This window comes from Sorangium sp. So ce375 (assembly GCF_051473855.1).
GTDB lineage: Bacteria > Myxococcota_A > Polyangia > Polyangiales > Polyangiaceae > Sorangium.
The window spans coordinates 7,908,622-7,966,292 of record NZ_CP150335.1 but is presented as its reverse complement, the minus strand read 5'-3'; the positions used below and the strand labels follow the sequence as shown (position 1 = coordinate 7,966,292).

Below are 57,671 nucleotides of genomic sequence, written 5' to 3'. Positions count from 1 at the left end.
CCTCTTCGATCCAGTACGAGACGTGCGGCCCGCCGGCGACGACGCGCACGCCGAGCGCGCGGTAGCGATCGGCGAGCGTGTAGGCGCGGCGCGCGAAGCCGGAGAAGAACGAGAGCGCGACCACGTCCGGCGTGGCGTCGACGGGCACGGGGCGCACCTGCTCGTGGAAGAGCTCGACCTCGTGCTCCGGCGGGGTGATCGCCGCGAGGTGGATCCCGGTGACCGGCGGGACGAAGTGGAAGCGGTGGCCCCGGCGATAGCGGGGGACGTAACTCACGACGATCCTCACCTTCATCAGCGCCTCCTCGGGCTCAGGCGCCCCATCGGATCGGACCCGCGATGACGGCGTGGAGCCGGCGGCGGAAGGAGATCCGATGAGACGCGCTCAGGATAACGGAAGGACGTCCGCGCCGATTCCAGGAGCGGGAGGAGCTTCCGTGGAGCGAGCGTGGTGGACGCGTGGGGTGGCCGCCGGGGTCGCGTCGGGTTGACCTTGACGAGGAGCCGAGGCCGGCGGCTCGGCGACGCGAGGATGTCCGTCGTCTTCCCGCAGCTGGCCATGAGAGGCCGAACGAAGGGTATGATGGGGGGCCATCATGAAAATTGCTGTTTACGGCTTCGGAGCCATTGGCGGATTGCTCGGCGCCCGGCTGGCCATGGCCGGCTGCGACGTCAGCGCCATCGCGCGCGGGGAGAACCTCGCCGCCGTGCAGAAGCGCGGACTGCTGCTGCAAATCCAGGAAGAAATCACCAGCGTGCCGATCCGCGCTGCGCAGGATCCGGCCGTGCTCGGCGCGCAGGACGTCGTGATCATCGCGGTCAAGGCCAACGCGCTGACCGACGTCGCCGCGCGCATCGCGCCGCTGCTCCGCCCGGACACGATCGTCGTCCCCGCGATGAACGGCGTGCCGTGGTGGTTCTTCGCGCCCGAGAACGTGCCGTATGCTGGCGCTCGGCTGCAGTCGCTCGACCCGGGCGACGTGGTGTCGCGCGCTATCCGGCTCCGTCAGGTGGTCGGTTGCGTCGTGCATCTGTCGGGTTGCAGCCCGGAACCGGGGCTGGTGCGCGTGGGCCTCGGCAACCGTCTGCTCCTCGGCGAGCCGGCCGGCGGACACTCCGACCGTGCGGGCGCGCTGGTCGAGCAGCTGCAGCGCGCCGGCTTCGAGGCCAAGGCCAGCGCCGACATCCGGACCGACATCTGGTACAAGCTGTGGGGCAACATGACGATGAACCCGGTGTCGGTGCTCACCGGTGCGACGTGCGATCGGATACTCGATGATCCGCTCGTGCGCGGCTTCTGTCTCCGTGCGATGCAGGAAGCGGCAGCGATCGGCGAGAGGATCGGCTGCCCGATTGCACAGAGCGGAGAAGACCGGATGGAGGTCACGCGCAAGCTCGGCGCGTTCAAGACATCGATGCTGCAGGATGCGGAAGCCGGCAAGTCGCTGGAGATCGACGCGCTGGTGACCGTGGTGCATGAAATCGGCAAGCTGACCGGCGTGCCCACGCCGACCATCGACGGCTTGCTCGGCCTCGTGCGCCTTTGCGGCCGCACGCGCGGCCTGGTTGCCGGATGATCCTCGGGCGATCGCTCGCGGAGGAATGGCGCGGGGGCGCCGAGGCGGCGCTGCGGCGGATCGACGCGCTGGAAGAAGGGCGGATCCGGGGCCGCCGGCGCAGCGGCGCGTGACCGTGCGATCCGGTCCTCCTGGAAAGCGTCGCTATTTCAATAGCTTATCTGTGCATTGAAGGGGCCACCTTCACGCCGCGGCCTGCGGGACGCTGAGATGGTGCTTGACAGGGGACGTCTGTCTTCTCTTTCCTTTATTTCCATGTCCCGCGCTCTCCATCTCCTCGCGCTCGTTCCCGTCACGGCCGCTGCCTTGCTGTCCACGAGCGAGGCCTCGGCGACCAACTACACCCTGTGGATCCACGGCAGGAACACCAGCGGCTCGACGACGGCCGGCAACTACGACGATTTCTCCTACTGGGGATCGTCGTCGGCGGCGGCCGGCGTCAACAAGAAGGCCGTCAACTGGGACGGCAAGAGCAAGATCTCCGTCACCAACGACAAGATCCGCAACGCGCTCGATTGCTACTGCACCGGCTCGAACTTTTGCTACATCGCCGCGCACAGCGCCGGCAACGCGCACATCGGATATGCGCTCGCGATGTACGGCGGCAGCACGCGCGGCGTCAGAGACGCGATCCCCGCGGCTGACGGCACGTGTGGCGCGACCGGCGCCACGCAGGTCGGCTGGAACATCAAATGGGTCGACATCGCGAGCGGCGCCGCCGGCGGCAGCGAGCTCGCGAACGTCGGGAGCTGGGCCGTCAGCGATCCGCTCACGGACGATCTGAAGACGGCCACGATGCGCGCGCTCTACGACCACAACCAGACCCGCGGAAGGTACTTCTACATGTTCGCGGGCGCCAAGGGCACGCTGTATTCGGGGATCTTGCCGGGTCAAGACGACGAGGCCCTCTCCTATCACTCGACCGGCGGCGTCGCCGTGACGGGCAGCTTCTGCAACGCCGGGGATTGGTTCTGCGACGGCACGCTCACGACGGGCACCTCGGCGACGAGCAATGGGAAAGCCAAGTGGTCCTACCATTACACAGATTTTGTCGACGCCTCGGAGGCGTACAACCATTACTCGAACGGCGCCTGGGAGGGGATCGTGGGCCCGGTCCGCTCCGATGTCGTCGCGTACGCCCTGTAGCTGGACCGCGTCATTCGCTCCCGCGTGAAGAAAGACAAAAACAAGGCGCTCTCCCGTACGCCGCGGCGGTGGCTCGCCCTCGCCGCGGCGCTCGTTGTCGTCGCGCTCTTCTTGTTCCTCCGTGGCCGCTCGTCGAACGGCGAGAATACACCGTCCGAGGATGCCCTGCGCTCGGCGTCGCCTGCGAAAAGCGAGGGACCGAGGTCGCCCTCGCCGCAGGTCTTCGATCCCAAACATGGCAGGCCCCTCGGCGTGGCGGCCCCTGCGGGCGACGCCGATGATCAAGGGGCCCGCGAGACCGCCGAGCGGCGGCTGGAGCGCGCGCGCCGTACGCTCGAAGGGTATCTGCACGCGACGCGGTATCCGCCGACCTCGCGCCCGCTCTCGGAGAAACCCGACCTCGAAAAGCCTCATTCCGTCACGAAGGCCACCCATCCTCTCGCGGGAAAGGACGGGAAGGTCACGAGAGCGCGCGTCACGATGGAGCAAGATCGGCTCTTCCTCGTGGGCGACGAAGCCGCGCGGCTGACCGTGAACTGTCTCACGAGCGAAGGCCCCGCGCGCTGCGAGGTGCTCTCTGCCGAAGCCGGTCCGCCGCCGTCGTCGCCGCATTTCGGCAAATGGCCGACGAGCCCGGTCTCCTTCGCCGGCGACCCAGCCGTGGCCGCCTCGTTTGCCCCTGCGGACCATGGATTGGGGCGCTATCACGGGCCGATCGGCGTGGATCTCAGGCTCCGCATCGACGGCGAGGAGGGACGCGCGCGGTTCGACGTCATCTACACGCCGGCCGCGCCAGCTCGTTTCACGGGGAGGGTCCGCGAAGCTCTCGAGGACGGCTCGGTTTGTCTTTACGTGGAGCTCGCCGTGGACAAACCGGGTAGATACGTGGTCGTGAGCCGCGTGGACGACGCGGAGGGCGATTCATTCGGATACCTCGAGTTCAACGATCTCCTCGCGGCGGGCCCGAGCGAGGCGAGGATGTGCATCTTCGGCAAGCTCGTGCTCGATGAGCGGGCAAAGGCGCCCTTCACGCTGCGCGATGTGGAGGGATTTTTGTTGCTCGAGGACCACGACCCCGATCGAGAGTTGATGGCCGCGCGCGAAGGCGCGTTCTACAAAACGAAAGAGTACGCAGAGGATCGGTTCTCCGACGCCGATTGGCAGAGCGAAGAGAAAGCGCGGCACGTGAAGGAGTTCGAGAAGGACGTGAGGGAGGCCGAGGCGGGGCTCGAAGCGGCCGGCGGAAAATGACGATGGGCGCTCGGAGGAGCTCGGATTTCAGGTTCTCGATAGCTTCGTTCGGATCGTCGAGGAGGTCGTCGAGGCGCGGGCGGGCCCGCCTTCCCACACCCAGGCCCGCCACGGCGGTGGGGTCGTGACGGGCCGCGCGCTCGCCGCGCTCGCCACGGCGCTGGGACGCTCCGCCCGCGATGTACTAGGCTCGGCGCGTGCCGCGCCCCCCTGCCTCGCTGCTCGCGCTCGTGCTGCCGCTCTCCTGCGCGGCGGCGGCCTGCGCCTCGTCCTCGCTCCCCGACCCGAAGGAGACGGTGCAGGCGTACGCAGCCGCCGCGGCGCGCGGCGACGCCGACGCCATCTACGGCATGCTGAGCGACAAGAGCCGCACCGCGATGTCGCGCGACGAGGTGCGGCGGCGCGTCGCCGAGGCGCGCGCCGAGCTCGCGGAGCAGGCGCGGAGCGTCACGGCGCCCGGGGTCGTCGTCAAGACCCGCGCCCGCGTCCGCTACCCGGACGGCGAGATCGCGACGCTCGAGCTCGACGACCGCGAGCGCGCCTTCCGGATCTCGGCCGCCGACGCGCTGCCCGCGGGCGGACGCACCCCCGAGCAGGCGCTCGAGCAGCTCCGCCGCGTCCTCGCGCGCCGCAGCTACGCCGGCCTGCTGCGCGTCCTCACGCCGGCCACGCGCGCCGCCATCGAGAGCGACCTCCGCTCCCTCGTCGACGGGCTCGCTCAGCCCGAGGGCCTCGAGGTACGGATTGCAGGCGACTCCGCGACGGTGCAGATCCCGGGTGGGCACGAGGTGAAGCTCCGGCGCGAGGCGGGCGTATGGCGGGTCGAGGACTTCGATTGAGAGGATGGCTCGGCGCTCGCCGGCCGCGCGATGGGGGCGGCGAGGTGGCCCGGCCCGAGCCGCGCCTCGCGGCCGCGGCGCGACCGCGAGGCCTCGTGGCCGCGGCGCGCGCTCGACGCCTCGTGGCCGCGGCGCTGGTGGTTGTCTCCGCGCTGCTCCTGCTCGCGGTGCCGCGCCCCGTGCGCGCCTTCGGCGAGGAGGGGGCGTGGAACCCGCGGCCGCTGCTGACGGGCGACGCGCGATGGGAGGGGGTGCGCGCCACCGCGCCCGCGCGCTGGTCGTTCGAGCTGGAGCGGCGGACGAGCGCGCCAGCGCGCCGCAACCCGACCACGGTCCGCGCCGACGACCCGGCGCTGCTCGCCGAGCCGTTCGCGCTCTGGGGCGGCGACGGCGACATCCCGCCGCTCACCGAGCGCGAGGTCTTCGGCCTGCGCCGCTTCCTCGCGCTCGGCGGCGTGCTCCTCGTCGACGACTTCGCCCCGGGGAGCGGCGCGTTCGGCCGCGCCGCGCGGCGCGAGCTCGCCCGCGTCCTGCCGGAGGGCTCTCCGATCCCGATCGGCACGGAGAACGTCGTCTTCCGCTCGTTCTATCTCCTCCCGCGCGCCGTCGGCCGCGTCGAGGGCCCGCCGAAGCTCTCCGCGATCGTGCGCGGCGGCATGCCGCAGGTGATCTTCTCCGACCACGACCTCGCCGGCGCGCTGGCGCGCTCGGAGGGCGGCGGGCCGAGCGTCGAGGTCACGCCCGGGGGCGAGCCGCAGCGTGAGCGCGCGTTCCGCCTGGCCGTGAACATCGCGATGTACGTGCTCTGCTCGAACTACAAGGACGACCAGGTGCACGCGCCGTTCCTGATGCGCCGCCGCGCCGTCGACGACAACCGACCCCGCGCCGCGCCAGCGCGCCCGTGAGCCGCGGCGATGCCGGATCGTCTCGCCGCTGCGCCGAAGCTGGTCTGGCAGGACGACCACTTCACCGTGCTGTTCGACGCGCCCCTGCGCGTCATCTGGACCGTCCGCAGCTGCAAGCCGTTCGCCTCGCTGGAGGAGCTCGAGGCCGTGATGGGCGAGCTCATCGGCGTCCTCGACAGGCTGGGCCGCTCGCATCACGCCCTCTTCATCGACGTCCGCGCCGTCCCCGGCAGGAACGATCCGTCGTTCGAGGCGACGATGAAGCGCGTCCGACCGCAGTGGCTGCGGGGCTTCCGGCGGGTCGGCGTGCTCGTGCAGAGCGTCGTCGGCGCGCTCCAGATCCAGCGCCTCGCGAGGGATGACGGCATCGAGCGGCTGATCACGAGCGATGAGGCCGCGCTCCTCCGGTACCTCACGCAGGAGGGCTGAGCGGCCGGGAGCTGCGGTGTTCGGGGGCGCTCGTCCGGCGTGCGTCGTTTTGTGACGTAGATTGTGCCGGCTGCAAGAGCCGTGTTCGTTCCATGAGATGTATTGATGTCGACCACGACGTGTCGTGGTCGCGGGCGAGCCGGTCGACGGCGCGCCGCTACCGCCTGGCGTGGCGCAGGGCGTGCGCGATGCCGCTCTGCAACGTGCTCAGCGTGGTGATCCCGGAGAGATCCACGCCGAGCGTGACCAGCGTCTGCGCCACCTCCGGGCGGACGCCCGTGAGCACCACGCGCGTGCCGAGCAGCTGGGCGGCGCGCGCGGTGCGCGTCAGCGCGTCCGCGACGTGCGTGTCGACAGCGCGCACGCCGGTGATGTCCAGGATCGCGGTGTGCGCGCCCTGGCGGCTGATGCCGGAGAGCAACGTCTCCATGATCTGCTCCGCGCGCCCGCTGTCGATCGTCCCCACGAGCGGCATCGCGACCACCCGGTCGGCGAGCGGGATGAGCGGCGTGGACAGCTCCCGGAGGGCGGCCTGCTGCGTGAGGATGATCTGCTCCTGCAGCGCGGTCCGCTCCGCCTCCGCGCGCCTCAGCGACGTGATCTCGGTCACGATGCCGCCCATGCCGATCGGCGTGCCGCGCTCGTCGTGGATCGGGAATTTGACCGTGAAGAAATGGTGGTCGGCGCCGTGTATCGGCACCACCTCCTCGAACTGCATGACCTGCCCGCCGGTGAGCACCTCTCGCTCCTTCGCCACGATCATCGCGGTGGCCGCGGGGTCCACGGCGGCTAGCTCGGCCTCGTCCCGGCCGATGAGCTCGAGGACGTGCCTCTCCATCATTTGCGCGTGCATGCGGTTGGCGAGGACGTAGCGCCCCGCGGTGTCCTTGACGAAGATGGAGCTGCGCGCGTTGTCCACCAGCTGCAGGAGCAGCTGATACCGCCCCTGCACCGTCTTCTCCCTCCGCTGCCGGTCGCCCGTGTCGTCGACGAGCGCCGCGATCTCGTACGCGTCGCCCCGGCCGTCGCGCAGCACGGCGTAGGTCCACCGGCAGAGGAGCGCGTTCCCTTCCTTCGTCCTGCACTCGCTCGCGGTCGCGGCGAACCGGCTCTCCATCCGGTCGAAGCTGAACGCCCGCGTCGCGGCGGCGGACACAGGGTCTGCGCCCACGAGGTCGGCCAGCGGGCGGCCGATGGCCTCGCTCGCGCTCCAGCCGAAGAGGCGCTCAGCGCTGTCGTTCCAGTGCGTCACCGCGCCATCCTGGCGCCAGTGGATCACCGCAGGCACCGCCGTGGGCAGCCCATCGAGCGCGTCGAAGGCCTCCATGGCGGCCGCCTCTGGCGGCGCGGCTCCGTTCCGCGCATGGCCGTTGGAGCGCTCCGCCAGCGCCTTCTCCAGCGCCTCGACGCGCGCGCGCAGCTCTGCGTTCTCTGCCCTGAGGCGCCCGGCCTCGTCCAGCTCTTCGCGCACCATTGACAAGGCTTCGAGCCTACGCGCGGCGTGCCCGGCGTTTCAAGGTGGCCAAGCAGGTTGTTCGAGGTCGCCCGCGATGTCGCATCGACGGCGCCGGGCTGGGACAGCCCGCTCCGATGTACTAGGCTCCGCGCGTGTCACGCGCCCTCGACTCGCTGCCAGCGCTGTCGCTCGCCTTCGCCGGCGCCGCCTGCGGGCCTCGCTCTTTTCGCGCGCAGCCCACGCTTCCCTTGCTCCCGGAGCGGCCGTGAACCGGAGCTTCGCGCCCTCGGGCGACCTCTCGTCGCCGGTCGTGGCCGTCGCCTGCGTCGTCGCCGCCCTGAGCTTCGGCCTGCTCGTGCTCGAGCTCGTCCGTGCGCGCGGCAGCGCCGCCGGGGCGGCGGGCGCTGCGCCCGCGCGCGCGGCGCTCGGCACGGCGCTCACGGGCGCGCTCGCCGTGCTCGGCTTGCTCGCCGCCATCCTCCGCCCGGTCGCGGTCACGTCGCGCGGGAGCCTCGTCGGCCCGAAGGTCGTGGTGCTGGTCGACGGCTCCCGATCCATGGACCTGCCGGGCATCGGCGGGACCCGCCGTGAGAGCGCCGAGCGGGCGCTCGAGGAGCTCGGGAAGCGCGCCGATGTCCGGCTCTCCCGCTACCTGTTCGGCGAAGGGGCGCCGCTGCCGGCCGACGGGCAGGCAGGCGATGACGGCGCCGCGCCCGCGCCGGGCGGGAGCGCTGGCGCCGCGCCTGCGCCGGGCAGGGACGCGGGCGCCGAGGCGCCGGCCGCGGCGTCCGCGCCGGCCGCCGCGTCGCCGGCGCGGGGCCGGCCGCAGCGCCGCTCGGACCTCAGCGCCGCGCTCGAGGCGCTCGCCCGCGCCGCCGACGAGCGGCCGTCGGCGTTCGTCGTCGTCTCCGATGGCCGGCTCGACCGCCCGGGCCCCGAGGACACCGCCGCGGCGACGCGGGCCGCGCTGGAGGGGCTCGACGTCCCGGTGCACACGGTCGCGGTCGCGACCGAGTCCGTGCGCGACGCCGGCGTCCGCGCGGTCCGGACCTCCGGCGCCGCGGTCGCCCACCAGCCGCTCTCGCTCCGCATCGACATCGGCTGCAGCGGCGGCCTCGCGTGCGATGCTGTCCCCGTCGTGGCCCGCGAGCTGCGCGAGCAGGGCGCGCCGACGACGCTCGCGACGGGCACGGCGCACGTCGAGGGCGGCGTCGGCACCGTCGAGCTCGGCGTGACGCTCGACCGCGCAGGAACCCGCATCCTGGAGGTGTCGATCAAGTCGCCGGAAGGCGACGAGCTCCCCGAGAACGACGTCCGGTACATCACGCTCGACGTCGCGCGCGATCGCATCCGGGTGCTCCACGTGGCGGGCCGGCCGACGTACGACGTCCGCGCGCTCCGGATGTGGCTCAAGTCCGACGCCTCGGTCGACGTCGTGGCCTTCTTCATCCTGCGCACGCCCGGCGACGAGGTGAACGCGTCGTCGGACGAGCTCGCGCTGATCCCGTTCCCGGTCGACGAGCTCTTCAGCGTGCACCTCTCGAGCTTCGATGCGGTCGTCCTGCAGGACTTCGACGCCGCGCCGTACGGCTTGACCAAGCACCTCCCGGCGCTGGCCCAGTACGTCGACAAGGGCGGCGGGCTCATCATGGTGGGCGGCCCGAACGCGTTCGTGCAGGGCAACTATGCGCGCACGCGGCTCGCCCGCGTCCTGCCGGTGGATCTCGACATCGGCCGCGCGCCCGCGGTGGATCTCGGCGCCTTCGTCCCGCGCATCACCGCCGCGGGCCGCGCGGCGCCGGTGCTCGCGCCGCTGCTCGCGCTGATCGGCGACGAGATGCCGGAGATGCCGGGGACCAACGTCGTCGGCGATCCGCTCCCCGGGGCGACGGTGCTGATGACGCACCCGACCCGCACGACGGCTTCGGGCGCGCCGATGCCGGTGCTCTCGCTGGGCGAGCACGAGAGCGGCCGGACCATCGCGCTGACGCTCGACGGCAGCCACCGCCTGCTCTTCAGCGCGTTTGCCTCGAGCTCCGCGGGCCGGGCGCACGGCGCGTTCTGGGACGCGCTGCTCGGCTGGCTCATGCGCGATCCGCGCTTCGAGCCTGCCGCGATCGAGCCGCGCGGCGGCTGCCTCGCGGGCGAGGAGACGGCGCTCGTGCTGCGCCCCCTCGCGGGGCAGCGCGGCCAGGCCAGGGTGACGATCGCGCGCCTCGGGAGCGGCGCGGTCGTGAAGACGTTGACCGCGCAGATCGGCGAGGGGGGCGAGCCGGTCGAGCTCGCCGCCGGTCGCCTCGAGCCCGGGGGCTACGCGGCCACGGTGGAGATCGTCCCGGAAGGCGCCGCTGGCGACGGAGGCGACCAGAAGCGGGCGACGACGCGGCGCGACTTCGCGTGCGAGCGCGGCGGTGATGAGTGGGCCGATCCGCGCCCCGACGTCGCCCGCCTGGAGGAGATCGCCCGGGCGACGGGGGGCGCGTCGGTGCTCTCGTCGGCCGCCGGCTCGCTGTCGCTGCCCGCGGCGACGCAGGTGGCGGCCGAGCGCCACGTCGCGCCGCTCCTGCCTCCCTGGGCCTGGACGCTGGCGGCGGCCGGGGCGCTCGGCGCGCACTGGATCGTGCGCCGGCGCGGTGGGCTCGCCTGACCCTCAGGGAAGCTGCGGCTTCTCGAGCGGATCGGCCTTGTCTCCGACCCAGGTCCTCAGCACCGCGAAGTGCGAGGCGTCCCGGGTGAAGCTCGCGTGATTCACGATGAGCAGCGTCTGTGCCGGGTCGTTGAAGGCCACGTTGGCGGGGGCGTCGAGGGGAATCTCGTCCCCTGGTGAGCTCTCGATGCGCGACTCCTCGACCCCGCGCTTGTCGAGCACCGAGATCGCGTTGGCCCCCGCGAGCGCGACATAGAGCTTCCCTGACCTTCCGAACGCGAACCCGTCGGGCGCCTCGCCAGCGGTGTAGGCGTGGACCAGCTCCAGATCGTCCGCGTCGGGGGCGTCGACGAGGGGGAGCCTGTAGATGGCCCCCAGGCTCGTATCCGACAGGGAGAAGGTCACCGAGAAATAGACGTGCTCCCGCCGCGGATCGAGCCGGATCCCGTTCACGCCGATCGGCAGGTCGCCGCCGCCGACGAGGGCCATGCTCTGAAACCAGATCTCCGGCGCGCCGCCCCCGGGCGGGTAGCGGAAGATCGTCGCCTGGAGCGAGTCGGTCACATAGGCGTAACCCTCCTCGTCGAAGGCGATATCGTTCGGTATCGGCGGCGTCGGGAAGGGGGTTGGCGAGCACGCCTCACCCGGCGTGGCCGCCACGCACGCCGGCAGATCCGGTAGCGGAGCGCCGTAGCTCTCCTGGACATATCTATGTCCAGCCTTCGTGAAGCGCAGGAGGCCGAGCTGGGTGCTGAGCGCGTAGACGCGGCCATCGCCGTCGATCGCGATGCAGCTCAGCGCATGCTCGTCGCCGAGCGCCTCGCCCGCCACCGTGATCGTGCTCTTCTGGACTTTGCTGTCCCTGTCGAACACGGCGATCTTCGATGGGCCTTGGCCTGCCGTGCCGAACGTCGCCGGGCCGGAGACGTAGACCAGATTCCCATGGACCGCGATGCCTTCGGGGAACCCGGGAGCCGCCGGAACCGTCGCGAACGTCCTGGTCTCCCCGTAGCAGTTCCCCTGCGCCAGCACCGGACCCGCGCTCAGCGGCGACACGGCGGAGAGGAGCGCCATCGCGCCGCAGGCCAACCATTTTCCGTTGGAGCGCGATGATTTTGCTATGATGGAACGCGGCATAAGTCCTCCAGGGGTCCATGGTTGCAGGACCGGAGTTGTCGAAATAGGCCACGTCGAGAACCCAGAATGCAGATTGCCTGGCTTCGTCAGGCTGACGACGCGGCCATGATAGCTGGAGTATATGAGGGTGAGATGATTGGCTGTCGAGTCAAATTATTCAGTTCCTGAAATAATGGGGGAGGTGCTGAGCGGCGCCGCCTGGGTGCAGTTTTTCGTGTGTGTGTCTGCGTAGTTGCGCGTTTGTGCCCGCGCTGCACGGTGCTGTCGGGAGGTGACAGATGTGTGCAACTGGGGGAGCGCGTTGTTGTCGGGTTGTCAGGCGTTACGCCGAGATGCGCCGAGATGCGCCGAGAGTTGCCGAAGGTCCTTGATGCGCGCAGGGCGATGCGCTGTAGGCGAGGCACGCGCGAGGCACGCGCGTCGGTCGATCCGCGTCCGCGAGACGGCCGCACGAGGGCGTCGCCGCCAACTCGGCGGCTCGGCGGGACTGCGCAGGATCAGGCGCGTGCGGCTCCGGCGGTCGAGCCGTCGAGCTAAGGCTGCGCCGGCCAGGCGACGCGCGTCGGCACCAGCCGGGGCTCGACGGTCCCGTCGCCCAGCTCGCCGTTCCTGTTGTCGCCCCAGCAGAGCATCTCGCCCGTGAGCTTGAGCGCGCAGCTATGGTCGTCGCCGAGGGCCAGCTCGACCACGCCGGTCAGCCCGATCGGCTGCGGGGTGAGCCCTGGATCCTGCGTGCCGTCGCCGAGCTGCCCCTTCGTGTTGTCGCCCCACATGAGCACCTTGCCGCCCGCCACCACCGCGCCGGAGTGCCTCGCGCCGAGCGAGATCCGGGTGACGTCCACGAGCTCCGGGATCTCCCTGGGCAACGCCTCGTCGTTCACAAGGCCTGTCCCGAGGCGGTACTGCGCTCCCTTGCCCCAGCAGGAGGCCGCGCCGAGCGCCGGCGCGGCGCACGTGTGCAAGGCGCCCGCGGCCGTGAGCGCGACGCTGGTCAGGTTCTCGAGGAGCTGCGGGGTGTTCTTCTGGTTGAAGCCGCCGATGCCGAGCTGGCCGCTCTCGTTGTGGCCCCAGCAGTACATCCTGCGCTCGCCCATCCGCTCGATCATGCCCGCGCAGGTGTGCGAGAGGCCCGCGCTCACCGAGCTCACGTCGTCCAGCATGACGGTGGGCACGAGCCGATCGACCTCGTCGCCGTAGCCGAGCTGGCCGGAGCTGCCCTCGCCCCAGCAATAGAGCTCGTGCGTCGTCGTCACCGCGCAGGTGTGGGTCCCGCCGACGGCCACTTGGGTCGCGCCCGCGAGCTCCTTGGCGCGCACGGGGAAGAGGGAGTTCGTCGCCTCGCCGTCGCCGAGCTGACCGCTGTTGCCCGCGCCCCAGCACGCCACCGCGCCGTCGGCCAGCACCGCGCAGGTGTGCACGCGCCCCGTCGAGACGCTCGCCGTGACCCTGGCGGCGCCGCTGAGGCCGATGACCCGCCTGGGGATCGGCCGGTCCTGCTGCAGCGTGCCGTCGCCGAGGTTGCCCCAGGTGTTCCTGCCCCAGCACCAGACCGAGCCGTCGCTGAGCACCGCGCACGTGTAGTCCGCGCCGGCCGCGATGTGCCTGGGCACGACGCAGGCGCCTTGCACGCACTGGCCGCTGCAGGGCTTGTCGCAGCTGCCGCAGTGCGCGGTGCTCGTGAGGAGGTCCACTTCGCAGCCGTTCTCGGGGTTCTTGTCGCAGTTGCCGAGGTTCTCCCCGCACGCCGGGTACTGGCAGACGCCGTCATGGCAGGTCGGTTGACCGCCGAGGGCCGAGCAGGCGACGTCGCACGCGCCGCAGTGCTGCGCGTCCGTCATCGGGTCGACGCACGCGTCGCCGCACACCATCCCGCCTCCAGGACACCCGCCGCCGCTCCCGCTGCTCCCGCCGCTCCCGCCGCTCCCGCCGCCGGCGCTCGAGCTCGTCGACGCGTCGGGCGGGCGCGCCGTGAACTCGTCGCCGCAAGCGGCGAAGGCGATGGCGACGGCGGCGGGCACGTACGCCGCCGCGAGGGGCAGCGAGGCGAACGGGAGCCGGCTGGCCCAAGGTCGATGCGTGGAAGCCATGGAGGGCGTTCTTCCCTTGCGTTGAGGAGGCGCGACGGCGCCATGAGGACGCGGCGGCGTGCGACATTCTAGACGAAGTCGCGCGCCGAGATCTCTCGCCGCGCGCCGCGCGCGGGCCGCCGAGCGTTCCGATCAGCGCGCGGCGACGAGCACGTCGTCGATCGGCGGCGCCTTCTCGAGCACGCCGAGGTCCACGAGCTGGTTCGCGAGCGTCTCCCAGCGTTCGCGGGTCATCACGCCGAGGCCCTTCTCCTTGGTCTCGGGGGTCTCGATGAGCGGCCGCTGCGCCTCGGCGGCGGCGACGAAGGTCTCCGCGTCCATCGAGGTGTTGAGCTTGGCCATGACCTCGTTGGACCGCGTCGGATCGTGGAGGTACGTGCGCCAGCCCTCGCCCGTCGCACGGACGAACGCGCGGACGCGCTCCGGGTTCTCCTTCCACAACGCCGCGCGCGTGATCACGACCACGACGTACGGGTTGAACCCCTCGCTGGCCACCAGGAACGGGGCGGGATCGCTCCCTTTGCGCTTCGCCGCGATCGGCTCGGCGGTGATGAAGCACTGCTGGGAGAAGTCCTTGTCGGCGACGAAGCGGGCGACGCCGCCGTCGTACGGCACGACCTTCACCTTGTTGAACCCGTACTTCTTCTTGAGGTACGCGGCGTAAGGCAGCCCCGGCTCGATGGCGAGCGTGCCCGACTTGAGGATGTCGGCGATGCTCTTCGCGCCGCGGCTCTCGTGGGTCATGATGGCCTGCGGCGACGTCTGGAACACGGCGAAGAGGGGGAGCACGTCCGCGCCGCGGGCGCGGGCCGTGAGCACCTCGTCGGCGCCGGAGATGCCGAAATCCACCTGCCCGCCCGCCACCATCTGGACGACCGGCACGCCGGCGCCGCCGCCGAGGATCTCGACATCGAGCCCTTCTTTGGCGAACGCGCCCGACTCGCGCGCGGCGTAGAACCCGCCGAACTCGGGCTCCGGGACCCAGTTGAGGGCGAGCTTCACCTTGGCGGCCGGCGCGCTCTGGGCAGGCGCGGCAGGCGCGGCAGGCGCGCTCTGGGCAGCCGCGGCCGGCGCGCTTCCCTGAGGGGAACCGGACGACGCGCGCCCGTCGCCTTCCGGCGACTGCGAGCGCGAGCAGGCGGGGGCGAGGAGAGAGACGGCGGCGAGGGAGGCGAAGCGTGCGAGGCGTCGGAGGAACGACCGGCGGCTGTCGGAGGAGTGCATCAGCGATTGATCTCCGAAGGATGCCAGCGCCGCAAGAGCCGCCTGCCGGCGAGGTCGACGGCGCCGAACAGCGCGAGGCCGAGCCCCGAGGCGAGCAGCACGGCGGCGAAGAGCAGATCGGTGCGCAGCTGCCGGTACGCGGAGAGGACCAGGATGCCCAGCCCAGCGGCGTCCTCCGAGAAGCCGGCGACGAACTCTCCGACGATCGCGCCGATGACGGCGAGGCCCGCCGCGATCCGGAGGCCCGTCACGAGGTGGGGGAGCGCCGAGGGCAGCTCGAGCTTGCGGAGCGTGGCGAGGCGGCCGGCCCCGTAGAGACGGAAGAGATCGCGCAGCGCGGGTTCGACGGAGCGCAGGCCGGTGAGGGTGTTCGCGATGACCGGGAACACGGAGACGATGAACGCCGAGACCGCGACCGCGCGCAGGCCGGGGCCGCACCAGAGCACGAGCAGCGGGGCGATGGCGACGATCGGGACGGTCTGCAGGAAGACGGTATAGGGATAGAGCGCCCTCTCGAGCGGGCGCGACGAGGCGAGCGCTACGGCGGCGAGCACGCCGACGGCGGCGCTCAGGAAGAAGCCCGCGAGAGCGGCCTTCGCCGTCGTGACGGCGCCGGCGAGCAGGGTGGCGGCGTCCCCCGCGCCCGCCCGCGCCACGTCCGAGGGAGGCGGCAGGAGGTAGGCAGGGATGCCGAGCGCGCGGGCGAGCACCTCCCAGAGCGCGAGCAGGATCACGAGCGCGGCGAGCGGCGGCGCGACGGCTTGGAGCGTGGTGGGTCGCACGGCTCGGCCCTCTCTAGCGCGAGGCCGCCGTGCCAGGAAGATGCTGCGGCGGAAGAAATCAAGCCGAGGCGCGGCCCGGCGGTGATCGACGCGCGCCGAGCCTCGGAAGAGCCTCGGAGGAGGCGGCGTCGAGCGCCACGCAGGGGGCTGCCCGCGGCCGGCCTCTATGCGTCCGGAACGCTCTCGACGGCGGGTGGAAGGTGGGTCCTGTCGAAACGGAGCTCTGTCGAAGCGGGGGATGAGCCGCGCGGAGCGCGACGTGCTTCGGTCCGACTACTTGCCCTTCTTGGCGGGCGCGGCCGGAGCAGGCGACCCTTTGGCGGTCGCGGCTGCCTTCTTCTGGTTCTTCTCCGCCGTGTCCTGCTTCTTCTGTCGCTCTTTGGCCTTCGGAGATTTGTCACCCATGGGACCCCCTCGGTGGACGCGTTTGTCAAATCCACCTTGACCGAGGCTAGCACCATCCCTGGTGGCGCAGTCACGAACTTTGTACTTCGCGAGGGGCTACGTCTCGGCCTCTCGTCGTCCCGTCGGTTCGCCTCGTCCACCGCCAGGAAGGGCCGCCGAGAGACGGTCGACGCGCTCCGCTGCGGCCCTTGCTGCGTCTGGCCCTTGCTGCCTCTGGCCCTTGCTGCCTCTGGCAGATGGGCGGCCGCTGTGGGTGTCCACGACGTCACTTGCTGGCATGGAGGGGCGGCGCTACGAACCCCCGGCGTGTTCAAGGCCATCCTCTGGGATAACGATGGAGTCCTCGTCGACACGGAAGGGCTCTATTTCCAGGCGACGCGCGAGACGATCGCGTCGGTCGGCGTCGAGCTCACCGTGGACGACTATCGCCAGCTGTTCCTCGTCGAGGCGCGCGGCGCCTGGCACCTCGCCAGCGCGCGCGGGGTCGACGAGGCGGGCGTGCGGCGGCTCGCAGACGAGAGGGATCGCCGGTACCTCGAGCTCGTCGCGGGGGGAGACACGCTGTTGCCGGGCGTGCGCGAGGTCGTCGCGGCGCTCGCCGCGCGCTTTCGCATGGCGATCGTCACGAGCAGCAAGCCCGAGCCGTTCCATCGAGCGCACGCGACGACGGGCCTCCTGCGGTGGTTCGAGTTCGCGCTCACGCGGGAACAGTACGCGCGCGCCAAGCCGGATCCCGAGCCGTACCGGGTCGCCTGCGAGCGGCTGGGGCTCGCCGCGCAGGACGTCCTCGTCATCGAGGACTCCGAGCGCGGGCTCCGGTCGGCCAAGGCCGCGGGCCTCACCTGCTGGGTCGTCCCGTCGCCGCTCACCGCGCGGTCGGACTTCACCGGCGCGGACGAGGAGCTCGGGTCGCTGCGCGAGGTGCTCGTTCGCCTCGGAGGGTCGTGAGCGCGACCTCACGTCCGCACGATGAGGTAGCTCACAGCGCCTGCGTGCGCACCGCCGCCGCGCCTCGTCGTCGTCTGGATTTTTGCACGCTGCACATCTGATGGGTGCATGACCATCTGGCGGTTCGCGAACGGTTCGTGGCACCTTCGGGCCCGTGGCTTCCGGTGACGGCATCTCGCTCATCGAGCTCGTCGTCCTCGGTTGGTCGTCGGCCACCGCGGCGCCGGCGCCGATCCCCATCCGCATCGATTTCGATGCGCCAGCGGACTGCTCGACCGCCGACGCGCTCTACGAGGGCATCCGCGCCCGGTCGGACCGCGTGCGGCGCGCGGCGGACGGAGAGGACGGCTGGGGGGTCCGCGTCCGGCTGAGCAGCGCCGGGTCCGGGATCCACGGCGAGCTCCGCGTCGTTCACGCGGGCGGCGAGACCGACACGCGCACCGTCGATGCGATGTCGTGCGACGTCGTGGTCCAGGCGCTCGCGCTCACCGCGGCGCTCGCGCTCGACGAGGTGGCCGAGGTGACCGCGCCCCTTTCTCCCCCTGCGCCGCCGCCGGTCGTCCCCCCGGCGCCTCCGGTCGCCCCGCAGGAAGCGCCGCCGTTCAGCTTCGGGCTCGGCGCGCATGTCCTGGTGACGCAGGTCGTCTCACCTTATGCGAGCCTGGGCGGCGCGATCGGTGCCCGCGTGACCCCGCGCACCGAGGGCGCGCTGAGCCCTTCGTTCGGCCTCTCGCTGATGTACGCGCGGAACGACCTGCTGGGCGCCGACAGCGCCCTCGTCCAGTGGGCGGCCGCTGCGCTCACCGCGTGCCCGCTGCGCTGGCAGATTGCCCACGTCTTCAGCGCAGAGCCATGCGTCGTGGCCTCCGGCGGCTGGATCGAGGCGACGGGGCGAGGCATATCGAACCCGGAGTCCGCTGTGCGGTCGTGGTGGAGCGCCGGAGGCCTCGTGCGCGCCACCGCGCTCGTCGGCGAAGGCACCGCCCTCGAGCTCGAGGTGAGCGCTGTCGCGCCGCTCGTCCACCGGCGCTTCACTGTGGGGTGGTCTGCCGAAACCGTCGGCGAAACGCCGGCGATCTCGCCGCTCGTCGGCATTGGAATCGTGCATAATTTCTAAGCCGGGATTCTGTGATCACTCCGACTCGCGCTGGGAATTATGACCCATGGACGGCATCCGGAAGCTGGGCCGCAGGTGCGCTGCCCCCCCCGACCCGAGGACAATGTTCCGCTCTGGCTGTCGCCCATTGCTTCCCGGTAGTGTCCGTTCTTCACTGGTCTCATGCCTCGCCTCGCGGTGAGTATGGTTGCCGACGTCATGACATCGCCTGCTTTGCCCGATAGCGAGCCGGTGAGCGTGGCGCCCTCGGCGGCCACCGTGAAGCAGCGGGACGCGCGCCTGCGACGGATGGTGGATGCTCATCTTGACTTCATCGGGCGGGTGCTCCGCAACGCGGGGACCCCAGCTGCCGAGATCGACGACGCGGTGCAGCGCACCTTCATCGCCGCCGCGCAGCGGCTGGACGACGTCCGGCCGGGCGCCGAGAAGAGCTTTCTTCTCCAGACCGCGCTTCACGTAGCCGCCCACGCGCGCCGCAGCGCCGCGCGTCGGCGAGAGTTCCCCGCGGCCGAGCCGCCGGAGGTTGTGGACGCTGCGACACCCGAGCAGCTCACCAGCCAGAAACACGCGCGACAGATGCTCGATCAGGTCCTCGACCAGATGGAGTCGGATCTGCGGACGGTGTTCGTGCTGTACGAGTTCGAGGAGATGAGCATGGTGGAGATCGCCGGCGTGCTGGGGATCCCGCAGGGCACCGTGGCCTCTCGGCTACGAAGGGCCAGGGCCGATTTTCGTGAGCGCGTCCGCGCGCTGGAGCTCGTTTCGACGAGCGAGGTGAGACGATGACTGAACCACGTCGCCTACTGGAGGAGAGCGACAACCCGCTCGAACGCGCTCTGCTGAACGCAGGTGCGTCGTATTCCACGTCACCGGAGACGCGCGCGAAGACGCTGGCCGCGCTGGGGCTCGCCGGCGCTGCCGCGCTGTCGGCCAGCGTGGCGGCGCCTGCGGCGCTCTCCGCGACAGGGATGTCCGCTACGTCCTCGTCGCTCGCCGTGAAGCTCGGCTGGACAAAGATCCTCGTCGCGCTCTCGACGGTGGGCATGCTCGCCGGCATCCCGGCGGGTTACCTCGCCTGGCGCGGGCAAGACGCCCAGGAGGTCGCCGCGGCGCACCGCTTCGGCGCCGCGCTCGCCGGCCCGGTCGCGCAGGCGGCGGTGCAGGCGCCGGTGCAGGCGCCGGTGCAGGCGCAGGTCGAGGCTCGCGCGGAGGAGACGGCCGCCCCGGCGCCTGCGGATGGCGGCAGCGTCGCGGCCACGAAGCTCGACCCGAAGCCGTCCGGTGCGGGCGCCGCCCTGGAGGCGGAGCTCGGCGCGCTGGACGCGGCGCGCACGATGCTCGCGAGCGGGAACGCGCGGGGGGCGCTCTCGCTCCTGGACGCCTATTCCAAGGCGCATCCCCGTGGCCGGCTGGGCCTCGAGGCCGAGGTCCTGCGGATCGACGCGCTCGCGAAGAGCGGCCGCCCCGATGCTGCGTCGCAGCGCGCCGCGGCATTTCTTCGCCGGAATCCGAACAGCGTGCTTGCCTCCAGGGTCCGGCGCTATGTAAACGATTGAAATCTGGGTCATGCGTTGCCCTGCCCCCCTCCGTTCGTTCCGCGCTGCGTCCGGTATCGCCGGCGCCTGGATGGCGGTGTGCGTGCTGCCTGGGTGCGTGACCACGGTGGATTCGCTCGGCTACGACCGGATGAGCAGCGATGAGCTCAGCCCGCTGACGGGCCCCCAGGAGTACCCGAACGCGTTCCGCGACGTGCTCGGCAAGACGGACGAGGAGATCGCGACCAAGATCGAGGACAGCTTCAATCAGCTCTTCTACGGCGATTTCAGCAACACGCCCATCTACTACGCGATACCCGGCACGGATCAGGCCTACATCTGGGACGCCTACCACCGTAACGTGCGCACCGAGGGCATCGGCTTCGGGATGATCATCACGGTCGAGCTCGACAAGCGAGACCAGTTCGATCGGCTCTGGCGGTACGCCGAGTCCACGCTCCAGCCCACGTCCGGTCCCAATCAGGGATATCTCATCTCGTGGTGCGACACCCCGGGGAACACGGTGCTGTGCGTCGATCCCTTTGGCCTCCAGCAGATCGCGATGGCGCTGTTCTTCGCCCACGGCCGCTGGGGGAGCGACACCGGGACCATCGACTACGGGCAGAAGGCGATCGGCTTGCTCGAGGTGATGCGCCACAAGGAGGCCCTGAACGGGGGAGTCGACTCCGGTGTGACGAACACCTTCGATGCGACGACGAAGCTCGTCTACGATTTCCCGAACGTCATGGCGGGGGACGTCACCCGTCCCTCGATCGAAATGCCCGCGTATTACGAGCTCTGGGCGCAGGCCATGGGCGACTCGTTCTGGTCCGAGGCTGCGGCCAGCGCGCGCGCGCACTGGCAGGTGGCCGCGCACCCGAGCACCGGCCTCATCCCGACGCGCACCTATTTCGACGGCAGGCCGGTGCTCAACTGGGACTTCTTCGGCTCCGAGGCCTACCGCACGCAGCTGAGCCTCGCGCTCGACCACGTCTGGTTCGGCGTCGACCCGTGGCAGGTGGAGGAGGCGGACCGGCTGCTCGGGTTCTTCTCGAAGCAGGGCATCGGCCAGTACCCCGCGAAATACAAGCTCGACGGCGTGGCGCTCAATGCCACGCCAGAGTCGGCGCTCATCTTCATGAACGGCGTCACCGGCCTGGTCGCGACGGCCAACAATCGCGCCGACTACATCGAGGCGGTGTGGACGACGCCCCCGGGGACCAACGAGGCCCGCTACTACTCGGGGTTGCTCCACCTGCTCTCGCTGTTGACGCTGAGCGGGCAGTTTCGCGTGTACTGATTCCGTGCGCGGCCATCGCCGCGCGACGTGCGGCCGCCCTCTCGGGCGGCGCCCGGCCGGCGCGTCACGACGGCACCCCGCCGTTGCCTCGAATGACCCCGGCGACGAGCGCGAGCTCGAGGCGGAGCACCGCGGCCCTCTCCAGGAGCTTCGCCTCGACCAGGCCGCCGAGGAGCGTCACGAGCTTGTCGTAGTCGGGCGCCTGCGCCTTCCAGTTCGCGATCGGATACGCCTCGTAGAGCCCGCGCGTGAGGCGTGACGGCGTCAGTATCGAGACGCGCGCCTCCGGGTGCCAGAGCTGGAGGTGCCAGAAGCCGTGCGTGACGAAGTAGTCGAACTTCCGCCCCCCAAAGAGGCGCACTTCCCAGCCCGCGACGACGAGCGCGAGCTCACGCTCGCGAGGATCGTGCGGCGGGGGAGGCCAGCCCTCCTCGCAGGCGGACTCCGGCAGGCACGAGAGCTCGGACCGGAGCGGGCGACCGACTGACAGCGGTATGCGTGAGCTCACAGGGCTCCTCCCTGGTGAGCGCCGGACCAGAGGAAAGCAGCAAGCGCTGAGCATCGGTACAGGCTCGGGGCAGGAGGCATCTCTCGGCTCACGTTGGCTCCGTTGTTGATATTGAAATTGATGTTCAACTTCAATATGATTGGCTCCTGCTGATGTCAAGCGAAAAAGGGGTGCCGCCGGAGAGGGCCGTTCTGGCGGGGACAGCCCGGGCGCCGCGTTGGTCACCAGGGGAACGTGGTCGAGCCCGGGCGTCGTGGGTGGCCCTGAGGGCGGCGCCGTCGGAAGGGGATGGTGATGCACGCGTGGTCCGGATCGGTATCCGCGCGCAGGTCGAGGCGATGGCCTCGGCCCGGCCGCGGCGCGGCGCGAATACCGTGTTGGCGCCTGGGTCCGGTCTGGATGGAAGAACGGTAATGATCGGGGTCGCTGGCGCGCCGGGACGAACAAAGCGGGCAGCGGGTGGTCCTCAGAGACCGGCGTTGGGTACAATGAGCGCTGGATGAATCCTCTCCGCGCCGCTCGCCCTCTTGCGATCTCCCTGAAGTCCCTTGTTGCCTTCGTCCTCTCCGCGTCGCCGGCCGTCGCCTTCGGCGCGGGCTGCGGCGTGGCGGACAACGTGCCGATCCCGATAGACCATGAGCGGATCGGCTCGGGCGCCGCGGGCGCTGCGGACGAGGGCAGCGGCGTCGGGCCGAGCGGCGGGACCGCCCCAGGCCAGGGGGCGAGCGCGGGAGCGGATCACGGCCGGGCCATCGGGACCGTCGTCCCGCACGGTGATGTCGTCAGGATCATCGCTATCGGCGACACCGGCGAGGGCAACCTCGCGCAGAACCAGGTCGCCGATCGGATGAGCGAGAAGTGCATCGAGGTCGGGGGCTGTCACGCCGTGATGATGAACGGCGACAACTTCTATGATAACGGCGTGGTCGACACGGGCGATGCGCAGTGGGGCCCCAAGTTCGAGCAGCCCTACGACAGGCCGGGCCTGAACGGCCTCCCGTTCTACGCGGTGCTGGGGAATCATGACCACGGCCCCAGCAGCAACGGCGTGCGGCAGGCGCAGATCGACTACTCGCTGCTGCCCGTCGGCGACGGGCCGGGCACGCGGATGACCGACAAGTGGCACATGCCCGCCTCGTATTACGACGTTCGCGTCGGCGACGTCCATCTCTTCGGGATCGATACCGTCGACTTCACCTCCGATGACCAGGCGCGCGACATGAGCGCGCGCGTCGCCGCCTCGGACGCCACGTGGAAGATCGTCTTCGGCCATCACCCGCGCTACACGTCCGGGGTCCACGCCTCGGACAACCAGTCGATCGGGACGAGCGGCATGTTCGCCATGCAGCAGGCGATCTACTGCGGGGCGGACATGTACATGAGCGGCCACGACCACGACCTCGAGTTCATCGACAAGGGGCGAGACGAGCGCTGCCCGAACACCTATTTCCCCATCAGCGGCGCCGGCTCGAAGACCCGCAAGGTGACCTCCCCGGTCTCGACCGAGCGGGGGCAGCTCTTCTTCACGGATGCGATCGAGGGCTTCGCTTACCTGCGGTTCCAGGGGAGGAATCTGCTGTTCGAGTTCATCGACAAGCAAGGCGTGGTGCTGTACTCGACGCTCATCACCAAGTGAGCGAGCGCCGCGCTCGGTCGCCGCGCGGCGCCGCGTTCAGGGCCGTCAGCGGCGCTCGTCGCCGCGCGGCGCGCCGTCCTGCTCAGCGTCGCGCCGCCTCCCGAACGAGATCGTGTTCTCGGTGCCCGCGAGCATCCGCCGGATGTTCGGGATGTGCTTGAGCCAGACGAGCGCGGCGAGGAGCAGCGAGAGGCAGAGGACCGGGGCGTAGAGCTCGCCGAGGAGCCAGAGGAAGAGGGGCAGGGCGAGGGCGCCGGCGAGGGAGCCCGCGGAGACCATGCGGGTCGCCCGCACGAGGACCGCGAAGACGGCCAGCGTGGCGAGCGTGGACCGCGGCGCCAGCGCGAGCAGGACACCGCAGGACGTCGCGACGCCCTTGCCGCCCCGCATCCCGAGGAAGACCGTGTAGTCGTGGCCCAGCACCGCGGTGAGGCCGCCCGCCGCCGCGACCCACCCGCCCGGCGCGACGGCGAGCCATGACGCGAGGGGCCCCGCGACGAGCGCGCCCTTCGCCACGTCCGCGGCCAGGACGGCCAGGCCCGGCCCCCAGCCGAAGGCGCGCAAGACGTTCGTCGCGCCGATGTTCCCCGAGCCCACCTCGCGGACATCGACCCCTTTGACGAACCGCGCGAAGAGGTAGCCTGTCGGGATCGCTCCGAGGAGGTACGCAAGGGCCAGGTAGGCCAGGTAGATTGCCGTCATCGGGCGCCTCCGTGCCCGCGCTCACGGCGGGTGTAGCACGTTGCGCGAAGCGCGCTAAAGGGCCCATGTCGCGATGGCGATCATGGTATTCTGCGAGGATGCCTGACCTGGCGCCCGTCTCGACCCGGGGTGGCCGCGCCCCCAAGATCGCGCTCGTCCTGGCCGGCGGTGCCGCCCGCGGCGCCTACGAGGTCGGCGTGGCGCAGCACATCCTCGAGGACGTCTCTCGCGATCTCGGCCGCGAGGCGCCGCTCGATATCCTGTGCGGCACCTCGGTCGGCGCCATCAACGTCTGTGGGCTCGCCGCGTTCGCGGACGAAGCGCGGAGCCGCGCGCGGCGGCTCGCCGCCGTGTGGACCCGCCTGCGCATCGACGACCTCGTGCGCCTCGACGTGCGCGGCGTGCTCGCGGTCGGGCACGACCTGCTCCGCGGGGGCGCCGCGAGCGCGCCCTCGAGCGGCGGCCGGGCCGCGCTCCTCGACACGTCGGGCCTCGAGCGGCAGATCGCGGAGGCCATCCCCTTCGAGCGGATCGACGGCCACCTCGAGCGGGGGCTCCTGTCGGCGCTGACCGTGTCGACGACGCTGGTCAAGAGCGGCCGCACCGTCGTCTTCGTCCACCGCCGCGAGCCCGGCTTGCCGCCCTGGAGCCACGACCCGACGATCTCCCCGCGCGCCACCGCGATCCGCGCGCAGCACGCGCTCGCCTCGTCCGCGCTCCCCATCCTGTTCCGCCCGGTGAACATCGACGGAGAGCTCTACTGCGACGGCGGGCTGCGCCAGAACGTCCCGCTGTCGCCGGCGCGGCGCCTCGGGGCCGACGGGGTCATCGTGGTCAACCCGCGGTACATCGAGCCCGCCACGAGCACGGCCGAGCGCGACGCGCCCGGCTTCCCCGGGCCCCTCTTCCTGCTCGGCAAGACGCTGAACGCGCTGATGCTCGACCGGATCGACAACGATCTGGCGCGCCTCGAGAGCATCAACGGGATCCTGGAGGCCGGGCGGCGGCGCTATGGTGAGGGCTTCATCGACGGGCTCAACGACGAGCTCGGGCTCCCGCCGGGGCGCGCGCTCCGGCCGATGCGGTCGCTGCTCATCCGCGCCTCCAAGGACATCGGCAGCCTGGCGGCGGAGTTCGTGCGCTCTCCGGCGTTCCGCGCGCGGACCACGAGCGTGCTCGGGCGCGTGATGCGGCGCCTCGCCGAGGGAGACGAGCAACGCGAGGCCGACTTCCTGTCTTACCTGCTGTTCGACGGGGAGTTCGCCGGGGCGCTCATCGAGATAGGCCGCGCGGACGCGCGGGCGCGGCACGAGGAGCTGTGCGCGTTCTTCGATAAGGCGCTGAGGCCGGGCGGGTTCGAGGAGCGGGCGCGGTGAGGGGATCGGGGCCACGGGCACGCCCCGCGTCCGTCCGGAGCCCGTCGGGCGCTGAAGCTCCCGGTGACGTCGGGGCGCTCGGCGCCGATCTCGGCGCGAGCTCCGCGCGGCCTGGGCGCCCGGTGTAGACTCGCGCCGCGAGATGGCACCTTCGGATCCCTTTGGCTGGGTGGGCGCGACGATCGGCGGCAAGTACCGGCTCGACGCCGTGGTCGGCGAGGGCGGGTTCGGCGTCGTCTACCGCGGCCAGCACCTCGGGTTCGACGAGCCGGTCGCGGTCAAGTGCCTGAAGCTGCTCGGATCGCTGGCCCCGGCCGAGCGCGCGTCGTTCCAGCGGATGCTCCTCGACGAGGGGCGGCTCCTCCACCGCCTCTCGCGGGCGAGCGCCGGCATCGTGCAGGCCCTCGACACCGGCGCCGCGGTCTCGCCGTCGGGCGAGTGGACGCCTTATCTCGTGCTCGAGTGGCTCCACGGCGTGCCGCTCGACCGCGAGATCGCCGAGCGGCGCGCCCGCGGCGAGGCGGCGCGCCCGCTCGCCGAGGCGGTCGCCCTGCTCGCGCCCGCGGCGCACGCGCTCGAGGTCGCGCACGCGCAGGGCGTCGCCCACCGCGACGTCAAGCCGGCCAACCTGTTCCTCGCGGAGATCGGCGGCCGGCGCACGCTGAAGGTCCTCGACTTCGGGATCGCCAAGGTGCTCGGCGAGCTCTCGAGCATGACGCAGGCGATGGCCGAGACGGGGAACGCGCTCCGGGCCTTCACCGTCCATTACGGAGCGCCGGAGCAGTTTCACCAGCGCTTCGGCGCGACCGGGCCGTGGACCGACGTCTTCGCGCTCGCCCTGGTGCTCATCGAGGTCGCGTCGGGGAACCGCGCCCTCCTCGGGAGCGACGTCACGCAGCTCTACATCGCCGCGACAGATCCGGCGTTCCGTCCGAGCCTGCGCGGCGCGGGCGTGAGCGCGCCGGACGCCGTCGAGGCCGTCGTGCAGCGCGCGCTCGCGATCGACCCGCGCGAGCGCTACCGCACGGCGGGCGAGCTCTGGGGGGCGCTCGAGGCAGCGATGGCGACGGCCACGCCCGCCGGCGCGGTCGCGCGCGCCGAGGGCAGCCCGCCGGCAGGTGCGGCGCTTGGCGCTGCCGCGCTGGGCCTGGCGGGGACGGAGCTCGTGGCCACCGGCGCCGCCGCGCCCATCGCGGCGGGCACGGCGCACGCGTCGCCGCCGCCCGCCGGCGCGCCGCCGCTGTCCCTCACGACGATGCGTGGCCTGGCCACGAGCGCGCCGCCGCAGGCTGCCCCAAACCCGGGATCGCCCCCTCCCGCGCCCCAGGCCGCCCGGGCCGCTCCGCGGCGGCGCCTGTTGCCCGCGCTCGTCTCGGCGGTAGCGCTGGCCGCGGCTGGCGCAGGCGCCGTCGCGTTCGTCCGGCACCGCTCCCCCGATGAGACGCCGCGGGCGCGCGCGCGCGGCGGCATGGCCGCGCCCCGAGTGAAGGCGCCGTCCCCGCCGGACATGATCCGGGTGCCGGCGGGCCGCTTCACGATGGGCAGCGCGAAGGGCGGAAAATCCGAGCGGCCGCCCCACGAGGTGACGCTGACGCGCGCGTTCGACGTCGATCGCACCGAGGTGACGGTCGTCGGCTACCAGCGCTGCGTCGAGGCGGGCCGGTGCACGCCGAGCGGCGTGCACGGCCCCCGCGCGACCGACGCCGACGTCGAGCAGCGCGGCGCGCTTTGCACCGCGGCGGATCCTGCGAAGTCGCAACACCCGATCTCGTGCGTCGACCAGGCGCAGGCGGCCGCGTACTGCGCCTTCGTCGGCAAGCGGCTCCCGACCGAGGCCGAGTGGGAGTACGCCGCGCGCGGCACCGACGGCCGCGAGTATCCGTGGGGCAACGAGCCGCCGGGGTGCGCGCACGCCATCGTGTCTCGGCCTCCCGGACAAGGCTGCGGCGGGCGCGGCAAGGGCACCCAGGAGGTCGGCTCGGCGAAGGCCGGGGCGAGCCCGTCGGGCGCGCTCGACATGGCGGGCAACGTCTGGGAATGGGTGGCAGACGGCTGGGATCCAGGCGTGTATGCCAATGGCGCCCAGACAGATCCCCAGGTGCCGGCGACCGGCAGCAGGGGCGTGCTCCGGGGTGGATCGTGGGACTTCTCGGCGAGCACGGCAAAGACGACGTTCCGGCTGGCGTACGATCGCGAGGCGGGGGACGTCTCGACCGGGTTCCGCTGCGTGCGCTCGGTCGATTGAGCACGAGCTCGCCTGGGCGAGGAGCGGGCAGGCGAGAGCTTGGTTCACGCCGGCCACCTTCGTTCCAGCCGCGCCGGAGGTAAGATAGCTCTCCGAGCTTTGTCGAAGGTAGGTCCACACGGCCGGTCGCGAGGGTAGGATGTTGGGACAGGTGTCGCCGTGCGAGCGAGCGCACGAGATCAGGTCACCGCGAGCACGTCCTCATCACGCGAGCCGCGGGCGAGGTCGACTCCGCGCTTGAGCCCGGCGACTCCCCCCCCGCTCCCTCCCGATCAACCCCTGCTGCGTCCATAGGAGCCCATGCAAGAACCCGAGAACATGATCTCCATCGAGGAGCGCCGGATGCAACGTGTCATCGACGCGGTTGCGCTGGCATCTACGGGAGAGGTCGAGCTCGCGCTGAAGCAGCTGGAGGCGGTCGAACACGACACCTTCGGGATGATCGAGGAGGCGCTGCGCGTCTTCCTCGCCGAGCTCTCCGCGACCATGCAGCAGAAGACCCAGGCGCTCGTCGCGCTCGCTGCCTCGAAGCGCGAGCTCGAGCACCAGCTGGACACCATCCAGCGCCAGGAGTGCGCGATCCGGGAGCTCTCGGTGCCGATCATCGATATATGGCGAGGCATCCTCACGCTCCCGCTCGTCGGGCTGTTCGACTCGGTGCGCGCCGTCGAGGTGACCGAGCGGCTCCTCGTGCGCGTGGCGGACGACAGCGACGTCGAGTGGGTGATCCTCGATCTGACCGGCGTCACGGTCATCGACTCCATGACCGCCCAGCACCTCGTCAAGCTGGCCCAGGCGGTGCAGCTCCTCGGCGCGCGCTGCGTCCTCACCGGCCTGGGCGGCCATGTCGCCGAGACGCTCGTCGCGATCGGCGTCACGCTCGACGAGCTGAACCCGATGCGCAGCCTGCGGGAGGGGCTCAAGTTCTGCCTTGCGCAGCGGGAGCGCGCGATCTCACCTCGGTGATCCGCGGCGCACCGGGCCGCACGCGCCGCCGCGCGAGGCGGAGCCGTGAGCCGCGGCGACGCGCCGCGGTGGGATGGAACGTAAGGCGTCGCCTTTTCGGGGCGCCGCCGGTGTGCAAAGGAAGCCTGCACCAGCGCATGGAGAACGCGACGATCCCCGCTCGCTTCCAGGACACCGCAGAAGCCCGTCGCCGCTTCGGTGACCAGCTCGATCGCTTGGCGCCCTTCCTGCTCCGCGCCGATCCGGTCGCCGACGCGGTCGTGGAGGCGTTCGCGTCGATGCCCTCGGGCCAGGGGTCCCGCCTCCTCGAGTCCGCCCTCGCGCGCGGCGTCGACGACCGCGCGGCGTCGGGCGCGCCGGCCGAGCTGCGGGCGCTCTTCGCGGCGGTCGAGCACGTTCCCCTCTGGGTCGACTGGGGGGCGGTGAACCGCGGCGGGGCGGCGTTCCTGCGCACCGGCGTCCTCGGCGGCATCCTGCTCGCGCTGCAGTCGCTCATCCTCGGGTACGCGTCGCCCGCCGGGAACAAGCCGCTCGTCTTCTCGGGGAGGCTCCGCGAGCAGGCCGATCGCCGCCTCGCCGAGACGAGCCGGTTCGTCTACGCCGTGAGCCAGGCGAACGGAATGCGCCGCTCCGGCGAGGGCTTTGCGATCACCGTCAAGGTGCGCATCATGCACGCGCAGGTGCGGCGCCTCATCCGCGCGAGCGGCCGATGGCAGACGGCCCTCTGGGGCGAGCCGATCAACCAGCACGACATGGTGGCGACGGCGCTGCTCTTCTCGGTCGCGGTCATCGACGGCCTCGACAAGCTCGCCTACCGCATCTCGCCCGCCCAGCGAGAGGACCTCGTCCACCTCTGGCGCTACGTGGCCCACGTCATCGGCGTCGAGCCGGAGCTCATCCCCGGGTCCTACGCCGAGGCGCGGCGGCTGGCCGAGATGATCTTCGCGACGCAGGGCGCGCCGGACCACGACTCGCGCATGCTCGTCGATGCGCTCCTCACCCGCAGGGTCCGCAGCGCGCGCACCGACGGTGAGCGCCGGCGCGCCGAGTGGTTCATGGCCGTCGCCTGCGGCCTCGCCCGCGCCGTGCTGGGCGATGAGCTCGCCGGGCAGCTCGGCGTGCCCCGGCAGCGCTCGCCCCTCGTCGTGCCGCTGCTCCGCGCGCTCGCCGCCGCGTCGAGCCGCGCGCACGCGCTGGCGCCCTTTCGGGATCTCGCGCTCGACCTCGGCGACCTCCGCTGGCGGCGCGTCGTCTCCCTGGGCCTCGGCGACCGCCCGGCCGACTTCGAGCCTCCGGAGCGCCTCGCCGCCGATCGCTCCTGAGCGGTCGCGCCGCTCGCGGGGCGACGCGCCCGCGGCGCCGGGTGTCCAGGGCGATGGCGTGGGAGCGGGCGCGGCAGTCGGGGTTGATGCGCGCTCCGGTTCTGCGCTACGAGACCTCCCGCATGGAGATCATCCCTTACGGCGGTTGGCAGCGCGCCGCGCGCCTCGTCTGCGGCGACACGGAGCTCATCGTCACGCTCGACGTCGGCCCGCGGATCATCCGGTACGGCGTCATCGGCGGTCCGAACGAGTTCTTCGAGATCCCCGAGGACATGGGCGCGACAGGCGGGACCAAGTACAGGTTCTACGGCGGTCACCGGTTCTGGATCGGCCCCGAGGACGAGCAGCGGACGCTGCAGCCCGACAACGAGCCGGTGGAGCACAGGGAGGAGAACGGCGCGCTCGTGCTCCGGACCGCGCTGGACAGGTACGGAATGCAGAAGGAGGTCCGCATCGCGGCGGACGCCGCGGCGGGCAGGTTCGTCATCGATCATGCGATCGAGAACCACAGCGCCTATGCGGTCGAGCTCACGCCCTGGTCGCTCTCCGTGATGGCGGGCGGCGGCGAGTGCCTGTTCCCGCACGCGCCGTTCTTCCCGCACCCCGATCGCGTCTTGCCGGCGCGGCCGCTCGTGCTGTGGTCGTACACCGATATGGCCGAGCCCCGATGGACATGGGGCAAGCGCGTGATCCGCCTGCGGCAGGTCGCCGGCCAGGGGCCGCAGAAGGTGGGTACGCTCGTGAGCCAGGGGTACGCGGCGTACGCGAACCACGGGAACGTGTTCCTGAAGCGGTTCCCGTTCATCGAAGGCGCCACGTACCCGGACATGGGGTGCAACTTCGAGACGTTCACGAACGAACACCTGCTCGAGGTCGAGTCGCTCGGTCCGCTCCAGCGCGTTGCGCCCGGCGCCCGCGCGGAGCACCGGGAGGCGTGGTATCTCCTCAAGGGCATTCAGCCGCCCGCCGAGGACGGCGCGTGCGCGGATTGGCTCGAGGCGGCGGTGAACGACAGGCCCCTGTGAGCCGAGAGAGCCGAGCCCGCCACGGGGTGGCTCGGCTCGGCTCAGCTCAACGCCGCGCGGCGATCTTCACGTCGCCGAACATCACGCTCCGGCTCAGCGGCCGCGCCAGGAAGTCGTGCGGGAATCCGAGCTCGACGGCGCTCACCTGGTCGAGTCGGGCGCGCTGGCCGTCCGTCAGACGCACGTCGAGGGCAGCCAGGTTGTCCTCGAGCTGCTTCACGGTCCGCGCCCCCATGATCGGCGCGGTCACGGCCGGGTGGAGCAGCGTCCAGGCGATCGCGATCTGCGCCGGCGTCTTTCCGCTCTCGGCCGCGACCGCCTTCACCACGTCGGCGATGCCGAGGCCCCGCTCCGTCAGCGATCCGTTGGCGGCCGCGACGTTCTTGCGCGAGCCGGCTGCGTCGGCCGTGCCGCCGCCGGCGTCCAGATCGGCCCTCGTGTACTTCCCGGTGAGCACGCCGCTGGCCAGCGGCGACCACGGGATGACCCCGAGGCCCATCTCCTGCGCCATCGGGATGAGCTCCCGCTCGACGGTGCGCTCGATCAGGCTGTACTCGATCTGCAGCGCGACAAGCGGCGCCCACCCGCGCAGGTCCGCGATCGCTTGCATGCGGGAGACCTGCCAGGCCGGCGTGTCGGAGATGCCGACATAAAGCACCTTCCCCGCTCGCACGAGATCATCCATCGCGCGCAGGATCTCCTCCACGGGCGTGGTCGCGTCCCAGGCGTGGAGGTACAGGAGGTCGATGTAATCGGTCTTCAGGCGATCGAGGCTCGCCTCGACCGAGCGCACCATGTTCTTGCGGTGGTTGCCGCCCGCGTTGGGATCGCCGGGCCGCATGGTGAGCGTGTACTTGGTGGCCAGCACGAGGCGCTCGCGCCGGTCGCCGGCGAGCTCGCCGATCAGCCGTTCCGAGGTGCCGTTCGTGTACTTGTTGGCGGTGTCGATGAAGTTCCCGCCCCGGTCGAGGTACGCATCGAGGATGCGGCTCGCCTCGTCGCGATCGCTGCCCCACCCCCAGTCGGTGCCGAAGGTCATGGTGCCGAGGGCGAGCGGGGAGACGCGCAGGCCCGATCGGCCCAGCAACCGGTAGCTGTCGAGAGAGAGCGCGTTGGTCATGGTTGGCTCCACAGGTGCGGCAGGCGCGTCAGGCGCCTCGCCTGGACCCGGACCTTAAGGCGCTGGCGCTCCTCGAAGAATCGGACATGATCGAATCGACCTGTTAAGCCAGGGATACACAATGCGCGGGAGAGATTTCGCCGATCTGAAGGCGTTCGCGGCCATCGTGGAGCACGGGAGCTTCGCCCGCGCGGCGGCGCACCTGCGCGTCTCGCCGTCGGCCCTGAGCCAGACCATCCGAGCGCTGGAGGAGCGGCTCGGCGTGCGGCTCCTGAACCGCACAACGCGCAGCGTGGCGCCGAGCGAGGCGGGGGCGCGGCTGCTCTCCCGGCTGGCCCCGGCGCTGACCGAGCTGGAGGCGGCGGTCGCCGACGTGAAGACGCTGGGCGACAGCCCCGCGGGCGTGCTCAGGATCAACACGGCGCGGATGGCCGCGTTCTGGGCGCTCGCCCCGCTGGTCGGCCGGTTCCTCGAGGCGCACCCGGGCATCGTGCTGGACGTGGTGGTCGAGGACGCGATCGCCGACATCGTCGCGCGCCGCTTCGACGCCGGCGTCCGGCTGGGCGAGCGCCTCGAGAAGGACATGGTGGCCGTGAAGCTGAGCGGTGATCTGTCGCTGATGGCGGTGGCCTCGCCGGGCTACCTGGCGCGCCACGGGGTCCCCGCGACCCCGCGCGATCTGCACCGGCACCGCTGCATCAACACGCGCTGGCCGACGGACGGCAGCCTGTATCGATGGGAGTTCGAGAAGGGGAAGCAGTCCCTGGAGGTCGCCGTCGACGGCCCGCTCATCGTCAACGACCCTGATCTGGCGCTGCGCGCCGCGGCGGACGGCGTGGGCATCGCCTACGTGTTCGACCAGCAAGCGAGGCCGCTGATCGAGGCCGGGAAGCTGACCCAGGTGCTCTCGTCCTGGTCGCCGTCTTTCCCGGGCTTCTACCTGTATTACCCCAGCCGACGGCAGGCGCCCCCCGCGCTGCGCGCGTTCGTCGACTTCGTGCGCCGCGCCGCCTCGCCGGAGGCGAAGGCGCGGCGCGCCCGTCCCGACGTCGGCTCGAAGGGGAGCGGGCGAGGCGCGCCGCCGAGGCGCTGAGGGAGCAAGGACACGGCTGCTCTGTGGGTTCAGCTCGCTGTCGCAGCAGCTGATTCGGTCTTCGGAGCGCTGATCGGATGCGCCCCGGCGCCGCGCCTACGCGCAGGCCTTTCCGGTCGCGCGCCTCAGGAATCCCTCGATCGCCTGCGCTGACGCCTCCGGCGCGAGCTGCAGCACGAGGTGCGGCGCGTCGACCGTGGCGCACTCGAGGTCGGGCCGCAGGCGGCGGAGCTCGCGGACCACGCGCGGCGGTACCAGCGTGTCGCCCGCGGCGCCCAGGTAGAGCAGCGGCACGTCGCAGCCCTGCAGGTGCGCGCGCGCGTCCACCGAGAGCACTTCGCGCACGCGCGCCGCCATCACCGCTGGATCGACGGTCTCCACGTTCGCGGCCACGCGCTCCAGCCACGCCGCCGGCGCGCCCGCGCCGACGAGGTAGTGGCGCGAGACGAGCTCCGGCGCGCGGCGGCGGAAGAGCCACGGCCCGACGAGGTGCCGCGCGAGCGACGGGACCGGCCACACCGGGTTCGTGACGAAGGTGGCCACGAGCACCACGCCGACGAGCTGGCCGGCGCGCCGGGAGGCCAGGCGGAGCGCGAGCGGCCCCGAGAACGACTCGCCGAGCACCGCATACGGCCCGTCCGCGGGCAAGCGCGCCGCGACCAGCGCCTCGAGCGCGTCGTAATCGAGCGCCCTGTCGGCAGGGTAGGAGACGACCTCTGGCGCGATGTCGCCGGACAGCGCCGAGACGAACGGCTCGAAGAGCGCGCCGGTGCCGTCGAGGCCCGGGAGGAGCAGCAGCCGGAGCGGTGCGGTCATGGCGAGAGCATCGCCGAGCGTCGCGGGCACCGCAATCCAGCCGCGCGCACGGCAACCCAGCCGCGCCCGCGGCGCCCCGTTTGGAAGGGTTGGCTCGTCCCGCGCGCTCGACTATGCGGAGGCTCATGCCGCTTCATCCCCTCGCAGGCCGCAAAGCCCCTCCCGATGTGCTGATCGATCCCGACAAGCTGCGCGCGCAGTACTACAGCGAGCGCCCCGACATGGGCGATCCGCAGCAGCGCGTCGCCTTCGGCACCTCCGGTCACCGCGGCTCGGCCGCGCGGCGGAGCTTCAACGAGGCGCACGTCCTCGCGGTCGCGCAGGCCATCTGCGACTACCGCGCGAAGCACGGCACGACGGGCTCGCTCTACCTCGGCATGGACACGCACGCGCTCTCGGCGCCGGCGCAGCGCAGCGTCATCGAGGTCCTCGCGGCCAACGGCGTCGACGTCCTCATCGCCGAGCGCGACGGCGTCACGCCGACGCCGGCGATCTCGCACGCGATCCTCACCGCCAACCGCGGGCGCACCTCGGGGCTCGCGGACGGCGTGGTGATCACGCCCTCCCACAACCCGCCGGACGACGGCGGCATCAAGTACAACCCGCCGAACGGAGGGCCGGCCGACACCGCCGTCACCGGCTGGATCGAGGATCGCGCCAACGAGCTGCTCCGCGCCGACAACGCGGGCGTGAAGCGCATGCCCTACGAGGCCGCGCTGCGCGCGTCGACGACCCACCCGTACGATTACATCGGCTCTTACGTCGCCGATCTCGGCAACGTCGTCGATCTCGAGGCCGTCCGCGGCGCGAAGCTGCGCATCGGCGTCGATCCGCTCGGCGGCTCGAACATCGCGTACTGGGCGCCGATCGCCGACAAATTCGGGCTGGATCTCACCGTGGTGAACCAGGTCGTCGACCCCACCTTCGGCTTCATGCCCCTCGATCACGACGGCAAGATCCGCATGGACTGCTCGTCGCCGCACGCGATGGCGAACCTCATCGCGCTCAAGGACGACTACGATCTCGCCTTCGGCAACGACGCCGACTCGGATCGTCACGGCATCGTCACGCGCAGCGCCGGGCTGATGAACCCGAACCATTACCTCGCCGTGGCGGTGTCCTACCTGTTCCAGAACCGCCCGCTCTGGCGGCCTGACGCGGCCGTGGGCAAGACGCTCGTCTCCAGCAGCATGATCGATCGGGTCGCGAAGGACCTCGGCCGTCCGCTCCGCGAGGTGCCGGTCGGCTTCAAGTGGTTCGTCGACGGGCTGCTCGACGGCTCGCTCGGCTTCGGCGGTGAGGAGAGCGCGGGCGCCTCGTTCCTGCGGAAGAACGGGCAGGTGTGGTCGACGGACAAGGACGGCATCCTCCTCGACCTGCTCGCCGCCGAGATCCTCGCCCGCACCGGCCGCGACCCCGCGGAGCACTACCGCGACCTGACCGCGCGGTTCGGCGCGCCGCTCTACACGCGCATCGACGCGCCGGCCACGCCGAGCCAGAAGAGCGTGCTCAAGAAGCTCTCGCCCGAGGCGGTGCGCGCCACGACCCTCGCGGGCGAGCCGATCACCGCGAAGCTCACGCGCGCGCCCGGCAACGGCGGCGAGATCGGCGGGCTCAAGGTCGTCGCGGAGAACGGCTGGTTCGCCGCGCGCCCGTCGGGCACCGAGGACGTCTACAAGATCTACGCGGAGAGCTTCAAGGACCAGGCGCACCTCGATCGCCTGCTCGACGAGGCGCGCGCGATGGTCGCCGACGCCCTGTCCGCCAAGTGAGCTCCCCGGGCGCGCCCGCGCGCTCGTGATCTCCCGGCGCTCCTTCGGGGATACCGCCTCGCGGCCGCCCGCCCCCGGATCCGGCTCGCGCGACCAGCGCCGGGTCAGAACAGCGACAGCTGCCGCCGCGCGCCCGTCATCCCATCGAAATCGGCCCCTCCCAGCCACCGCAGCACCGAGTCCGCGATCGGCTTGAGCTGCTGCGACACGTAATGATCGTAGTCCGGCGGCGCCGTCGTCTGGCCCGCTGGCTCGGGGCCGGCGCGCGTGATCACATAGGCCACGATCCGCCCCGCGTCCCCGCCCAGCTTGCGGGCCGCCTTCACGTGCGGCGGGGTCGTCTTCGTGTAGGCGCCGAGCGGCTTCCGCAGCGCCTTCTTGTACACGAGCTCCGCGTCGAACCGCCCCGCGCGGAGCTCCGCCACGAAGGTCCGCACGAAGGCCTCCACCGGGCGATCGTGGAAGACAAGGTCGAGCAGCTCCCGCTGGAAGCGCCGCGCCACGGCGCTCGCGTCGCGCCGGACCGCCTCGAGCCCGACGATCTCGAGCTTGTCGCCGCCTTCCCCGGCGACCAGGCCAGCATAGCGCTTCTTGCTGCCCTGCGCGGCGCCGCGGAGCTCGGGCAGGAGGAAGCGGGCATAGACCTTCTCGAGCTCGAGCTCCAGACGGCTCTCGCAGCCGAACGTCCTCGCGATCTCGGCGGCGACAGCCCCGGAGACGGCGTCGCGGAGCTCCTCGGCCCGGGCGAGGGCGCGCGCCGCGTCGGGCTCCCCGATATCGACGAAGAGAGAGTCGGTGTCGCCGTAAAGGACCCGGTGCCCGGCCTTTCGCACCGCGTCGGCCGTGAGCCGGATGACGTGCTGCCCGGCGCGCGTGATCGCGTTCGCGACATCCGGGGAGAACAGGCGCGACGCGGGAGAGCCGAGCACGCCGAAGAGCGAGTTCATGAGGATCTTGATGGCCATCGCGCCCCGATCGTCGCCGGCCCGCCGCGCCTCGGCCCGCTCGTCCCAGAGCCGCGCGACGAGCTCGGGCAGGATGCCCGGCTCGCCGCGCCGGAAGGCCGCGCCGCCCGGCGTCACGATGAGCGCCTCGGGCGGCCCGGCGCCGCCGGCGACGAACGTCAGCGGATCGATGTTGAAGGTGCGAATGAGGCTCGGATAGAGGCTCTTGTAATCGTACACAACGATGTTGCGGTAGAGCCCCGGGAGCGAATCGAGCACGAGGCCGCCGGCGATCTCCGCCTCTCCCTCCGACCCTTCCCGGGCCACCGAGGGCGCGACCTTGCCGCGGGCGCGGAGCGCGGGCAGGTAGAGCGAGTCGATCGCGGCGATCTGCGCCCCCACGCGGTCGACCTGCATGCCGGTGAGCAGGCTCCTCCGCACCGAGAGCTCGATGAGCCCCGTCTTCTCCAGCAGATCCCGGACGAGGCGCGCGTCCTCGAGGTTGTACTCCGCGAGCCGCGCCGGGTCGTCGCGGTACGACGCCTCGATCTGCGCGCCGCGGTCGTCCGGCCCGAACAGCTTGCCGCGCCCGAGGATCGTCCGGGCGGCGGTCTCCAGACGGTAATCGTCGAGCCGCAGGAAGGCGCCGCGGAGGAGCGCGAGGCCGTCGAGCACCACCCGTCCTGGCAGGACGGCGCGCGCCTCGCGCGAGAAGCCCGGATCGCGCAGGATCGCGATCTCGTCATCGCCCCTGCCGAGCGCGCACGGGAGCCCGGCGCGCCGGCAATAGCGCTGGATCGCGGGCAGATCGAAATCCGGGATGTTCCAGCCGGTGAGGACGTCGGGGTCGGCGTCGGCGACGAGCGCGAGGAAGCGCTCGAGGAGCGACCGCTCGTCGGGGAAGCGCTCGACGAAGGCGGGGAGCCCGCCGGGCGCGGGCTCGTCGTGGACGAGGAGGCAGCGCTCGCCGCCCGCGCCAGCGACGGCGATGGAATAGAGGCTCTCGCCGTCGAGGCTCGTCTCGATATCGAGGGAGAGCACGCGGAGGCGGGGGACGAAGGTCGCAGGGACGAGCGCGGGATTGCGGTACACGCGCCCGACGCCGGGGCGGAGCTCGAACGGCCCGGAGACGGCGAACGCGCCGCGGATGCCCCGATCGATGAGGAAGCGGTAGGCGAAGCGCACGTCCGCCTCGAGGGCGTCGGCGCCGGCCTCGGCCAGCTTGTCGCGCAGCGCCGCGACGTCCCGCGGGTGCGCGGCGTCGACGCGCAGGACCGGCTCCCCGTCGAGCGTCTCGAGCGGCTCGGGGGAGACGCGGCCGCCCGCGAGCCGCCGCGCGACGTCCTCGTCGCGGGCGCGCACGAAGAAGTAGGGCCTGAACCTGTCCTCGATGACGAGCGCCGGCGCGCCGTCCTCCATCACCGTGTGGAGATGGATTTCCGGGCACCCGGCGATGACCCGGTAGGTGGGGGTGAGGATGAAGCCACGGTCAGGCATGTGCGGATTCGCGGAGGCCTCCGGGCGAGCTCTTCGCCAGCGTGAGGCGGCCCGGGGGCCGCGCCACGCACCACTTTGACCGCCGGGGCCCGCGCCCCGCAAGCCCCTCTCGCCCCCGGCGCAGGGGATTTCCGGAGGAGCGCGATTGCCGAGGGAGCCGGGACTCCGCCGGAGAGGGCGCCTTTCGGGGAGGCGATCTCCTTCGCAAGGCCGATTGAACGTGGGGTGGCGTCGTGGAGCCTTGACGTGGAGACCCGAGATGCGGCGCAGGCGACGCGCCCGGGTGTGCGGCGACCCTCCGCCCTCGCGTGGCGAGGATTCGAGTTCTCGCGGAGCGACCGTGACTCGCGCCGGCAATACGACGCTCCCGACACGCCACCGCCGTTGCGAGCGGCCCCAACAGGGACGTTCGCGCGAGCCGCCTCTTTGCGGCGCACGGCGCGGAAGGTGGATTGCAGCGTGCAAAGAAGAAGGTTGCGGGGCCTGAGCTTCCAGGCGATACTCGGCGCGCCGGGACGCTCCTCGATGCAATTGACGTCCGGCCCAAGTCGAGTGTTGATTAGCCTAACGTAGATACGGAGATGTGAACGTATGAAGACTAGAATTTTCTTGCGTGCTTCTACCTTGGTGGTCTGTGGGCTGGCTGTCGCGGCGTTCGCGGCGTGCGCCGACGGCGACGACAACGGTGGCGGCGGGAGCGGGAGCACGGGCGCGGGCACGGGCGGCGCCGGAAGCGCCACCTCCTCGGGCAACGTGGACCCGTCGACCACGGCGGCGACCACGGGGACCACGGACCCCACCACGGCCTCGACGGGTGAGGGCTCCTCCGCGACGACGGGCTCGGGCGCCGGGCCTCAGACGATCGAGATGATCGACGACATGGAGGACAACGACAACGCCATCCTGGCCGATGGGGGGCGGGTCGGTTACTGGTACACCTTCAATGATGGGACGACGACGGGAACGCAGACCCCGCCGCCCGATCTGGAGGGGACCGGCGAAGAGCCTTTCACGATGACGGCGCTCGAGCCGGCGCGCTCGCAGAGCACGTACGCGGCGCGCTCGTGGGGGGCGGGCTTCGAGACGTGGGGCGCCGGCTTCGGCTTCGATCTGAACAGCCCCGATGGGGCCAAGGCCGCCTATGACGCGTCGGCGTACACCGGAATCACCTTCTGGGCCAAGCTCGGCGCGGGCTCCGGCACGGCCGCGAGCGTCATGATCTCGGACCCGGGCACGGATCCGAGCGGCGGTGCCTGCTCGGACCAGTGCGACAAGTGGAAGATGGATCTTGCCGTCACCGAGGAGTGGAAGCAGTTCACGATTCCCTTTGCGGCCCTGAAGCAGGGTGGATGGGGCGATCCGGCGGGCACCGACGAGATCGACGCGTCGAAGCTCTACTCCATCCAGTTCCAGGTCGCCCAGGCGCCCAAGTTCGACCTCTACATCGACGACCTCGGCTTCTACAACTGACCGCCCTCGCCCCGGCCGCGCAGGGACCCCTCGCCTAGTAGGGTAGTAGGGCCCTCGCCTAGTAGGGAGAGGGCTAACCCACGCTCTCCGCCTCTCGCTCTTCCCAAGGAGCCCGAGCGACGACCCGGGCGCGCGGCCCCCTTTTGCATCGCCAGGCGTCACCAACAAAGTGCTTGCATCGCAGGCCCCTCCCGGGTGAACGTGGCCGCGCGCCGCCGCCCCCTGCGCCCAGGACAATGCCTCTCCTCGAGCTCGCATCGATCACGAAGCAGTTCCCCGGGGTGAAAGCCCTCGATGGTGTCTCGTTCGACCTCCAGGAAGGCGAGATTCACGCCCTCTGTGGTGAGAACGGCGCGGGCAAGAGCACCCTCATCAAGACCCTGTGCGGCTACTACCCCGCAGGCACCTACGGCGGTGAGATCCGCTTGAACGGCCACGTCGTGGAGTTCAGCAGCATGCGCAGCGCCGAGGAGCACCGGATCGCGCTGATCGCGCAGGAGCTCGCGCTCGTCCCCGATCTCACCGTCGCCGAGAACCTCGTGCTCGGGCGCGAACCCGTCCGAGGGGGCCTCATCGACTGGGACGCTGTGCGGGCCCAGGCGCGGGAGGCGCTCGCGCGTGTCGGGCTCGACGTCGACCCCGAGCGCCCGATCAAGGACCTAGGCATCGGCCAGCAGCAGATGGTCGAGATCGCGAAGTCGCTCCTCAAGGACGCGAAGATCCTCGTCCTCGACGAGCCCACGGCGGCGCTCACCGAGTCCGGCGTGAGGACGCTGCTCGGCCTCCTCCGCGACCTGCGCGCCCGCGGCGTCTCTTGCATCTACATCAGCCACCGGCTCGAGGAGGTCTTCGAGATCGCCGACCGCATCACGGTCCTCCGTGACGGGAAGTCGATCACGACCCAGCCGCGGGCGGCGCTCTCGCCCGACAAGGTCATCTCGTACATGGTCGGCCGCGAGGTGACGAACCTCTATCCCTGCCCCCCGCCGCCCGAGGGGCCCGTCGCGATGTCGGTCCAGGGCTGGTCGGTCGAGGACGCGGGGCACCCCGGGCGGTTCGTGCTGCGCGACGTGAGCTTCGAGGTGCGCGCCGGCGAGGTGCTCGGCATCGGCGGCCTCATGGGCGCGGGCCGCACCGCGCTCCTCTCGACGATCTTCGGCGCGGCCACGAGCCGCGTCACCGGCGCGATCTCGGTGCGAGGCGGGCCCCAGACGCCGCCGTACAGCTCGCCCGCGCAGGCGATCGACGCGGGCATCGCGCTCGTCAGCGAGGATCGCAAGCGTTATGGCCTCGTGCTCGAGGCGACGCTCCTCGACAACATCACGCTCGCGACCCTGCGGCGGTTCGTGAAGGGGCTCTTCCTCGATCACGCCGAGCGGGAGGTCACTGCGGTCGAGCAGATGAAGGTGCTCAAGACGAAGGCGTCTGGGCCGCTCGCGCTCGCGAACCAGCTCTCGGGCGGCAACCAGCAGAAGATCGTGATCGGCAAATGGCTGATGACGGGGCCGCGCGTCTTGCTGCTCGACGAGCCGACCCGTGGAATCGACGTCGGGGCGAAGGCAGAGATCTATCAGCTCATCTACAAGCTCGCTTCGGACGGGCTCGCCGTGGTGCTCGTCTCCTCCGATCTGCCGGAGCTGCTCGGCATGAGCCACCGCGTGCTTGTCCTCAACCAGGGCAGGCCGACGGCCTGCCTCGATCGGAAGGACGCGACCGCGGAGCGCGTGATGGCTGCTGCAACGAGGAAGGTGACGGAATGAGCGAGGCCAAGCTTCGCATGCGTATCCCCTGGCGCGCCCTCTCGATGGTGGGCTCGCTCATCGCGATCTGGATTGCCTTCTCCATCACGACCGATGGAACGTTCGTGACGCCGCGCAACCTGACGCTCCTTGCGCGGCAGATGTCGGTGACCTCGATCCTGGCGATCGGCATGGTGATGGTCATCGTCGCGGGGCAGATCGATCTCTCGGTCGGCGCGCTCGCCGGTCTGCTCGGCGCCTCGTCGGCGATGATCTACGTGAGCCTCGGCTGGCCGCTGCCGGCCGCCTTCATCCTGCCGCTCCTGCTCGGGGCCTTCCTTGGCTTCGTGCAGGGCACCCTCGTGGCGCGGCTGCGGATTCCCCCCTTCATCGTCACGCTGGGCGGGATGCTCATCTTCCAGGGCTCCATTCTCGGCTTGACCGGCGGTGTGTCCATCTCGCCGGCGCGCCCTTACCTGTTCGTGGGTCAGGCGTACGTGCCGCACACCCTCGGCTGGGCGGGCGCTGGCGTCCTCTGCGTCGGGCTGCTCTACAAGGCGGCGCGCGCGACCGGCTCGGCGCGCTTCCCGTGGATCGGGCTCGCCGTGTTCACCCTCGCGTTCGCGGCCCTGATGAACTCCTACGAGGGTGTCCCGTTCCCCGTGCTTGTCGTCCTCGTGCTCGCGACCGCGTTCACGGTGCTCGCGAAGCACACGACGTTCGGGCGGCACCTCTACGCGATCGGCGGCAACCGCGAGGCGGCGTTCTACTCCGGCATCAGCATCGATCGTCACCTCATCGCCGTGTTCACGCTGATGGGCGTGATGGCGGGCATCGCGGGTGTGGTGCTCACCGCCCGCGTCGGCTCTGCGACCGCGGACGCCGGCCGGATGATGGAGCTCGACGCGATCGCGGCCGCCGTGATCGGCGGCACGTCGCTCCTCGGCGGGCAGGGCACCATCTGGGGCGCGCTGCTCGGCGCGCTCGTCATGGCCTCGCTCGACAACGGCATGAGCCTGATGAACACGGAGAGCTTCTGGCAGCCGATCATCAAGGGCATCATCCTCATCCTGGCCGTCGGCATCGACATGGCCAGCCGCAAAACCAGAAGCCACTGAGGAGCGGCGGCTCGCCCGCTTCGGATACGGGCCCACCTCGGCGTTTTCGGTGCTCAGCGCACTGGAGTGCGCTTCCGCGCCGAAAACGCCGATCTGGGCCCGTCTCCTGTGCGGGCGAGGCGCCGCTCGCGTCGCTGGGGGGAACGACGAGTCGTTTCCTCGGAGCAGCAAACGTAGGCCCCTGAAGGGGGAGTGCGCCGCGCGGCGGGCTCCCTCTCCAGGGGCCGTGCAGCTCGGCAAGACCTCCGGGGCCGTGCAGCTCGGCGAGACCTCACGACCGCCGCCGCTAGACCGCCCCGAGCTCCGCGATCTCCTGCTCGAGCTGCTCCCACTCCGCCATGAGCGCGTCGATGCGCGGGCCGAGCGCCTCGTCCTCGGCCTTCAGCGCGTCGATCTCCGCCTTGCCCGTGCGCTCGAAGAACCCGTCGCTGCAGTAGAGCTCGTGGATCGCCTTCTTCCGCGCCTCGGCCGCCTCGATGGACGCGAGCACCTTGTCGCGCCGCGCTGGCAGCTCCTTCTGCCGGTTGCGCCGCCGCTTCTGCTCCTCCCATGAGCCGCCCGCCTCGGGCGCGGCGGCTGCCTTCTGGTGGTCGCGCTTCGCCTTCAGCACCACGGTGTCGGCGTCGAGGTGATCGTCGCCGCAGCCGGCCAGATACTCCTCGTAAGTGCCGGGGAAATCGCGCGGCCCGCTCGGCGTGACCTCGAGGATGCGCGTCGCCAGCTCGGACACGAAGTAGCGATCGTGCGAGACGAAGAGCACCGTCCCCTCGAACGCCTTGAGCCCCTCGACGAGCCCCTGGATCGCCTCGAGATCGAGGTGGTTTGTCGGCTCGTCGAGCACGAGCACGTTGGGCCGCTCGACGATGATCCGGCAGAAGATGAGCCGCGCCGCCTCGCCGCCGGAGAGCGAGCCGACGCTCTTCTCCACGTCGTCCCCCGAGAACAGCGCCCTGCCGAGCTGGCCGCGGACGTAGCTCGGCGACTCGTCGGGGCACGCCGCCCAGAGGAAGGAGAGCGGCGTCATCGACCCGTCCACGAGCAGCTCTCGGTGATCCTGGGCGAAGTAGCCGACGCGGACCTCGTGCCCCCACGACGCGCCGCCAGCGTCGGCCGCGAGCCGGCCCACGAGGATCTTGAGCAGGGTCGATTTGCCGAGCCCGTTCGGCCCGATCACCGCGACCCGCTCGCCCCGCCGCACCGACAGCGAGACGTCGCGCAGCACCTGCTTCGCGCCGTACGACTTCGAGATCCCCTTCGCCTCGAGCACGTCGCGCCCGCTCGGCCTCTGGATCGCGAACCGGAACATCGGCGAGCGCCGCGACGTGTCCGCGAGCTCCTCGACCTCGATCTTCTCGATCTGCTTGAGCCGGCTCTGCGCCTGGCGAGCCTTTGTCGCCTTCGCGCCGAACCGCTCCACGAACGCGCGCTTGTCCGCGATGATCTTCTCGGCGCGCGCGATCTCGGCCTGCTTGCGCTCGCGGATCGCCTGCTTCTCGACGACGAAGGCGGCGTAGTTGCCCGTGTAGAGCGTGATGGTCTCGTAGTCGACGTCGAGGATGTGCGTGGCGACGTTGTCGAGGAAGCGCTGGTCGTGGGAGATGACGACCGCGCAGCCCTTGTAGCCGGCGAGGAACTTCTCGAGCCACCGGATCGAGAGGATGTCGAGGTGGTTCGTGGGCTCGTCGAGCAGCAGCACGTCCGCGCCGCCGAGCAGCACCTGCGCGAGCAGCACGCGCAGCTTGAAGCCGCCCGACAGCGTGGAGAGCGGCCTCCGGTGCGCCTCCACGGGGATGCCGAGCCCCTCTAGGACGGCGCTCGCGCGCGCCTCCAGCGTGTACCCGTCGTGGGCGCGGATGCGGTCCTCCAGATCGGCCACCCGGCCGGCGTCGCCGCCGTCCTCCGCGAGGCGGCGCGACTCGACGAGCGCCTCCCACACGACGCGATCGCCCATCATCGCGAGATCCAGGATGATCTGGTCGTCGCTGAGGAACCGGTCCTGCCGGAGCACGCCCACGCGGGCGTCCCTCGGGATGCTGACGCTCCCGTCGGTCGCGGGCTCGTCGCCCGCCACGATCTTCAGGAAGGTGGTCTTCCCCGAGCCGTTCGCGCCCACCAAGCCGTACCGGGACCCGGCGTTCAGCTTGAGCGAGACGCCCTCGAAGAGGGTCCGATCACCGAATGATTTCGAGAGGTTCGAGGTTCCGAGCATGACGCTGTGGTGGCTTGGGTCGCAGGGAGCGGCGCGCGCCTCACCGCGCGCGGCGCGCCTTGCGGGGCGCCGTCAGCGGCGCGGCGGGGCGCACAGGCATAGCACCGCGCTCCGCGTGGGAGCCGGTGTTCGTGCGCCCGCGCGGAGCGCGACGCCCGCGCGGCGCGCGTCCGCCCGCCGGCGGGGAGGCCCGCCGGTCGGCCGGCGGCGCGTCAGTTGATCTCCGCGCACAGGATCTTGTCCGAGGCGGCGTCCTTGTTGTTCCCGTCGTTGCACTCGTCGATCGCCCCGTCCGGATCGACGACGGCGTAGATCAGGATCGACAGGTTCGACGGGAACTGCTCGATGGTCGCGGTGAGATTCACGCTCGCCGCCGGCGCGATCGGGCCCTGGATGACCTCCTCGTGGAGCGCCGTCCCGCCCTGGCCGGGATCGCCCGCGTAGTACCGGATCCGCACGTCGCTGGCCGGCGCGGAGCCGGCGTTGATGACGGTCGTCGGCACGTCGACCTTCTTCACGTTGCACTTCGCGGTGGTCACCCGGCCGACCTCGATCTGGAGGTCCGGGCGCGCGGTGCCGGCGTCGAGGGGCGCGGTGAGCTCGTTGTTGTCCTCGTGGCACTCGCGCTCGACGGCGTTCTCGTCGGCGACCGCGCGCACGCGGGCGGGCAGCGTTCGCTGCGCGTTGTTCGCGGCGTTGTAGTTCACCGTGAGGAGCAGCGAGCTGTGCGGCTCGATGCTGCTCTGGAGGACGAACTGCAGCGGAGCGAGGGCCTCGTCGTAGAGCGGCTCGTTGACCTCCGGCGTGTCCCACTCGCCGTAGAAGCTGATGGCGACGCCGGGGCCCACGCGGAGATCGCCGAGGTTCTCGACGCGCACGGTGATGGCGACGTCGTCGGTGAGCTCGCCGCAGGCGGCGTCCGGGGACGAGACCTGGATGCCGCTCAGCGCGAGATCCGGCGCGATGCCGTACGACCGCGGGTTCGAGCGGTACGTGTTGTAGACGCGGCCGCCGTACGCCTTCCAGCTCTCGGGCTCCCGCAGGGGGATGCCGCCGCTCTCGAGCACGTTCGTCACGTGGTAGCTGTGCTGGTTCCAGATGCGGCGCGCGGAGACCCAGAGATCGTTCTGCGCGCCCCAGACCTCGAGGCCGTTGTTGTAGTCGGTGCCTTCCGAGCAGTGGGTCGACTCGTTCGAGGTGCCGAACACGATCTCCGCGTTGCCGTCGTTGTCGACGTCGGCGACGATCGGGTACTCGGACCGGGTGCGGCTCGGCGACGGCACCTTGAACAGGACGTCGGCCGTCACGCCGTCGTAGATGCGGAAGTAGCACTCGTCGTTGTAGATGACCTCGGCGGCGCCGTCGCCGTTGAAGTCGAACACGCTCGACCCGGTGGTGCGGCTCGAGTCGTCCTCGGTCACGCGCTGCCAGCCGTTGTGGTAGCAGACGCAGGTGCCCCGCTGCTTGTTGCACGTCGCCGCGCCCGGGGCGCCGCACTCCTCGTCCGTGGTGCACGCCTTCCCGTTCGGGGTCCGCGGCGGGTTGCCCTGCAGCCCCGTGCCCGTGTCGGTGAACGCGGTGGGCCACGCCGGGCACTCGGCCGTCGGCGCCTGGAGATCGAACATCATGTAACGGAGGCCGAACGCCGTGCCGACCTCGGGGAAGCCGTCGCCGTCGAAGTCGTCCACGTTCGGGGCGCCGCCGTCGAAGTTGGCGCCGGTGCCCATGATCTGGCGGCGCTGGATGGTCCCGTTCTGCCCGTTGAGCACGAAGAAGTACCCGTTGTTGAACAGGATCACCTCCGGGCGCTGATCGAGCTGGTTGTTCGGGCCGGGCGCGGCGGCCTGGTCGACCCCGAGGACATCGGCCACGGCGCAGAGGCCGTCGCGCTGTTCGTTCGGGATCCCGGCCGTGCCGTTGACGGTCTGCCCGTCCCACACCTCGATGAGCTTCCCCTCGCAGTACGCCGTTGCCTCCTTGTCGGCGTAGGGCGGCGCGCACCCGGCACGGCTCGTCACGCCGGGCGGCGGGCGGGGCAGCCCATAGGCGGTGCTGCCCGCGACGATCTCCAGCCGGGGGTCGTCGTTGAGGTTGGCGACGCACGCGATGGGCCCGAGCCGGTTGCCCGGGTTCCCCGGTGACCCCTGCAGGCCCTGGGCCTTGTCGCCCTTGAAGTGGTCGACGATCGAGAGCTCGCGGGTCGCCTCGTCGACGCGCAGCGTGAACACGTGCGGCCCGACCACGATCTCCGGGAGCCCCTCTCCGTCGATGTTGGCGAGCGCGGGCGACGGCTCGTTGTATCCCGTCCAGATCTCGTTCGCGATGAGCCTGGTCTCGCCCGTGTTGCTGAAGATCTGGAGCCCTGTCTTCGTCACCTCCGTGGATCCGGATCCCTCCACGACGGCGGTGATCGCGACGATCTCGGGGACGCCGTCGCCGTCGAGATCGCCGACGGCCAGCCCGGCGGTCGGCATCAGCGTCGCGTCGGCGCAGGCGTAGGGCGCGTCGATGGGGTCGCCTTCGTGCCAGACCTGCGCGCCGAGCACCGCGAAGTAGTTCTCTCCCTTGCGGGGCCCGCCGCCGTGGATCGCCCGGAGGACGCCCTGCTTGCCGAAATTCGAGCCGCAGAACGTCGTGAAGATGATCTCGGGGAAGTCGAGCTCGTTGATGAGCCCGTCGCCGTTGTCGTCGTCGAGGTTGGCGACGAGCGGCGTCATGACGGTCTGCGCCGAGGTCTTGAACGGGCTGTCGGCCGCGTCGGAGTTGGCGCGGTTCTGCCCTCCCCACTGGATCTCGTTCTGCGGCAGGGCGCCCGCGAACGGCTCCGGCGGCAAGAGGCACGTGGGCGCGGAGCCGGTGCCGGAGCAGGAGCCGACCTCGCAGGAGGCGTACGTCGGGCAGTCCCAGTCGTCCTCGCAGGGGCAGCTGGCGTGCCCCGCGCCGTCGTCGGTGCACGTGCTCTCGAAGTAGGCCTCTCCGCCGCACGTGAAGAGCTCGCTCGTGGTGCTGCCGTTCGACACGCAGAGCCGGAGGCTATCGCCGTCGCACGTCCGCTCGCCGGCGGTGCACGCATCGACGACGCAGATGGTGCCGTTGCAGAACTGGTTGAACGCACACTGGAGGTCGGTCTGGCAGGCGATATCGACGCAGCGGGCGCCTCCGTCCGCGGGCGTCTCGCACACCTCGGTGGCGTCGCAGGTGAGGTCGTCGCAGGTGTTGTTGACGCAGATGCCTTGTCCGTCCTCCACCTCGCAGTGCTGATCCGCACGGCAGCTCACGCCGTCACAGCCGCCCTCGTCGCCGCCGGCGCCGCCCGAGCCGACCGTCGTTCCGACGAACCCCGTGCCCTCGCTCGTGCTGTTGCTCGCGCCGCCGCTGCCCCCGCCGCCGTCGCCGGGGGGGGTCGCGACCTCGGGATTGCTGCAGGACGCTGCAGCGAGCAAAAACCATGGAAGGGCGAGGGGAAGCAACCGCCGGGGGCGCGTGGGCATGAGGCGATTGTACGGGCGCGCTGTCGGCATGGAAGCGCGTTCACGCGCGGGATCGTGCGGCGAGTGGGAGCTCTGCCCACGATGGGCGTCGCGTGCGGCGGGGTCAGCGGCGAATGGGGGGAGAGGCGGAGCAGGCCACGCGAGCCGTGGGGACGGCCCCGGTGGGGCCGGGAGCTCCGGGACGTGGAGGATATCGGAGGTGACCTAGGTGTGAATGCCGACCGCGCCGTCCTCGCTCGATAGCGTGCCCTCGATCCATCGCGGGAGTGTCGTACAGGCAGAAGTCCGATAGCGCACTTGCCGCCGCTCGAGGGGCCTCACGCCCCGCCGCTCTCCAGCGCCTCTTGCAGCGCGCGCACCTCGCGCGCGAACGCGGGCTCGGTGCGCAGCGCGGCCGTCCGCTCGGCCGGCAGCGAGAGCGCGCGGTCGGCGACGACGCGCGCCGGCCGCGGGGACAGCACGACGGCGCGCTCGGCGAGGTAGGCGGCCTCGGTGATCGAGTGGGTCACGAAGAGCACCGTCATCCCGAGCTCGGCCCAGAGGGCGCGGAGCTCGTCGTCGAGCCGGCTCCTCGTGAGCTCGTCGAGCGCGGCGAACGGCTCGTCGAGCAGCAGCAGCCGCGGGCGCGTGATCAGCGCGCGGGCCAGCGACACGCGCATGCGCATGCCGCCGGAGAGCTCGGCCGGGTACCGCGCGTCCGCGTCGGCGAGGCCCACCTGGACGAGCGCAGCGCGCGCCGCCGCGTGGCGCTCGTCGAGCGGCGCTCCGGCGAGCTCGAGCGGCAGCGCGGCGTTCTCGAGGACGCTCCGCCAGGGCAGGAGGTGGGCGTCCTGGAAGACGTACGCGATGGGCGCGCGCGCGCCGCCCGCGCCGCCCGCGCCGCGCGCGCCGTCCAGAGCTCCGTCGGCCTCGACGACGGCCGCGCCGGCGTCAGCGCGGTCCAGCCCGGCGACGACCCGCAGCAGCGTGGATTTGCCGCACCCGGACGGCCCGAGCAGCGCGACGAACGCGCCAGGCGCGATGTCGAGATCGATGCCGTCGATCGCGATCACGCCGGGGGCGCCGCCCCCCGGCGCGCGGCCCGCGTCGTCCAGCACAGGGAAGACCCGCCGGACGCCGGTCAGCCGCACGCGGACGCCGCCGCTCGCCCTGGCCTTGTTCGTCTGCATCTGCGCCCGGCGTTCTATCCGCGCAGCCGCGGGTTGACCAGGCGCTCGTGCGCCGCCCGCCCGCGCCGAACCGCCGCGCCCGCCGAACCGCCGCCGCGCCCGTGCGCTCAGCTCGACGAGGCCGTTCGCACGCAGCGGAAGCCGCCGCCGGCGAAGCGGTAGTGCGCCTCGAAGCTCGTGCGCGCCCACGTGCGGAGCGACTGCGCGCCGTACATCCACGAGCCGCCGCGCATCACGAGCAGCGGCCGATCCGAAGGCCGCGTGTTGCGCGGGTTGTGGGAGGGGCCGTCTGCATAGAAGTGCGGATCGTCGTAGTCCTCGCACCACTCCCACACGTTGCCGGCGAGGTCGAGGATGCCATAGGGGGACGCGCCCCCCGGCAGCGAGCCGACGGGCACAGGCCCGCCCTCGCGGTTATCGTAGTTCGCGCGCGTGGGCCCGGGCTCGGCGCGCCCCCAGGGGTATTTGCGGCCGTCGGTCCCGCGCGCGGCCTTCTCCCACTCGGCCTCGGTCGGCAGGCGCTTGCCGGCCCAGTTGGCGTAGGCCCGCGCGTCGTCCCACGACACGTACACAACGGGGTGGTCCTCGAGGCCCGCGGGGATCTCGCCGCGCCTGAAATGGGAGAGGAACCGGCTCGCGTCGGCGTCGTCGGGGCGATACCCCGTCACGTCGAGGAACGCCTTGAACTGCCGGTTCGTGACGGGCGTCCGGTCCATGTAGAAGGCGTCGACATGGACCTTCCTGCGCTGCTGCCCGCTCAGGAAAGGCCCGCCAGGGACGAGGATCATCTGCTCGCCGGTCTTCTCACGGACCGTCGGCGCGAGGTCGCGCCCGTCGGACGAGGGCGCCGGCGCGGGCGAGAACTCCGCGAGCGCCTCGTCGAGCCGCGCCCGGAACTCCGCGCACGACGCGGGCCGCCCCGCCGGATCCTTCGAGAGCGCGTCGAGCACGAGCCGGTCGAGGGCCGGCGGGATGTCGGGGCGCAGCGACGAGGGGGGCGCCGGGGCATCGGCGACGTGGGCCATCATCACCGCGAAATGGTTGGGGCTGTCGAACGGCACCTGCCCTGTGGTCAGCTTGTAGAGCGTCACGCCGAGAGAGTAGATGTCCGAGCGCCGATCCGCGGCGTGCGGGCTCTTCACCTGCTCGGGCGACATGTAACAGCACGTCCCGAGGAACGCGCCGCTCAGCGTGTACGTCGTCCCCTCCAGGATCTTGGCGATGCCGAAGTCGACGATCTTGGGGGAGAGGCCGTCCTTCCCGGTCGTGACGAGGATGTTGTCGGGCTTGAGATCGCGATGGATGATGCCCATGCGGTGCCCCTCGTCCATCGCGTCGAGGACGCCGGCGAACAGCGCGCGGATCTCCTGGAAGGGGATGCGCCCGCGCCACCGCTCGAGGTGCCGCACAAGCGTCGACCCGTCGACGTACTCCATGACGATCGCGAGCAGGTGGTCGCGCTCGACGAAATCGTAGACGGCGACAACGTTCTCGTGGCTCCAGGAGCGGAGCACCCGCGCTTCCCGCGCGAACCGCCGCCGGATCTCCGGGTTGCCGCAGAGGTTCGAGTGCAGGCATTTGACGGCCACGACGCGCTCGCGCGCCCGGTCGTGAGCGCGGTAGACGACGCCCATGCCGCCCTCGCCGAGCGTCGACTCGATGCGATAGACGCTGATCTCCGTCCCGGGCAGGAGCCGCACCGGCGGCAGCGGCAGGGACGCTGGCGGCAGTCCCACGGCGCCAGGCTGCGTCTCGGGGAACGCCGTCGGGGCCAAGTCGGGGCCGGGATCGGTGACCATGTGGCCGCACGACGGGCAGAAGCGGGCGTTCTCCGGGAGCGGAGCCCTGCAGCCGGCGCACCGGGGAGAGGTGTCCTGGCCCATCGGTGGCCAGGGAGTCTCGCACAGGTCGGGGCGGCCGTGGGCGGCGAATGTGTGGCGCGCGGGAGCCGGTGACATCGACGGAGGTGAGGTAAGATCCGCCCATGGACGACTGGCTCCACCGCGCGCCGACCGCCTTTCACGGCAAGCGCATCTTCCGGCTCGGGCTCGCGGCGAACTACGGCATCGACGAGGGCGGCGTGCGCGCGGCGATGGACCGCGGCGTCAACCTCTTCCTCTGGACGATGCGCTCGGGCGGGCTCGGCAATCCGCTGCGCGAGGCGCTGAAGGGGCGCCGCGACAGCGTGGCGGTGGTCGGCTTCGCGCAGGCCGGCTGGTTCGGCTGGGGCGTGCGCCGGGGGGCCGAGAAGCTGCTGCGGGAGCTCGGGACCGACCACCTCGATGTCTACCTGCTCGGCTGGCTCGGCGTCGGGTCTGCCTGGACGAGCGCGACCGAGCGCGAGCTCGTGCACCTGCGCGAGAGCGGCAAGGTGCGGGCGCTCGGGGTGAGCATCCACGACCGCGCGCGGGCAGGCGGCCTGGCCCGGTCGTCGCCGCTCGACCTGCTCATGATCCGCTACAACGCCGCGCACCCGGGCGCGGAGCGGGACATCTTCCCGCACGTGCGCGACGCGAAGCCGAGCGTCCTCGCCTACACGGCGACGGCGTGGCGGCGGCTGCTGAAGAAGCCGAAGGGGTGGGAGCGCCCGGCGATGACGGCGGGCGACTGCTATCGATTCCAGCTCTCCAGCCCGCACGTGGATCTCGCGCTGACGGGTCCGAAGACCCGCGCGGAGGTGGAGCAGAACCTCGACGCGGTCGCGAAGGGGCCGCTCACCGCGGACGAGGATTCGTGGATGCGGGAGTTCGGGCGCGCCGTGCACGGATGAGAGGGGAGGCGCCCGTGGACCGGCTTGTCATCGCGAGCACCGTTGTCCTCCCGGCGGAGGCGGCGTGTGCGCTCTCGGAGGGCGTCGCGCCGCACGCGCTCGCGCTGGCCGCGGCGCGCTCCGCGAAGAACCTCGCCGTCGTCGCGCCGGACCCGGCCGTCATGGGCGCCGAGGTCGTCTTCGGCCAGCCGCACCCGGACGACGTGCGCGCGGCCCCGCGGCTCCGCTGGGTGCACCTCAGCACCGCGGGGTATGCCCGGTACGACGTGGCGGCCGTGCGCGCCGCGCTCGCCGCCCGCGGCGCCGCGCTGACGACGAGCAGCGGCGTCTACGCGGATCCCTGCGCGGAGCACGCGCTCGCGTTCCTGCTCTCGGCCTCGCGGCGGCTGCCCGAGTGCCTCGAGAACCAGCTCGGCCCGCGCGGCTGGCCCGACGTGTCCGTGCGCGCGAGGAGCGCCCTGCTGCGCCGCCGGCGCGTGCTCCTCCTCGGCTTCGGCGCCATCGGCCGCCGCCTCGCCGCGCTGCTCGCCCCGTTCGAGGTGGAGCTCTGCGTCCTGCGCTCTCGCCCCCGCGGCGGCGAGCCTTTCCGCGTGGTCGCGAGGGAGGAGCTGGGCGACGCCTTCGCCTGGGCGGATCACGTGGTCTCGAGCCTGCCCGAGGCCGAGGGCACGCGGCGGCTGGTCTCGGCCGCGCTGCTGGCGCGGATGCGGCCGGACGCGTGGTTCTACAACGTCGGCCGGGGCGTCACGGTGGACCAGGGCGCGCTGCTCGAGGCGCTCGAGGCGCGCAGGATCGCGGGCGCGTACCTCGACGTGACGGATCCCGAGCCGCTCCCGCCGGACCACCCGCTCTGGCGCGCCCCGGGCTGCGTCATCACGCCGCATTCGGCCGGCGGCCGGCGCGAGGAGCAGATGGCGCTCGTCGAGCATTTCCTGGCGAACCTGCGGCGGTTCGAGCGGGGGGAGCCGCTCGTGGACAGGGTGATCTGAGGCGGCGGCGCGCGCCGGCCAGTGGGCGGCGCGTCACTCCAGCTGGATCTGATACCGAGGCAACGGGTCTCTGCTCGTCCCCTGCAGCCACCTGGCGTCGTGCCATGACGTCTGTCGGACCGAGCGTGACGTCCCGGAGCCGCTCCTGCGCGGACCGGATCCCGGCGTTGACGGCGGCCTGATAACAGAGGAGCTGTGCGATGAAGAAGCTCCCGCCGGCCTCCATGATGAGCTCATCGCGACGCGTGAATCGGATGTTCGCCGCCTGCTCTCCTTTGATGATCAGCTCGGCGATCTTGACGTCCTTCTGATGATCCATTTGGATGATCCGGAATCGACCGGAGATGTCGGGCAGCGCCTCGGTGACCGAGCTGCCGATCGGGCTATTCCCGATGAGGGTCACCTTGGCCTAAGGCCGTCCCTGATCCGCGAGGATCTTCCTACGGCAGCCGGCGCAGAGCGGGACAAGGGGCGCGTCGGCGTGCCGCCGGCACACGTCGCCCTCCGGTCGTTGACCTGGCCCGGGATGTTGTCGCGATGCGCTACGCGGCGTCGCCGAGCGCCTTATGGCGCAGGACGGTGATCTTCCAGTGCGGCGGTCCCCTGTCGGGTGAGCGACCAGGAACGTCGGTCGGCTCGCCGAGCGCGGAGAGGAAGCGGGCGATGATGCTGGGCTCGGTCTCCATGGCGGCTCTCGCGCACCCCGCCGTGAATTACCAGCGGCAGTGCTGCCCTCACGGTGGAAAGATGCCGACAGTCTGGAGCGATCTCCGGAGTGAATTGCTTGATTTCGAGAATCGGCGCTTGCCTTGTTGCAAGATCAACCTTTCTCGCCGTATTCTACGACGATGATTCCTTCAAGCCGACGCCACTTTGGTCACCAAGCGTTTATGAGCGTGCTGCTGCTCGCGATAGCCGGTGTCGAGCGGAGCGCCCGAGCGGACGGGGTGGCACCCCTGGAATTGACGGCAAAGCTCGTTGAAATTCCCTCCAAGATGCCCCCCGATGACCTGTACGATTACGCCTACGTGATGCGCTACCAGGTCGAGGGCGGGGCGCTCGACAAGCAGTTCATCCTTGTCGCGCACTACAAGCCGCTCGTGCCGCGCTCCAAGATCAAGGACAAAATGAAGGAGCAGGTCGGCGGCAAGCTGCGCAGCTTCAACCAAGGCGACGTTCACAAGATGAAAGTGACGGCTGATCTGAAAGCCATCTGGAAAGGTGCGCTGGTGGACGAATATGCCGCTACGGATCGCGGGAGCGTTCGCTATTGGTGCCTCCAAGTCGACCCGGCTTGACCTTGCGCTTGGGAGAGACTCGCTTGAACTTCAGACGACTACGTGCCCCGGGCGCCTGGCTGGTAACATCTGGTTTGGCCGTGGTCGCCAGCTTTCCGTTCATTGCGGCCGAGCGCGCGGCTCGGCAAAACGATGTGCGAGTGGCCCGCCTGGAGGCGACTCTCGGCGAGCGAGGCGACGCGCTCGCCGAGCTCGGACCAGCGCTGTCTTTACGAGTTTCACGGCTGGAAGGCCTGCTCTCGAGCTGGGAGACGATCGGCGGCTGCGGAGCCGGTAGCTCCACGGGCGCGGGGGGCGGAATCAAGTGGATCGGCCGCAGCGTGACCGGGGGGCTATTTGAGCAGCAGACACTCGGCACGTACACGCATCTGGACGACGGCTACAACCTCAGCCTCAGCCCTCAAGTCTCGCGTAATTTGAGCGAGAAATGGAATGTGGGGCTCGTGGTTCCGCTGCTCTACAAGTACTACCGCGACTACTACGGCCTGCCCGTGGACGTCTCGAACTCCGGCGTGGGTGACGTCGCGGGGTTCGTCACGCGGCGCTTCGGCGAAATCAACTCCACCAGCCTGACGTTGCTGGTCGGTGTCCCGACCGGCGTGCACGACGCCCAGTACAAGAACGACTATCTCACGCAGGAAAAGCAGCTTGGCCTTGGCAAGGTGAGCGGCAGCATGACGCTCGACCATACGATCGACAAGACGTGGGGGCTGATCGTGCTGGGCGGCTCGTTCGCCTACCGCGGCGGGGAAAACGAGCTGGGCAACTACCGCGCACCGGCGGCCGCGCTCTACGGCTACTCGGGCTATTTCTGGGGGCCGTTGGTGCCGTCGCTCGGCCTGTCGGTGTCGCATTTCTTCGGCGCGGATCGTGACCGTGGACTTGACCAGGAGGTGCAGCTGTGGGCAGTCACCGGCACGCTGGCCGTGGAGTGGTCGAACGCCTGGCTGGCGATCTTGGGGGGCGTGTCGCTGCCGTTCGGCTGGGACAAGCGCGGAGTCGTCGACGGCGCCGAGAGCAGCAGCGAGGGCGCGGGCCTGCAGCCGTGGACGGCAGGCGTCGGCTTCACCGTCTCACCGTTTTGAGAAGCGGTCATGTTGCCCGTCGCCGCCCTGCTCCGCCATCGCACGCCGCTCGTCGCGGCGCTGCTCGGCCTGGGTGCGGCCTCGACGGGGCTCGCGCCTTCGGCCGACGGTGACATCTGGTGGCACCTCGCGGCAGGTCGCGAAATGGTCGCTCGGCGTGGGCTCCTGTTCACCGATCCCTTCTCGGTCAGCGCGCAAGGGCGTGCCTGGGTCGACGTGCACTGGCTCTTTCAGCTCGCGGTGTACGCGGTGCACCAGGCGGTCGGCCTCGTCGGGCTTGTTTTGGTCAAGTGCGCGCTGATCGGCCTGGGCGCGGGCTTCCTCTACTTCGCGCTCGAAGCGCGGCGCGGCTCGTGGGCGAGGGGGCTCCTCGTGACGTCGCTGGTCGGCGGGCTTCTGGCGGCTCGCTCGCTCTTGCTCGTCCGGCCCGTGATAGGCACGCTCGTCCTGCTCGCGTTCTTCTGGTTCGCGCTCGAGCGCTTTCGGCGCGACGGCCGGGTCCGGCACCTGCTGCTATTGCCCTTGGCACAGCTGGTCTGGGCGAATTTCCAGGGACTTTCGGCGCTTGGCCCCGCGATGATCGCGGCGTACGCGGTGGCGGCGCTCGGCTGGGCGAGCTTTGGCCAGACGCGTGCGTGGCCATTTGCGCGCGAACACGCTGGTGCGCTGGCACCGTGGGAGCGGGTACAGCAGCTGTTCGCGACGCTAGGGGGGTGTTTGCTGGCGACGTGTCTCACGCCGTTTGGCTTGCGCGGCGCAGCGTTGCCGGCGCTGCTGCTCGGGCGCTTGTTGCCCGGCGAGCACCAGGTCTTCGCCCACGACGTGGCCGAGAACCTGCCACCCTTCGAGCTCGAACGCCTGTCAGACGGCGAGTTCTGGCACTTCAAATGGGGTTTGGCCCTGCTCGCTCTGTCCGTGCTCCTGGCCGGGCGCCGCTTGAGACTGAGCCATGCGCTGCTGCTGCTCGGCTTCGCGGGGCTGGCCTTGATGAGCAATCGTAACGTGCTCCTGCTGTACTGGGTCGGGGCGCCGATCTTCGCGGTCAATCTGGCCCCGGCGCTCCGACGGCTTTGTGTCTCGAGCTTTCGCCGCGCGGGCGTGCGCGTGGCGGTGGGTCTCAACGCGGTGCTCCTGAGCGCGCTGCTGCTCGTTTCGGCATCGGCGGCGGCGCGCGAGTCGCCGCTGGCGGATCCGAGCCCGTTCCGGGTGCCGGCCGAGAGCGCCGTGCGCCTCGACGCGCTGCCCGGGGGCGACGTCTTTGCGGCCGATCATTACGGAGGCTACCTGATCTGGCGGCTCTATCCGCGGTTCCGGCCGTACATTGACACTCGGCTCGTGTTGCGCACCGCCGACGAGTTTGCCGAATACCTGAGGCTTGCGGACGAGCCAGAGCGTTTCGAAGCTTTTCAGGCGCGTCATTCCTTCGCCTACGTGGTCTTGCCGGTGATGTTCCCCGAGCGCTACCAGCGCTTGATTGGCCACCTCTACGCGAGCGCTGATTGGAAGCTACTCTACACGGACGGCTCGGAGGTGCTGTTTGCTCGCCGCGATCTTACGCCCGGCGTCGCGGAGCAGCCGTTCCGTGAAGCCAGCGAGACGGACCGCACCTTGGTCCAGCTGGGGCAGCGCTTCGCGGATTCCCCAAAGGTGCACGCCGCGGCACGCCTGAGCCTGGCCACGTTGCACGGCGTGCTCGGTCAGTTCGAGCAAGCGGAGCGTACGCTCGCAGGCCTCGACACGCCGCAAGCCCGAGCCCTCGAAGCGCGTCTTCGCTTCGCAGCGGGTGAGCTCGATGCCGCCGAGCGGCTCGCCCGGCAGAGCTTGGTTTCCCAGCACGACGACGTCGGGAGCCTGAATCTCATGGCGTTGATCGCCCTGCGAAGGGGCGAATCGGCGCAAGGCCTGGGCTTTCTACGGCGTGCCTTGCGTGTCCGGCCTTTTGACCCCGAAGCGACGCGGATTCTGGTGAACTTGGAGGAGAGTCGACGATGAAAACACTTCTCAACGTGAGCCTGTCCAGGTCCCGGTGGGCGCTCGTTTCCTTGTTCGCGCTGGTCGGCGGGCTCGCTTGCGGGGTCGTCGAACACCCGCACGACACGCAGGCCGTCGAGACGGGCGACGACTTCGCGGCATCGAGCGGCGCTGGACCGTCGACCACTACGAGTGGAGCTTCGGTCGGCGGTGCCATGACTGCGGCGAGCGGGAGCGGCGGCGGGAGCAGCGACGTGGGGTCCGGCGGTGGGTCTGGACCGTCGGGCGTGACCATCAACCTTGGAGGCGTCGACGTTCCGAGGGAGCGCGCGATCGCCTTCATTCACATCGGTCACTCCAACATGGCCGGTCGCGCCACGAGGCCCCAGAGCTCACGCCCGTTCCATTTCACGGAGACCCATCCGCACGCCTTCATGTACCACCCAGGCTCGGCGCCGGAGCTCGCGATCGAGCCGAAGACCGCGGGTGACACTGCCGCCGGCGGGCCGGGTACGGCGCTGGTCAAGGAAGCCGCGATGCTCGCGCCCGACAACT

At 71.1% G+C, this 57,671-nt stretch carries 46 protein-coding genes (2 of these 46 only partly in view); 29 read left to right on the top strand and 17 right to left on the bottom strand.

Annotated elements, in window-relative coordinates:
- Positions 1-295, bottom strand: the 5' end (the start) of a protein-coding gene (locus WME90_RS29320) for a B12-binding domain-containing radical SAM protein (protein WP_437275318.1). The gene continues 1,178 nt to the left of window position 1, outside the view; the window shows 295 of its 1,473 coding nt (coding positions 1-295); it begins with the start codon at positions 293-295; the stop codon falls past the left edge of the window.
- Positions 296-596: 301 nt separating this feature from the next.
- Between WME90_RS29320 and WME90_RS29315 the strand changes: the two genes are divergently transcribed.
- From WME90_RS29315 to WME90_RS29290, 6 genes are all read left to right on the top strand, one after another.
- Positions 597-1,577 (top strand): 2-dehydropantoate 2-reductase, encoded by a 981-nt coding sequence (locus WME90_RS29315; RefSeq protein WP_437275317.1) that lies wholly within the window; start codon positions 597-599, stop codon positions 1,575-1,577.
- A 255-nt stretch (positions 1,578-1,832) separates the two neighbouring features.
- On the top strand, positions 1,833-2,723 hold the full coding sequence (locus tag WME90_RS29310) for a hypothetical protein (protein ID WP_437275316.1): 891 nt from the start codon (positions 1,833-1,835) through the stop codon (positions 2,721-2,723).
- 24 nt (positions 2,724-2,747) lie between these two features.
- A complete protein-coding gene (locus WME90_RS29305; RefSeq protein ID WP_437275315.1) occupies positions 2,748-3,974 on the top strand; it encodes a hypothetical protein in 1,227 nt (408 codons plus the stop codon).
- Positions 3,975-4,171: 197 nt separating this feature from the next.
- Complete coding sequence (locus WME90_RS29300; RefSeq protein WP_437275314.1) at positions 4,172-4,813, top strand: hypothetical protein; 642 nt, start codon at positions 4,172-4,174, stop codon at positions 4,811-4,813.
- Positions 4,810-5,718 (top strand): DUF4159 domain-containing protein, encoded by a 909-nt coding sequence (locus WME90_RS29295; protein WP_437275313.1) that lies wholly within the window; start codon positions 4,810-4,812, stop codon positions 5,716-5,718. The genes WME90_RS29300 and WME90_RS29295 overlap by 4 nt, the downstream gene beginning before the upstream one ends.
- Positions 5,719-5,727: 9 nt before the next feature.
- Positions 5,728-6,147, top strand: coding sequence for a hypothetical protein (locus WME90_RS29290; protein ID WP_437275312.1), 420 nt, complete (start codon positions 5,728-5,730; stop codon positions 6,145-6,147).
- 157 nt (positions 6,148-6,304) lie between these two features.
- Here WME90_RS29290 and WME90_RS29285 read toward each other — a convergent pair whose 3' ends face one another.
- Positions 6,305-7,621 carry a PAS domain-containing protein gene (locus tag WME90_RS29285; protein WP_437283678.1) on the bottom strand — a complete coding sequence of 439 codons (1,317 nt, stop codon included), beginning with the start codon at positions 7,619-7,621 and terminating at the stop codon, positions 6,305-6,307.
- 247 nt (positions 7,622-7,868) lie between these two features.
- Here WME90_RS29285 and WME90_RS29280 point away from each other — a divergent pair, with 247 nt between their 5' ends.
- Positions 7,869-10,250, top strand: a complete 2,382-nt coding sequence (locus WME90_RS29280; protein WP_437275311.1) for a glutamine amidotransferase — start codon at positions 7,869-7,871, stop codon at positions 10,248-10,250.
- Positions 10,251-10,253: 3 nt separating this feature from the next.
- On the opposite strand, the gene WME90_RS29275 is transcribed toward WME90_RS29280, so the two are convergent.
- The 5 genes from WME90_RS29275 to WME90_RS29255 form a co-directional block, all read right to left on the bottom strand.
- Complete coding sequence (locus tag WME90_RS29275; RefSeq protein WP_437275310.1) at positions 10,254-11,324, bottom strand: SMP-30/gluconolactonase/LRE family protein; 1,071 nt, start codon at positions 11,322-11,324, stop codon at positions 10,254-10,256.
- Between the two features lie 596 nt (positions 11,325-11,920).
- Entirely contained in the window at positions 11,921-13,474 is a 1,554-nt protein-coding gene (locus tag WME90_RS29270; protein ID WP_437275309.1) for a hypothetical protein, read from the bottom strand.
- Positions 13,475-13,606: 132 nt separating this feature from the next.
- Complete coding sequence (locus WME90_RS29265; RefSeq protein WP_437275308.1) at positions 13,607-14,698, bottom strand: ABC transporter substrate-binding protein; 1,092 nt, start codon at positions 14,696-14,698, stop codon at positions 13,607-13,609.
- Positions 14,698-15,480 carry an ABC transporter permease gene (locus tag WME90_RS29260; RefSeq protein WP_437275307.1) on the bottom strand — a complete coding sequence of 261 codons (783 nt, stop codon included), beginning with the start codon at positions 15,478-15,480 and terminating at the stop codon, positions 14,698-14,700. Before WME90_RS29260 ends, WME90_RS29265 begins: the two co-directional genes overlap by 1 nt.
- Before the next feature lie 273 nt (positions 15,481-15,753).
- Positions 15,754-15,885, bottom strand: coding sequence for a hypothetical protein (locus WME90_RS29255; protein WP_437275306.1), 132 nt, complete (start codon positions 15,883-15,885; stop codon positions 15,754-15,756).
- Between the two features lie 306 nt (positions 15,886-16,191).
- On the opposite strand from WME90_RS29255, the gene WME90_RS29250 reads away from it, so the two are divergent.
- The 5 genes from WME90_RS29250 (at position 16,192) to WME90_RS29230 (ending at position 20,785) form a co-directional block, all read left to right on the top strand.
- Positions 16,192-16,833, top strand: a complete 642-nt coding sequence (locus WME90_RS29250; protein WP_437275305.1) for an HAD family hydrolase — start codon at positions 16,192-16,194, stop codon at positions 16,831-16,833.
- Positions 16,834-16,987: 154 nt separating this feature from the next.
- Positions 16,988-17,950, top strand: coding sequence for a hypothetical protein (locus WME90_RS29245; RefSeq protein WP_437275304.1), 963 nt, complete (start codon positions 16,988-16,990; stop codon positions 17,948-17,950).
- Between the two features lie 198 nt (positions 17,951-18,148).
- Complete coding sequence (locus WME90_RS29240; protein WP_437275303.1) at positions 18,149-18,736, top strand: RNA polymerase sigma factor; 588 nt, start codon at positions 18,149-18,151, stop codon at positions 18,734-18,736.
- Complete coding sequence (locus WME90_RS29235) at positions 18,733-19,506, top strand: hypothetical protein (protein ID WP_437275302.1); 774 nt, start codon at positions 18,733-18,735, stop codon at positions 19,504-19,506. Before WME90_RS29240 ends, WME90_RS29235 begins: the two co-directional genes overlap by 4 nt.
- 10 nt (positions 19,507-19,516) lie before the next feature.
- Positions 19,517-20,785, top strand: a complete 1,269-nt coding sequence (locus WME90_RS29230) for a glycosyl hydrolase family 8 (RefSeq protein WP_437275301.1) — start codon at positions 19,517-19,519, stop codon at positions 20,783-20,785.
- Between the two features lie 64 nt (positions 20,786-20,849).
- Here WME90_RS29230 and WME90_RS29225 read toward each other — a convergent pair whose 3' ends face one another.
- Complete coding sequence (locus WME90_RS29225) at positions 20,850-21,293, bottom strand: hypothetical protein (RefSeq protein WP_437275300.1); 444 nt, start codon at positions 21,291-21,293, stop codon at positions 20,850-20,852.
- Between the two features lie 499 nt (positions 21,294-21,792).
- Here WME90_RS29225 and WME90_RS29220 point away from each other — a divergent pair, with 499 nt between their 5' ends.
- Positions 21,793-22,929, top strand: a complete 1,137-nt coding sequence (locus WME90_RS29220) for a purple acid phosphatase family protein (protein WP_437275299.1) — start codon at positions 21,793-21,795, stop codon at positions 22,927-22,929.
- Between the two features lie 45 nt (positions 22,930-22,974).
- On the opposite strand, the gene plsY is transcribed toward WME90_RS29220, so the two are convergent.
- The gene (gene plsY, locus WME90_RS29215; RefSeq protein WP_437275298.1) at positions 22,975-23,631 is read right to left on the bottom strand and encodes a glycerol-3-phosphate 1-O-acyltransferase PlsY; all 657 of its coding nucleotides are present in this window, start codon (positions 23,629-23,631) and stop codon (positions 22,975-22,977) included.
- Positions 23,632-23,729: 98 nt separating this feature from the next.
- Between plsY and WME90_RS29210 the strand changes: the two genes are divergently transcribed.
- The 5 genes from WME90_RS29210 to WME90_RS29190 all read left to right on the top strand — a co-directional run bounded on the left by WME90_RS29210 (position 23,730) and on the right by WME90_RS29190 (position 30,565).
- Complete coding sequence (locus WME90_RS29210; RefSeq protein WP_437275297.1) at positions 23,730-25,007, top strand: patatin-like phospholipase family protein; 1,278 nt, start codon at positions 23,730-23,732, stop codon at positions 25,005-25,007.
- A gap of 142 nt (positions 25,008-25,149) precedes the next feature.
- On the top strand, positions 25,150-27,252 hold the full coding sequence (locus WME90_RS29205; protein WP_437275296.1) for an SUMF1/EgtB/PvdO family nonheme iron enzyme: 2,103 nt from the start codon (positions 25,150-25,152) through the stop codon (positions 27,250-27,252).
- Between the two features lie 300 nt (positions 27,253-27,552).
- Positions 27,553-28,218: an STAS domain-containing protein gene (locus WME90_RS29200; protein WP_437275295.1), complete on the top strand. Its 666-nt coding sequence runs from the start codon at positions 27,553-27,555 to the stop codon at positions 28,216-28,218.
- 137 nt (positions 28,219-28,355) lie between these two features.
- On the top strand, positions 28,356-29,540 hold the full coding sequence (locus tag WME90_RS29195) for an oxygenase MpaB family protein (RefSeq protein WP_437275294.1): 1,185 nt from the start codon (positions 28,356-28,358) through the stop codon (positions 29,538-29,540).
- A gap of 122 nt (positions 29,541-29,662) precedes the next feature.
- Positions 29,663-30,565 carry a hypothetical protein gene (locus WME90_RS29190; RefSeq protein WP_437275293.1) on the top strand — a complete coding sequence of 301 codons (903 nt, stop codon included), beginning with the start codon at positions 29,663-29,665 and terminating at the stop codon, positions 30,563-30,565.
- Positions 30,566-30,611: 46 nt separating this feature from the next.
- Here the strand turns inward: WME90_RS29190 and WME90_RS29185 are convergent, their stop codons facing one another.
- The gene (locus tag WME90_RS29185) at positions 30,612-31,685 is read right to left on the bottom strand and encodes an aldo/keto reductase (RefSeq protein ID WP_437275292.1); all 1,074 of its coding nucleotides are present in this window, start codon (positions 31,683-31,685) and stop codon (positions 30,612-30,614) included.
- Between the two features lie 121 nt (positions 31,686-31,806).
- On the opposite strand from WME90_RS29185, the gene WME90_RS29180 reads away from it, so the two are divergent.
- Positions 31,807-32,778 (top strand): LysR family transcriptional regulator, encoded by a 972-nt coding sequence (locus WME90_RS29180; RefSeq protein ID WP_437275291.1) that lies wholly within the window; start codon positions 31,807-31,809, stop codon positions 32,776-32,778.
- 96 nt (positions 32,779-32,874) lie between these two features.
- On the opposite strand, the gene WME90_RS29175 is transcribed toward WME90_RS29180, so the two are convergent.
- Positions 32,875-33,594, bottom strand: coding sequence for an alpha/beta fold hydrolase (locus tag WME90_RS29175; protein WP_437275290.1), 720 nt, complete (start codon positions 33,592-33,594; stop codon positions 32,875-32,877).
- Positions 33,595-33,719: 125 nt separating this feature from the next.
- On the opposite strand from WME90_RS29175, the gene pgm reads away from it, so the two are divergent.
- Positions 33,720-35,366 (top strand): phosphoglucomutase (alpha-D-glucose-1,6-bisphosphate-dependent), encoded by a 1,647-nt coding sequence (pgm, locus tag WME90_RS29170; protein ID WP_437275289.1) that lies wholly within the window; start codon positions 33,720-33,722, stop codon positions 35,364-35,366.
- 104 nt (positions 35,367-35,470) lie between these two features.
- Here pgm and WME90_RS29165 read toward each other — a convergent pair whose 3' ends face one another.
- Positions 35,471-37,807, bottom strand: coding sequence for a DNA polymerase II (locus WME90_RS29165; protein WP_437275288.1), 2,337 nt, complete (start codon positions 37,805-37,807; stop codon positions 35,471-35,473).
- Positions 37,808-38,398: 591 nt separating this feature from the next.
- Here WME90_RS29165 and WME90_RS29160 point away from each other — a divergent pair.
- The 3 genes from WME90_RS29160 (at position 38,399) to WME90_RS29150 (ending at position 42,134) form a co-directional block, all read left to right on the top strand.
- Positions 38,399-39,277, top strand: coding sequence for a hypothetical protein (locus WME90_RS29160; RefSeq protein WP_437275287.1), 879 nt, complete (start codon positions 38,399-38,401; stop codon positions 39,275-39,277).
- 236 nt (positions 39,278-39,513) lie between these two features.
- Positions 39,514-41,037, top strand: coding sequence for a sugar ABC transporter ATP-binding protein (locus tag WME90_RS29155; RefSeq protein ID WP_437275286.1), 1,524 nt, complete (start codon positions 39,514-39,516; stop codon positions 41,035-41,037).
- Entirely contained in the window at positions 41,034-42,134 is a 1,101-nt protein-coding gene (locus tag WME90_RS29150) for a sugar ABC transporter permease (protein WP_437275285.1), read from the top strand. The genes WME90_RS29155 and WME90_RS29150 overlap by 4 nt, the downstream gene beginning before the upstream one ends.
- A 286-nt stretch (positions 42,135-42,420) precedes the next feature.
- Here the strand turns inward: WME90_RS29150 and abc-f are convergent, their stop codons facing one another.
- The 4 genes from abc-f to WME90_RS29130 all read right to left on the bottom strand — a co-directional run bounded on the left by abc-f (position 42,421) and on the right by WME90_RS29130 (position 50,886).
- Complete coding sequence (abc-f, locus tag WME90_RS29145; protein WP_437275284.1) at positions 42,421-44,343, bottom strand: ribosomal protection-like ABC-F family protein; 1,923 nt, start codon at positions 44,341-44,343, stop codon at positions 42,421-42,423.
- 212 nt (positions 44,344-44,555) lie between these two features.
- Positions 44,556-47,834 (bottom strand): CARDB domain-containing protein, encoded by a 3,279-nt coding sequence (locus WME90_RS29140; RefSeq protein WP_437275283.1) that lies wholly within the window; start codon positions 47,832-47,834, stop codon positions 44,556-44,558.
- A 317-nt stretch (positions 47,835-48,151) separates the two neighbouring features.
- Entirely contained in the window at positions 48,152-49,003 is an 852-nt protein-coding gene (locus WME90_RS29135; protein ID WP_437275282.1) for an ABC transporter ATP-binding protein, read from the bottom strand.
- A gap of 107 nt (positions 49,004-49,110) precedes the next feature.
- Positions 49,111-50,886, bottom strand: coding sequence for an SUMF1/EgtB/PvdO family nonheme iron enzyme (locus WME90_RS29130; RefSeq protein ID WP_437275281.1), 1,776 nt, complete (start codon positions 50,884-50,886; stop codon positions 49,111-49,113).
- Between the two features lie 101 nt (positions 50,887-50,987).
- Here WME90_RS29130 and WME90_RS29125 point away from each other — a divergent pair, with 101 nt between their 5' ends.
- Both WME90_RS29125 and WME90_RS29120 read left to right on the top strand, forming a co-directional pair.
- The gene (locus WME90_RS29125; protein WP_437275280.1) at positions 50,988-51,773 is read left to right on the top strand and encodes an aldo/keto reductase; all 786 of its coding nucleotides are present in this window, start codon (positions 50,988-50,990) and stop codon (positions 51,771-51,773) included.
- 14 nt (positions 51,774-51,787) lie between these two features.
- Positions 51,788-52,762 (top strand): D-2-hydroxyacid dehydrogenase, encoded by a 975-nt coding sequence (locus tag WME90_RS29120; RefSeq protein ID WP_437275279.1) that lies wholly within the window; start codon positions 51,788-51,790, stop codon positions 52,760-52,762.
- 542 nt (positions 52,763-53,304) lie between these two features.
- On the opposite strand, the gene WME90_RS29115 is transcribed toward WME90_RS29120, so the two are convergent.
- Positions 53,305-53,448, bottom strand: a complete 144-nt coding sequence (locus WME90_RS29115) for a hypothetical protein (protein WP_437275278.1) — start codon at positions 53,446-53,448, stop codon at positions 53,305-53,307.
- Positions 53,449-53,652: 204 nt separating this feature from the next.
- Here WME90_RS29115 and WME90_RS29110 point away from each other — a divergent pair, with 204 nt between their 5' ends.
- The 4 genes in view from WME90_RS29110 to WME90_RS29095 are tightly spaced (at most 50 nt apart) and all read left to right on the top strand, a layout consistent with a single transcriptional unit that may run on beyond the window.
- Entirely contained in the window at positions 53,653-54,060 is a 408-nt protein-coding gene (locus WME90_RS29110) for a hypothetical protein (protein ID WP_437275277.1), read from the top strand.
- Between the two features lie 23 nt (positions 54,061-54,083).
- Positions 54,084-55,145 carry a hypothetical protein gene (locus tag WME90_RS29105; RefSeq protein ID WP_437275276.1) on the top strand — a complete coding sequence of 354 codons (1,062 nt, stop codon included), beginning with the start codon at positions 54,084-54,086 and terminating at the stop codon, positions 55,143-55,145.
- 9 nt (positions 55,146-55,154) lie between these two features.
- Positions 55,155-57,137 (top strand): tetratricopeptide repeat protein, encoded by a 1,983-nt coding sequence (locus tag WME90_RS29100; RefSeq protein WP_437275275.1) that lies wholly within the window; start codon positions 55,155-55,157, stop codon positions 57,135-57,137.
- Positions 57,138-57,187: 50 nt separating this feature from the next.
- On the top strand, positions 57,188-57,671 hold the 5' end (the start) of the coding sequence (locus WME90_RS29095; RefSeq protein ID WP_437275274.1) for a sialate O-acetylesterase. Its footprint extends 491 nt past the window's final position; 484 of the gene's 975 nt are visible here — the first part of the coding sequence; the start codon lies at positions 57,188-57,190; its stop codon lies off the right edge, out of view.

Excerpts from the sequence above, each read along its gene's own strand:
- WME90_RS29315 (WP_437275317.1), top strand. The coding sequence starts at position 597 with ATGAAAATTGCTGTTTACGGCTTCGGAGCCATTGGCGGATTGCTCGGC.
- WME90_RS29310 (WP_437275316.1), top strand. The coding sequence starts at position 1,833 with ATGTCCCGCGCTCTCCATCTCCTCGCGCTCGTTCCCGTCACGGCCGCT.
- WME90_RS29290 (WP_437275312.1), top strand. The coding sequence starts at position 5,728 with ATGCCGGATCGTCTCGCCGCTGCGCCGAAGCTGGTCTGGCAGGACGAC.
- WME90_RS29285 (WP_437283678.1), bottom strand. The coding sequence starts at position 7,621 with ATGGTGCGCGAAGAGCTGGACGAGGCCGGGCGCCTCAGGGCAGAGAAC.
- WME90_RS29275 (WP_437275310.1), bottom strand. The coding sequence starts at position 11,324 with ATGGCGCTCCTCTCCGCCGTGTCGCCGCTGAGCGCGGGTCCGGTGCTG.
- WME90_RS29270 (WP_437275309.1), bottom strand. The coding sequence starts at position 13,474 with ATGGCTTCCACGCATCGACCTTGGGCCAGCCGGCTCCCGTTCGCCTCG.
- WME90_RS29265 (WP_437275308.1), bottom strand. The coding sequence starts at position 14,698 with ATGCACTCCTCCGACAGCCGCCGGTCGTTCCTCCGACGCCTCGCACGC.
- WME90_RS29255 (WP_437275306.1), bottom strand. The coding sequence starts at position 15,885 with ATGGGTGACAAATCTCCGAAGGCCAAAGAGCGACAGAAGAAGCAGGAC.
- WME90_RS29240 (WP_437275303.1), top strand. The coding sequence starts at position 18,149 with ATGACATCGCCTGCTTTGCCCGATAGCGAGCCGGTGAGCGTGGCGCCC.
- WME90_RS29235 (WP_437275302.1), top strand. The coding sequence starts at position 18,733 with ATGACTGAACCACGTCGCCTACTGGAGGAGAGCGACAACCCGCTCGAA.
- WME90_RS29230 (WP_437275301.1), top strand. The coding sequence starts at position 19,517 with ATGCGTTGCCCTGCCCCCCTCCGTTCGTTCCGCGCTGCGTCCGGTATC.
- WME90_RS29220 (WP_437275299.1), top strand. The coding sequence starts at position 21,793 with ATGAATCCTCTCCGCGCCGCTCGCCCTCTTGCGATCTCCCTGAAGTCC.
- plsY (WP_437275298.1), bottom strand. The coding sequence starts at position 23,631 with ATGACGGCAATCTACCTGGCCTACCTGGCCCTTGCGTACCTCCTCGGA.
- WME90_RS29210 (WP_437275297.1), top strand. The coding sequence starts at position 23,730 with ATGCCTGACCTGGCGCCCGTCTCGACCCGGGGTGGCCGCGCCCCCAAG.
- WME90_RS29205 (WP_437275296.1), top strand. The coding sequence starts at position 25,150 with ATGGCACCTTCGGATCCCTTTGGCTGGGTGGGCGCGACGATCGGCGGC.
- WME90_RS29200 (WP_437275295.1), top strand. The coding sequence starts at position 27,553 with ATGCAAGAACCCGAGAACATGATCTCCATCGAGGAGCGCCGGATGCAA.
- WME90_RS29195 (WP_437275294.1), top strand. The coding sequence starts at position 28,356 with ATGGAGAACGCGACGATCCCCGCTCGCTTCCAGGACACCGCAGAAGCC.
- WME90_RS29190 (WP_437275293.1), top strand. The coding sequence starts at position 29,663 with ATGGAGATCATCCCTTACGGCGGTTGGCAGCGCGCCGCGCGCCTCGTC.
- WME90_RS29185 (WP_437275292.1), bottom strand. The coding sequence starts at position 31,685 with ATGACCAACGCGCTCTCTCTCGACAGCTACCGGTTGCTGGGCCGATCG.
- WME90_RS29180 (WP_437275291.1), top strand. The coding sequence starts at position 31,807 with ATGCGCGGGAGAGATTTCGCCGATCTGAAGGCGTTCGCGGCCATCGTG.
- WME90_RS29175 (WP_437275290.1), bottom strand. The coding sequence starts at position 33,594 with ATGACCGCACCGCTCCGGCTGCTGCTCCTCCCGGGCCTCGACGGCACC.
- pgm (WP_437275289.1), top strand. The coding sequence starts at position 33,720 with ATGCCGCTTCATCCCCTCGCAGGCCGCAAAGCCCCTCCCGATGTGCTG.
- WME90_RS29165 (WP_437275288.1), bottom strand. The coding sequence starts at position 37,807 with ATGCCTGACCGTGGCTTCATCCTCACCCCCACCTACCGGGTCATCGCC.
- WME90_RS29160 (WP_437275287.1), top strand. The coding sequence starts at position 38,399 with ATGAAGACTAGAATTTTCTTGCGTGCTTCTACCTTGGTGGTCTGTGGG.
- WME90_RS29155 (WP_437275286.1), top strand. The coding sequence starts at position 39,514 with ATGCCTCTCCTCGAGCTCGCATCGATCACGAAGCAGTTCCCCGGGGTG.
- WME90_RS29150 (WP_437275285.1), top strand. The coding sequence starts at position 41,034 with ATGAGCGAGGCCAAGCTTCGCATGCGTATCCCCTGGCGCGCCCTCTCG.
- abc-f (WP_437275284.1), bottom strand. The coding sequence starts at position 44,343 with ATGCTCGGAACCTCGAACCTCTCGAAATCATTCGGTGATCGGACCCTC.
- WME90_RS29140 (WP_437275283.1), bottom strand. The coding sequence starts at position 47,834 with ATGCCCACGCGCCCCCGGCGGTTGCTTCCCCTCGCCCTTCCATGGTTT.
- WME90_RS29135 (WP_437275282.1), bottom strand. The coding sequence starts at position 49,003 with ATGCAGACGAACAAGGCCAGGGCGAGCGGCGGCGTCCGCGTGCGGCTG.
- WME90_RS29130 (WP_437275281.1), bottom strand. The coding sequence starts at position 50,886 with ATGGGCCAGGACACCTCTCCCCGGTGCGCCGGCTGCAGGGCTCCGCTC.
- WME90_RS29125 (WP_437275280.1), top strand. The coding sequence starts at position 50,988 with ATGGACGACTGGCTCCACCGCGCGCCGACCGCCTTTCACGGCAAGCGC.
- WME90_RS29115 (WP_437275278.1), bottom strand. The coding sequence starts at position 53,448 with ATGGAGACCGAGCCCAGCATCATCGCCCGCTTCCTCTCCGCGCTCGGC.
- WME90_RS29110 (WP_437275277.1), top strand. The coding sequence starts at position 53,653 with ATGAGCGTGCTGCTGCTCGCGATAGCCGGTGTCGAGCGGAGCGCCCGA.
- WME90_RS29100 (WP_437275275.1), top strand. The coding sequence starts at position 55,155 with ATGTTGCCCGTCGCCGCCCTGCTCCGCCATCGCACGCCGCTCGTCGCG.